The organism is Flavobacterium keumense (assembly GCF_029866485.1).
GTDB classification, from domain to species: Bacteria; Bacteroidota; Bacteroidia; order Flavobacteriales; family Flavobacteriaceae; genus Flavobacterium; species Flavobacterium keumense.
Genome location: NZ_CP092332.1, coordinates 461,372 through 519,042, shown reverse-complemented (window position 1 = coordinate 519,042; position 57,671 = coordinate 461,372). Strand labels below are relative to the sequence as shown.

The window sequence follows — 57,671 nt, the reverse complement described above, 5'->3', positions numbered from 1 at the left end:
TGGAGGGGTTGGTACTATAGTTCAACAAGTATCAAGAACGGGTAACGGTTCCGCTACATTTAATAATTTGCCTTCTGGGTCTTATTTTGTTTCTTATAATGGTATCGGTACTGGATATTCTATGGCACAAAGAAGAACTTCTCCTACAGGTTATTCTAAGGAAGTTGTAATACCAGATTATCAAAATTTCACAGTTTCAACTGGCGCTTCGATTTGTGACACATCAAATCTGAATTCAGGTATTGTTAGTGCTCAAATTACAGGAGGGACGTATACTTATCCTATTACATTTAGTTTGTTTAGTACTTCCAATTCGGCGGTTCCATTAGCAACTTATGTAGAAAATGACACTTCAAAAGTAGAACATTCGTTTTCTAATTTGGCTACAGGAAATTATTTTGTTCGAGTGGCAAGTTCGTGTTATTCTGTCGATCAAAACGTTTCCATTTCTACTAATGTTACTGCACCTCGAGCTATTGTGTCGGATCCTGTAATTTGTCCCTTAAGTCCAACTACTTTAGGGGCTATTTCAGCAACTAATGGATTGTACGATATTACTTGGACTAATGACGCAGATCCGAATCAAACAGTAATTGCCACCGGAATGCCCGTTGTATTATCACCGGCTGCTACCATAAAATATAGAGCTACTTTTAAATTGAAAGATTTTTTAGCGTGTGTTAATCCTCCAGTTTATACGTCAACTGTAGATGTTAGAGTTGATGCTAATCCAGATGTCAGTTTAGCAGTTTCTGATATTGATTTATGTTTAGCTCCAGCAATTAAAACAGTCACAATCAGTAACACACAGTTAGATTATAAGTATGAAATTGTTAAAATGAATGGAGCCTCTTTTGTGCCTCCAATTTTAGGTACTGGAAATGGCGGTAATTTAGACATTGCCTTTCCGTCTTCGTTTATTTTTGCTGCAGGGACAACATTGAGAGTGAAAACTTCAAACGGAGCTAATTCAAAATGTTCAGATTATCTAACGGATTTAATTACCATCTCACAATCTTCACCCATAAAAACATTGGTAGTTCAATCAACAGATGTATGTCAAGGTTCTGCTTCAACAATTAAGGTAAAGGCATCACAATCTCAAATAGTGTATTTGATTAAGAAAAATGGGGTTCCAGTTTCGTCCATCCCAACTCAAATAGGGAATGGTTCTGATCTAACATTTATTATACCTTCCAGTCAATTAGCTGTTGGGGTAAATACGTTTACAGTTCAGGCCTCTAATTCAACATGTGGCACTACAGATTTGGATCAAGTAGCTACTATTAATGTTACTGCCTCACCAGTTGCTAGTGCAGGAACAGCATTTATTAAAACTTGTATTCAAAACCCTAGTGGTAAACAAATAGGAATGACGGGAGTTTCTGGTATTACTTATTCTTGGAGTCCAAGTACTGGTTTAGATAATGCGAATATTTCAAATCCAGTTGCTAATCCAACCACTACTACTACTTATACACTGACAGCAGCAGATGGAACTTGTACAGCAACAAGTACAGTAAAAGTTACGGTTATTACAACTGTACCATCAGTGAATGCTGGGTCTGACTTTACTAAATCATGCTCAACTAATGCAAATGGGAAATCAATTGGATCAATTATTCAAGGTCAAAGTGTCACTTATTTATGGGCTCCTAGTTCAGGATTGTCTAGTACTACTGTTGCAACACCAACAGCAAACCCTTTAATTACTACTACTTATACAGTTACTGCAACCGAAACGAGTTCTGGTTGTACTGCATCAGACGAAGTAATTGTTACTGTAGACACCACACAACCAAACTCTCCAAGTATTTTATCAGTAATACATCCAACTTGTTCTGTAAGTACCGGTTCGATAACCGTTACTTCAACTGGAAATATAGGGGATACTTATAGTATTGACAATGGAATAACTTTTCAATCTAGTAATATATTTAATAATGTTAGTGTAGGGACTCATTTAGTGAAAATAAAAAGTGGAACAAATGGATGTATTAGTAACGCTGTCTCTGTTACGATTAATGCACAACCATTAACTCCATTAGCCCCAACGATAACTGCAGGAGGTGCTGTTACATTTTGTACAGGCGGAAATGTTGTCTTAACAAGCTCCTCTACTTCAGGGAATCAATGGTATAGAAACGGAATCGCTATTAACGGAGAAACTAATACCACTTTTACAGCAATTGAGTCAGGCAATTATACTGTTATCGTTACAAATACAGAGGGTTGTTCAAGCGTTGCAAGCATAGGTAAAGCCGTAACAGTAAATTCAAATCCTACTGTTGTCATAGATAATGGCCCTAAGTTAGCATTTGCTAATTGTATGACTGCGGTAACATTAACAGCTACTGCAGGATATGCTAATTATCAATGGTATAAGTATGATAATTCTAATATTCCTGTTGCTATTCCTAATGAAGTAAATTATACTTTTACAACGGTCATAGAAGGGAAATATGAAGTAAGAGTTTCAGATTCTAATATTTGTTCAGCAATCTCACAGCCTTCACAAATAGTAGCTCCTCCATCTGTAATATCCACAACTTTATCAACCTGTCAAGGGAATACGATAACGATAAACTCAGACGCATCACAGTTTGTAAATCCTTCTTACCAGTGGTTTAGAAATGGAGTGGCAATTGTAGCCGCAACAAATTCGAGTGTTGAAGTTAGAGATAGTGGGGATTATACAGTTAGGGTAACAGAAGGAGGTATCAATTCTACTTCTTGCAGTATTCCTATTACATTCAACCCATTACCCACAGTTACCGCAGGGACTGATTTTGCAATTACCTGTGTAAATAATGTTGGTGGATTAACTATTGGAGAGCAGCCAGAATCAGGTTATAATTATTTATGGACATCAGATATGGGAACGGCAGGATTATCCAATGCATCGATTGCCAATCCAATAGCGAATCCTAGTTCTACTACAAGCTATAAAGTAAAGAAAACAAATACAGCTACAGGATGTTGGTCAGAAGACACTATTGAAGTAACAGTAGATAAGTCTGTTCCTGTGGCTAATGCAGGAACTGATTTTATCAAAACTTGTATGACCAATGCGAGTGGAACACAAATAGGAACACCATCTGTTTTAGGAGTTTCCTATTCTTGGAGTCCAAGTATAGGTTTAGATAATGCTAGTATTTCAAATCCAATAGCAAATCCGAATAATACAACGACCTACACATTGACAGCCACAAAAGATAGTACAGGTTGTATGGCCACAGATACGGTTGTGGTAACAGTAGACAAATCAACGGTTGTTTCAGACGCTGGAGCTGATTTTACAAAAACATGTAATTCAAATGTTTTAGGAAATACAATAGGGGTTTCGGCAACAACAGGAGTTACCTATTTATGGAGTCCAAGTGTTGGATTGAGCAATACTTCAATTGCCAATCCAATTGCTAACCCAAATGTTACAACTACCTATACTGTTACAACAACTAAAGATGCTACAGGATGTACAACAACAGATTTTGTTACCGTAACGGTAGAAGACGTGCAAATTGCAGTACCTACTTCAAACACTGTAACTGCCAGCTGTCCAGTAGAAACAGTTGATTTATCGACTTTAGAACCGCCTACAGTTAATGGAATAGTATACGAATGGTGGACAGGAACTGCAACAACCCGAGCTGTACAAGTAACAAATCCGACAACTTATGCAGTTGGTGGTAAAGTGTATTTGTGGAGTAAAACAAATCAAGGGTGTTACAGTGCTAGTGCGTCAGAAGTTACGGTGACTATTAATTCTTGTTGTGCAGCATCAGTAGGAGAATTTACACAATCATTCTACCCAAATTATTATGGCGTTTCAGACTTGACAGTATATCAACATATTAATTATACCCCTAACAGCGTAGTTCGTTATGTGTTAGTAAATACTATCGACGGTAAGATCAAACAAATTAATAATTTAGTTCCTGAATTTTATGAGGTAGAACCAGGGCGTTATACTATAAATGCATTAGTTTTTGGGCCGACCGTTATACCGACAGGAATTGAGATAGGGAATAAATTAAATCAAGTTCAGCCACTTTGTGGGTCAATAGTAACTCAATCGGTAGCGATTTTAGATTTTTGTACTACCTCTTCAACATGGACCAATGTTATTACAAATACGAAGCAATATGCATTAATAGATTTGACTACTAATACATTTGTTTCAGTAAGTACAACGGGAGTTTTTCCTGCAATTTATACAGGGGTTGATCATCAGATAGTTGGTTTTAATTATACGGGAACTGCTTCAGGCATTGTTGTAGGCGGTACACTATCAGGAGTTAGTGCTTCTAATTTAGATATCACAGCAGGATCGGTATTTACGGGTTGTGCACCGGTTACTACACAAATTGAGGGTATTTTATACAACGATAAGGAGAAACGTTGTGTAGAAGGGCTTAACACACAAGAAGGGCTTCCTGAGTCGATGTTGTATGCAAAATTATTAGATGGAAACGCAAGAGTTGTTTCGGTATCGTCACTTATCCAATCTCCTAATTATTATTTTTCTTTTACAACGGATTTATTAGATGGTACTTATACTATCATCATTGACAACAACAATGATACCAATGACACAACTGCGACGTATCCTAGTTCATGGAGAGGGAACTCACAAACTTTTACAATAGAATTTGGTCAAATAGTAGAATATTTGTCAAATACAACCAATTTTGTTCCGATGTGTATGCAATCGGCTACAGATAAGCCAGCCCCAAAGAGGACATCGAATTTGATTGGTAACACGTATCATTTCTGTAAAGGAGCTACTACAGGAGTTGTGAACGTTGATTCCATCTCTGGTGCAACAGTCAACTGGTATACTACACCAACGGGAGGTAGTTCCACCACAGTTGCTCCAACCCCAAACACTTCGGTTGTTGGGATTACCACATTTTATGTAAGTCAAACCCTAAATGGAGCAGAGAGTGATAGAACAGAAATTAACATCCAAGTTCATGCATTGCCAGAGCAACCAACGGCTATATCAGGAGATAATTTTGTAGGTTCAGGTACGACACAATCCTATAATGTAGTTAATGGATTAACAACGGTAACCTATAATTGGATACTACCAACTGATTGGACAGGAACCTCTAACACGAAAGATATTAGTGTTGTAGTAGGAACCCAAGATGCCACCATTGGGGTAGCAGCGGTCTCTCAATACGGCTGTGTGAGTCCAGTAACACAATTAGCTGTTCGAGTAGTAATTGAGGATGATATAGAGGTATACAACTCTATATCACCAAACGCAGATGGAGTGAATGATATATTTAGAATTAGAAATATTGATTTCTATCCAGAGAATAGAGTAAGTATTTATAATCGTTGGGGAGTAGAGGTTTATTCAGCTACAAGTTACGGTCAAGGAGATACTTTCTTTAAAGGGTATTCAGATGGACGTTCAACAATTAATAGAGATGTAGAGCTGCCCGAAGGGACGTATTTCTATATTTTAACCTATAAAAACACTAGAGGAATAGAGAAGAATCGTTCAGGATACCTGTACATTAAACAAGAATAAAAACTCGTCGAATGAAAAAAATAGTTTATAGTTTATTTATTCTGCTTGGGTTGAGTGCTTCGGCTCAGCAGGAGCCCCAGTACACACAGTACATGTACAATCCATCGGTTATCAATCCGGGATATGCGGGTTCTTTAGGGTACGGTAGTTTGTTTAGTTTGTATCGCACGCAGTGGATAGGATTAGAGGGAGCGCCTAAGACGCTTAATTTGAACTACCACCAGCCTTTGGAGAATACCAATTTAGGATTGGGAGGCAATATTGTCCATGATGAGATAGGTCCTAGTACCACGACTAATTTAGGATTGGATATTTCCTATACAATACCCTTTGAGAACCAGAGTCGTTTGGCATTTGGAGTTAGAGCCGGTGGACAGCTATTGAATATTGACTATACCAAGTTGAATCATTACAATCCGAGTGATGTATCCTTTAGGAGTAATATTAGCAATCAATTTTCGCCTAATATTGGAGTTGGTTTGTTTTACTATAATGAGAACAGCTACGTAGGGTTATCGGTTCCGATGTTGTTAGAGACTAAGACCTATGATGAGTTTGCGTATTCTGATGTGAACCGCAGACAGCATTACTATCTAACGGCAGGAAAAGTATTTGAGTTGAGTTACAATGTAAAATTCAAGCCTGCTTTTGTAGCCAAAATGGTAGCTGGAGCGCCCTTACAGGTAGATTTGACTGGGAATTTTTTAATTAATGAGAAATTCACCTTAGGGATGGCCTATAGATGGAGCGCTGCATTGTCGGGTCTAGTAGGTTTTAAAGTAAGCGATAGACTGATGATAGGCTATGGCTACGATAGAGAGACAACGCGTTTATCGAATTTCAATTCAGGCTCGCACGAGTTGTTTTTACAATTTGATTTATTCAAAATCAACCAACACATAGAAACGCCTCGTTTCTTTTAAAAGACCAAGATGAGAAAGATGAGAACAATAAGACAATACCTAGCAATAGCACTATTATTTCCAATAGGATTAGTAGCCCAAGATCGAACACTAAAACGAGCAGAGAAAACCTTTGCGAAAGAGTCGTATGTATCTGCTATATCTATCTATGAGCGTTTGGCCAATAAAGGCATGGGCTCTGAGCAGCTATACGAAAGATTAGGTGATGCGAATTATTTTAATGCCAATTATGTACAAGCAGAGCAGTGGTACACCAAACGCTATGAACTCAAAGGGACTTTTCCAAAGGAGTTTTTGTACCGTTATGCCCAATCGTTAAAATCAGCAGGTAAAGCCAAACACGCCGAGCACATCATGGCGCAATACACCAAGGAAAACCCAACCCAGCTAAGAGCGAAGAACCAATTACAACAACTAGCTCAACAAAGCATCAAGAAAGGGAGCGATGTCTTTACAATAGAGAACATCACCACTAACACGAAATACTCCGATTATAGTAGCACTATCAAAGGAGATACCTTGCTATATGCTAGTGCCCGTCCAAGAACAATGGCCAACCAAATCTACCAAAGAACCGGTCAGCCTTATACAAACTTGTATTATACAGTGCAACAAGCCGATGGCAGCTATAGCAAAGCCGAGTTGTATTCCAAAAACACTTTTTCGATCTTCCACGAGGCCAGTCCGGTGTTTACTAAAGATGGCAATACGATGTATTACACCCAAAATGAAGTAAAACAAACCAATGAAAGACGAGCAGTTAATGGATTGTATAAAATCTACAAATCGGTTAAAGAAAAGGGTAAATGGGTTAACAAAGGAGTTCAGGATATTTTTGCAAAAGATAGCGCAAGAGTAGCCCACCCAGCATTGTCTGCAGATGGGAAAACCTTATACTTTGCTTCAGATGCAAGAGGGACTTTTGGACAATCAGACCTTTTCAAGGTAAGTATCAATGAAGACGGCAGTTATACTGCTCCAGAGAATCTAGGTAATACTATTAATACAGAAGGCAGAGAGAGTTATCCTTTTGTAACTAGAGACAACATCTTGCTTTTTGCCTCAGACGGTCACCCAGGTCAAGGAGGTTTTGACATCTTTGCATTGGACTTAAATCAAAAAGGTGCCTTACCCGTGCATTTAAACGCACCTTTGAACAGTGCCTTTGATGATTTTGGATTGAATTGGGATAGAGCCACCAATAGAGGTGTATTTACCTCAAATCGACCAGGAGGACAAGGCGATGATGACTTGTACACTTTCATTAATGTCCAACCGTTTTTTGAGTTTGATTACAACGCAAGAATCATAGGCAAAGTACTCGATAAAAACACCAACCTTCCTTTGGCCAACACCACAATCATCTTGTACGATAGTACAGGCAAGGAACTAGGCAAGACTACTACTAATGAAACGGGTGATTTTGTTTTTGAGAGAGTACTCTCCAATGCTACCTATACTACAAGAGCGAGTAAGGAAACCTATTCAACAAACGAGACACGACCAAGCTTGGCATTGTATGAAAGAGAAACCAGCACAACGATAGTATTAGACCAAGACCAGTATAAGCTAGAACAAGGCTTAGACCTAGCCAAGGCCTTATCGTTGCGACACATTTATTTTGATTTGGATAAATCGAACATTAGAAAAGATGCAAGAGTGGAGTTAGAGAAAATAGTAGAGGTACTACAAGCCAACCCAACTATCAAGATAGAGATAGGTTCACATACTGATAGTCGTCAGAGCAAAGGATATAACCAAGCCTTGTCACAACGTCGAGCGCAATCGACACTGAATTACTTAGTTCAACGCGGGATCAACAAGAACCGCTTAACGGCTAAGGGTTATGGCGAGACCCAGCTAACAAATCAATGTTCAGACGGAGTGAAGTGTAGTGAGGCAGAACACCAACTCAACCGTAGAAGTACATTTGTGATAGTGAAGGAATAAGAAATACAATCAATTAATATTTATTGCCCTGATAAAAACGACTTGTTAGATTAAAACAAGTCGTTTTTTTTTTTGATAGTAAATTATGTTAAGGGCAAAATAAGTCCAATGGCATTCAATCTCAATATTTTATTCTTACTTTTATGAGGAAAAAAGAGAAATTTGAACGAAGATATTCTACATTTATTTGATTCAATAAACTTGTCTTATTTACAAGACAAAGCACTCTTGTTAAAGAGAAAAGATTTGAAATTTATTTTCTCCAAAACAGTATTGAATTCAGTGCTTGAAGATTGTTTGCAAGACTATCAAATTTTGAAGATAAATAATGCGTGTTTGTTCCAATATAAGTCTAATTATCTTGACACAAAAGGATTAGATTTATATTTTGATCATCATAGAGGTAAAGGGAATAGATATAAAATTAGGGAGAGAGAATATATTCATAGTCAATTACGATATATAGAGCTTAAATATAAAACGAATAAAAATCAAACGATTAAGGTAAGAGAACTTGTAAGCAATTCAACTGACATAGAGCGTTTTATTAGCGAGAATACAGGTTTTTCAGAAACCGACCTGTATACAAGTTTGAATGTAGAATACACCAGAATTACTCTGTTAAACAAAACTAACAAAGAAAAGGTTACTTTAGATTTAAATATAAAATGTTATCACAAAGATTTCAATGCTATTTCGTATGATAACATTGTGATTGCAGAGGTTAAATCGGAACGAATGATTTCATTTAAATTTAATGAGATTATGAAAAAACATAAAATTAGGTCAGGTTCTCTGAGTAAATATTGTTTAGGGTTAATTTCGCTTAATCCCAAACTAAAACAAAACAATTTTAAAATGATGTTGAATCAAATTATAAAAGTAAATAATAATGGATAATGCACTAATTACTATCATTTTTAATTCTTTAGGATTGCGGTATTTGTTAAATCTAATCTCGGTTTTTATAGTATTTCGCTTTATATATTTTAAAAATTATAAAAACACCGACTTGTTTTTGACTTTTTTTGGTTTTAATTCTATCATATTTTTTATTTCATTTATGTTAAATAAAGTAGAAATAAGTACAGGAGCAGGATTTGGATTGTTTGCTGTTTTTTCGGTCTTACGTTATAGAACAGAAGGGATAGGAGTTAAAGACATGACGTATTTGTTTTTAAGTATATCAATTGGACTGCTTACTGCCATAGGACCTTCAGATGGTATAGAAATTAGCTTGTTTTGTTTTCTAATTATTCTACTGACTTTAATAATAGAAAATTCTATCTTGGGGAAAAAAGAAGCGTCAAAAATTATTGTTTATGACTCCCTTGATTTTATAAATGAATCACAAAAACAAGAATTAGTAGATGAATTAAAACGTAAAACGGGTATTGAAATACATCGAATTTCAGTTGACAACATTGATTATTTAAAGGATTCTTGCACAATTACTATTTACTACTATGAAAAATAATTTTAGATATGTCACGTACGTAATCGTATTCTTAGTTGTAAACACAAATATAATTTTTGCACAAACTTCAAGGACTGATCCGAATGATAATCAGGGTTGGTTTGGGGCAAAGCTTAAGGTGGATTTGCCTAGTGGTTGGGGGACAAGTCTGGATTATCAAGCACGATTTATTAATGATTTCAACGTGTATAATGGATCGTATACTACAGTTGGTGCCACAAAAAAAATCATCAAACATGTAGAGTTGCAAGCAGATTTTAGATTGGCTGTAGTAGAAAAAGGAACGTATTACAGAGGGAGTTTTGGATTTGAAGCTTCAAAAGGATTTGGAGATTTTGATTTTGGTTTGAGAATGTTGGTTCAAAATCAATTACAAGATTTTAATGATGAATACAAAGACAATCAACGAGAAGGATATTGGCGTGTTAGATTAGAGGCTAATTACGCACCTACAGATGGGATTCAACTGTATGTTTCTACAGAACCCATTATGAAATTTGGAGGAGTTCGTCCCATTGATAATTGGAGAAATAGTGCAGGCGTAAAGATTAAAGTTGCCAAGCGGACAAAACTAAATTTATTTTACATGTATCGCCCGGATTATGCTAAATCTTCTTACAACCGATTGTTTCAAGTTGTAGGGTTAAATCTAGATTACACCCTTAAGATTAAAAAATCAAATACAGGAGGGCATTACCTGATTAGCAAATAATTATTAGAAGGCTAAAATCTTTGAGTCCATCCAAGCCAATCTATTGGTTAGGTATGTTTTTAATTGATTTACACTACTGTTGTAATCAAAACTAATACCTGTCCATTTAGTATAGTTTCTCACAATAGCACTATTTACAGTTAAATAGTTGGCAGTATTACTTGTTAATTCTATAACTTTTGGAGTGCTTAAAACATTGGCTCGAAGTTCAATCCATCGGGTTTTTAATTCACTTTTAAATTGTGGGTCTTCCATAAGTCTTTTCCACCAAAAAGGTACCATCCAAGCATCATTAGTAACATAAGTGTTGTAGTTAATTATCCAATCATTAACAGGAACCCTTCCATCTGCACCATAACCAATATTCAAGTCCCAAATAGGACCCATTTTTAGTTTACCACCGCGTGCTTTGTGCATGAAAGTACTCAGTCGATAGCCATCAATATTGCCAGCTACTTCATTGATGATAAAAAAATCAATAAAACTTTTTCGGTCAATGTAATTCGTATATGTCCTAGTGTTTGTACTGAAATTATCTGTAAGTAGTGCCGTCTCAAAGGCGTCGATATAGTTCTTTATATATGCTTTTTGTGCCGCATTAATGTTTTCTGGCTTAGGATAATCGTAAACAAAATAGGTTTCTAAATATTTATTACTATTATATGGAGCACCGTAAGGTGCAAATGTTATTTGATTTCTGTTAATATCATAATTGGATCTGAAGCTGTTATATTCAGTATAACGACAGTCATCATCCCAATTACTGTCGTAATAGGATAAAGGGTGGGTGCCTAATACATCGCTCCCGGAAGTTTTATCTATTTTAAGGATATATCCTCCGGTTATTTTTCCGGCATCAGTATCTGTCGAAGACAAGGATTCAATGTTAATCCGGTTACTGTCTTTTTTTAGTTTTTCCATTAACACATATACCCCAATGTAGGTTCCGTTTAGTTCTACTTCAACAAATTTTGATCGACTAGCATAGTTTCCCATAGCACGAAAGAGTTCATAGCCAATGTAGTGGTACATTAAAGTACGGTCAAAAATTGTGTTTGGAGCCTGAAATACATCACCGGTTAAAATCCAATCTTCCTCTGCTGGAAGACCTAATACACTGACATTTATGCCATTTCCACTAGCATCTCTTGTTTCAATTCCAAATGATTTTTTATCAGAGATTCGATAGGAGGTAGAACCCCTGTATTCGATACCTATTTTAGTGTCTAAAATTCTTTTTTTATTAATGTAAATCTCCATCTCACCAGCAACTTTTGGTTCATTCAATATAGTTGTTGCAGTGGTAATTTTTACATAAGGAATTTCACTATTTCCTATTTCAATAGCTGAAACTAAAGGCTTTCCATCGTCATAACCTACAGGCTCGTTTTGAGAACAATTAACAAACAGTATGACAATAAAGACTACAAAAAGAGATTTTAATTTGAGCATATAGAAAAGGTTTAATTCTATAAAAGTAAAAAAAATAATTATTTGAACAACAGTTATTTAAATGGTAATAGGATTTGTTAATCTATTGAAGTAATTCGGTATTGTAAATTTAGTTTGTAACTTTGTGCTCCAATGAAAATGAATATGAAATATTTAGGAGTGATTTTTTGTTTTCTTTTTTTACTGTTGTCATCTTGCAAAGAAGACAATCAGCAACGTAATGCTGAAAATAAAAAAGCGGCTCAAAAAAATGAGGTAATATACCAAGAGATAAGTAAAAAATGGGATTTCTATGCGACTCCAATTAATTCAACTTCAGAACAAAGTGTAAAAATCTGGACTGAATTTCGACAATTTTTAGATGAGCTAGGACAAAAACCATCAAAAACATTGGGTGCTTTTCAGAAGAAAGCAGCAGAACTTTCTAAAAAAGTACAACAACTTCCTAACAATATTCCGTTCCAATTTCAACAACCTCAAATCAAAAGTAGAATAAGTACTTTGATCACTAAAGTTCGCTTACTGGATTTATTTATTCATCTGGATACTATCCCTACAAAAAAAGTAATAGCTTTGATTAATGAAATTAATATTGAGTTGGTTTCTTTGCAAAGACAAATGGATAAGATTACTGAAAAAAGTAAAATTCCTACGGAAGAAGGCGAGTCCGATATGTTGAGAATGTTGGATACAACAAGAGCAATTCCGAACACAATTGTAGACCCAAATTTACCACGCGTTGAGTAAAACAATCTATTCTATTTACGATAATTCACCTAAAACAGAGCAAATAGCTTCACTGTTAGGGCAAAATAATACTCCAAAAGTACACCTTTCGGGCTTGGTTGGATCTTCGATTTCATTTGTAATTCGTTCTGTTTTTAAAAAATCAGAATTACCGTTTTTACTCATTTTAAACGATAAAGAAGAAGCCGCCTATTATTTGAATGATTTGGAACAAATGATTGGCGACCAAGATGTTTTGTTTTATCCCGCTTCGTTTCGTCGTCCGTATCAAATAGAAGAAACTGACAATGCGAATGTTTTGCTTCGCGCGGAAGTACTTAATCGCATCAATTCACGCAAAAAACCAGCCATTATTGTCAGTTATCCCGAGGCGCTTTTTGAAAAAGTAGTTACTCGAAAGGAATTGGATAAAAATACGCTAAAAGTAGCGGTGGGCGATCAAATTTCGATTGATTTTATCAACGAGGTTTTGTTCGAATACGAATTCAAAAGAGTTGATTTTATAACCGAACCTGGTGAATTTTCTGTTCGTGGAGGTATTGTCGATGTGTTTTCATTTTCGAATGATAATCCGTACCGAATCGAGTTTTTTGGTAACGAAGTCGATAGTATTCGAACCTTTGATGTGGCAACGCAATTGTCATTGGAACAACAAAAGAAAATTGCGATTATTCCGAATGTAGAAAATAAGCTTTTTCAAGAAAATCGAGAAAGTTTTTTAGATTATATCTCAGAGAAAACGGTTCTTTTTATTCAAAATACCGAAGGCTTTTTAAGTCAATTGGACAAACAATTTGGCAAGGCCGAAGAAGCGTTTGAAAAACTATCCAAAGACATCAAACACGCTAGACCGGAGCAGTTATTCTTGAATCAAGAGCAATTTATAAAAAGAGCTTTGGATTTTTCGGTAGTCGAATTGGCTTCCAAGTCCATTTTTAAAACCACAAAAAAATTCGATTTTTATATTCAGCCGCAACCGTCTTTTAACAAGCAATTTGATTTGTTGTTGAACAATTTGAACGACAATCATTTTAATGGTTATAAAAATTATTTGTTCTGTTCCAATGATAATCAAGCCAAGCGTTTTCACGATATTTTCGAAACTTTGGATGAGGCCAATTCAGAAAACATTCGCAAGCAATACAATACGATAGTATTGCCTTTGTACCAAGGATTTATTGACGAAGAAAATCAAATTACCTGTTACACGGACCATCAGATTTTTGAACGCTATCACAAATTCAGCATCAAAAATGGCTATTCTAAAAAACAGAATATCACCTTAAAAGAGCTGACTTCGCTTTCGGTCGGTGATTATGTAACTCATATCGATCACGGAATTGGAAAATTCGGGGGTTTGCAAAAAATTCAAGTAGAAGGCAAAACACAAGAAGCTATTAAGTTGGTTTATGCCGATAATGACATTGTGTATGTGAGTATTCACTCTTTACATAAAATTTCAAGATACAATGGCAAAGACGGCACGCCACCTAAAATTTATAAATTAGGATCGAATGCTTGGAAAGTTTTAAAACAAAAAACCAAAGCACGAGTAAAACATATTGCGTTCAATTTGATTCAGTTGTATGCCAAAAGGCGTTTGGAAAAAGGCTTTCAATATGCGCCCGATAGTTATTTGCAAAACGAATTAGAAAGTTCGTTCATTTACGAAGATACGCCAGATCAAACCAAAGCCACTCAAGAGGTAAAAGCCGACATGGAAAGTGACCGCCCAATGGATCGTTTAGTTTGTGGCGATGTAGGTTTTGGAAAAACAGAAGTCGCTATTCGAGCTGCTTTTAAGGCAGTGGATAATAGTAAACAAGTCGCTGTTTTAGTACCTACCACTATTTTGGCATACCAACATTACCGCACTTTTTCGGAGCGATTGAAAGACATGCCAGTTACGGTGGGCTATTTGAATCGGTTTAGAACTGCCAAACAAAAAGCAGAAACTCTCAAGCAATTGGCCGAAGGAAAATTGGATATTGTCATTGGAACCCATCAATTAGTGAATAAAAATGTGGTTTTCAAAGACCTCGGATTGTTGATTGTTGACGAAGAACAAAAATTTGGAGTAAATGTCAAGGACAAACTCAAAACCATTGCGGCCAATGTAGATACGTTGACTTTAACTGCAACTCCTATCCCAAGAACCTTGCAATTTTCGTTAATGGCTGCCCGAGATTTATCGGTAATCACGTCACCGCCGCCCAATCGTTATCCTATTGAGACGAATGTGGTGGGATTCAATGAAGAGTTGATTCGCGATGCCATTTCGTATGAAATTCAGCGCAACGGACAAGTATTTTTCATCAATAACCGCATTGAAAACATCAAGGAAATTGCCGGAATGATTCAGCGATTGGTGCCGAATGCCCGAGTGGGAATTGGTCACGGCCAAATGGATGGAGCTAAACTCGAAGAACTGATGTTGGCCTTTATGAATGGTGAATTTGATGTTTTGGTAGCGACGACCATTATCGAAAGTGGTTTAGATGTACCAAATGCTAACACGATTTTTATCAATAATGCCAATAATTTTGGACTGTCTGATTTGCATCAAATGCGAGGTCGAGTAGGGCGTAGCAACAAAAAAGCGTTTTGCTATTTTGTTTGTCCGCCATATTCTGCAATGACGGAAGACGCGCGGAAACGAATTCAGGCTTTGGAACAATTTAGTGAATTGGGTAGTGGGTTTAACATTGCCATGAAAGATTTGGAAATTCGTGGTGCAGGAGATTTGTTAGGAGGAGAACAAAGTGGTTTCATCAACGAAATTGGTTTTGATACCTACCAAAAAATCATGAACGAAGCCATTGAAGAGCTGAAAGAAAACGAATTCAAGGATTTGTATCCAGAGCAAAACGATATCGAAACCAAAGAATACGTCAAAGATTTGCAATTGGACACGGATTTCGAATTGTTGTTCCCTGACGAATACATTAATACCGTTTCAGAACGACTGCTGTTGTATAATGAATTAGCAGACATTAAAGACGAAGCTTCACTTTTGAATTATCAAAATAAGTTGATTGACCGTTTTGGGCCTTTACCTAAACAAGCCGTTTCTTTGCTAAGCAGCATGAAAATCAAATGGATTGCTACCCGTTTAGGAATTGAAAAATTGGTCATGAAACAAGGTAAAATGATTGGGTATTTTGTGTCTGATCAACAATCGGATTATTACCAATCGGGTCGTTTCCATCAAGTGCTTCAGTTTGTACAAAAGCAAAGTGCTTTGTGTAAAATGAAAGAAAAACAAACTCCTAACGGATTGCGATTGTTGTTGACTTTTGACAATGTGAAATCAATTCGAAGAGCGTTAGAATTAATGGAATTGATAGGGAATTGACATTCTTTAAAGCTTCCAGCCTTTTAAAGGCTGGAAGCTTTGGAGTATTCTAATTTTTTAAATCCTTAATTACTTTGAAAGCAACATCGACTTCGTTTTCACTCACTAAAATGGTAAACTCATTCGAAGTTGAGATGACTTCATTGATTATAATTCCTTCCCAAGCCAAGCGTTGAAAAATGAAATAGTAAATTCCAGGAACTACGATGTTTTCTTTGGGTAATTTTACCGTGATAGAAGCTAAATTTTCTAGTTTTTGAATCAATTTTTCGTTAGCAAAATGCTTGTCAACTAAATGGTTCACACTGCTACTCACTACGATATTCGTTTCATTTACCCCTCTTGATGAAGTGTAAAAAATATCAGAGTGACTATTAATGTCTGTAATTAAATCGGCTTGTTTGTTTAAAACAGTTTCTGAAGCGGCAAAAGTGTAATCGGTCAACTCAGAACGAACGGTAATTTCTCCGATATTTTTGATGACTTTGTTGATTTTGTGATTCAATTTAAAGTCCAATTCTTCGGTTAATCTTTTAAGTGCCATTACCACGGCACCTTGTTTTACTTCTTTACCAAATTCACTTTCTAATTCACTCATAATATTGCGCGAAAGAGAAGTTAAATTGATGATTCCTAATGATAAAGCATTCAACAAAAAAGGTTTTGTTTTGATGTAATTCTCTACGATGGACGATACGGTTTTCATAGTAGTTGTGTTAAGTTGTTGTTGTTTAAATAGTAGTTGGGTGGTTGTAGTTGTGTAAAAAACCACTGCAAATATAAATAAAAAAACAATTTGTTACAAATATAACACTAAAAAATAGAGTTAAAAGTAAAAAAATGCATCTGTAAGGTGTTCAATTACAAAATCTTGGCTGTTTTTAGTGATAGCAATGATGTCAAAACGCACGTCAACATCCAAATCGTTTTCGGTTACATAAGCATTTACCGCTTTTACCAATAATTGAATTTTTTTTGGTTTGACAAAGTCTTGCGGAAGACCAAAATCAATCGACGAACGCGTTTTTACTTCAACAACAGTTAAGGTATTGTCTTTTTGAGCCAAAATATCTATTTCTGCTTTTTGGAAAATCCAATTGGTTTCCAAGATAGTATAGCCTTCTTTTTGTAAGTATTCGACAGCTAGTTCTTCTCCAAGTTTCCCTAATGCGTTGTGTTCAGCCATGGTGAGTAGGATTCGTGTTGGCTATTCAAAAACTACTGTGCTACAATTTTCGGTTACTTCGATAGACACAGTATTCCCTAAAATTAAGGCTCTATTATCGTGAATATGACCTGCAGGAAAATTAAAAATCATAGGGATGTTATACTTTTTAGTGACATCCTGAACAATTTCAAGTGCATTTTTACCCCAAGGAATATCATTGTCTTTCATATCAGTCATAGAACCTACGATGATGCCTTTTAGGCTTTCAAGACAGCCGTTGCGTTTCAAATTCATCATCATACGGTCAATATGGTAGAGGTATTCGTCTAAGTCTTCTATGTATAGAATTTTATCCTTACAATCTATTGCTGATGGGGAACCCAATAAACTATACAATATAGATAAATTTCCTCCAACCAATTCGCCACTCGCTTTCCCAAATCGATTCATAGGATGCGGGTCAATAGCGTACTGTAAAGGCTGTCCAAATAAAGATAAACGCAAACTTTCAATGGCTTCTGGACTTGCTTTAGCAAGACTAATGGGCATAATTCCGTGAATGGATTTGTAACCCATCGTATTGAGGTGGTTGTGTAATACCGTGACATCGCTAAATCCAACCAACCATTTGGGATGTTTTTTGAATTGCGTAAAATCAATTAAATCCACTACACGCACGGTCCCGTAACCGCCGCGTGCACACCAAATGGCTTTAATATTGGGGTTGTCCAATTGTTCTTGTAAATCGGCAGCGCGTTCTTCGTCACTTCCTGCCAATTGATTTTCTTCTAAGCCAATACTTTTACCAATGACTACTTGTAAGCCCCAACTTTCTAATAAATCAATAGTAGGTTGCATACTTTTCACAATATGTTTTCGGGCAGTTGCTAAAATAGCAACAGTATCTCCTTTTTGTAAATAAGGTGGTGTAATCATAGTCGTTTGGGCTTGCATTGTAATAGAAAGTAAACTTAAAATGAATAAGAAGAACAATTTTCTCATAAATGAAATCTGTTGTGCAACAGTATTTATTTTTAAACAAATATAGACAAATCCGAAATCATTTTTAATTTCAGTTCCAATTTGTTAGTTTTACTTGACCTGAAAATAAGTATCCTAAATCCTGTCCTTATGAGAATTTGCCCCATTCTTTGTTGTTTGTTAGTATTGTCTTTGTTTCCAAAAACGTTTGGACAATCTAAAAAATTCCGAATTCATACCGTTGCATTTTACAATTTTGAGAATTTGTTCGACACCATTAACGACCCCAATACGTTTGATGAAGACTGGACTCCCAAAGGGTCTCAACATTGGACTTATGATAAATATCAAAAAAAATTAGACAATCTGTCTCGAGTTTTATCTGAAATTGGCAGTACTGAAAATCCAGATGCGCCTACTTTTATTGGTGGATGTGAAATTGAAAACAGAGGCGTTTTGGAAGACTTAATTTTTCAACCTAAGTTGGCAGATAAAGAATACGGTATTATTCATTTTGATTCCCCAGACAAAAGAGGGATTGATGTTGCCTTACTTTATAGAAAGCGATTTTTTCAGCCAACATCCTATGCTAATATTCCGTTGTATGTTTATCAAGACGAATATAAATCTAAGAACGAGAAAGAGGAAAATACGGATGATCTGGTTATGTTTAGTACTAAAAATAAACAAGTATACACACGTGACCAACTTCTTGTTTCGGGATTTTTAGAGGGTGAGGAAATCCATTTAATTGTCAACCATTGGCCATCACGTTCGGGTGGCGAACAGCGTTCAAGTCCTTTTCGAGAGGCTGCAGGAACTTTAAATAGAAAAATTATCGATTCGCTCCAGCAAATTAATCCGAATGCTAAAATCATTACGATGGGCGATTTGAATGACGGTCCGTATAATAAAAGTATCAAAATAGCTTTGGGTGCCAAAGCAAAAAAAGCTGAGGTACCACAATTTGGGGTGTACAATCCTTTCGAAGAAATGCAAAAGAAAGGAATGGGAACTATTGCGCATCGCGATGCTTGGGATATTTTTGACCAAATTATGGTATCGGAATCGGTATTGAAATCCGATTATTCTAGCTTTCAGTTTTGGAAAGCAGGGATTTATAACAAGTCTTTTTTAGTCCAAACTAGTGGTCAGTTCAAAGGGTATCCTTTGAGGCATTCGGTAACCGAGATTGGCTTTAGCGACCATTTTCCCGTTTACATTTATTTGATAAAAGAGAAAAAATAGCCCGCTTAATTTAGTAACTTTACGCTTTTAAATTAAGAATATGGCTATTGCAAAACCGTTCAACTTGAATCAATGGATTGACGAAAACCGTCATTTATTGAAACCGCCTGTTGGTAATAAAAATGTATATACTGAATCAGGCGATTATATCGTGATGATTGTGGCAGGACCAAATGCCAGAAAAGATTACCATTACAATGAAACAGAAGAGCTGTTTTACCAATTAGAAGGGAGTATCAAAGTCATCATTCAAGAAGACGGGGAGCGCAAAGAGATGGAATTGAATGCAGGAGATATGTATCTGAATCCAGCCAAAATTCCGCATTCACCAGTTCGTTCAGAAGGCTCCATCGGTTTAGTTATCGAGCGCAAAAGAGCAGGATTAGGTTTTACAGACGGATTGCTTTGGCACTGTGAAAATTGCAATCACAAATTACATGAAGTCTATTTTGAACTACACAATATTGAAAAAGACTTTTTATCTCATTTTGAACATTTTTATAGTTCAGAAACCTTACGAACATGTTCTAAATGTGGTACCGTTATGGAATCTGATCCAAGATTTGTAGCTAAGAAATAATTTTAATTTCTTCCTTTCTCGTTAGGGTACAAAATGTCTAAATTTTCACTTTGCCAAAAGACTTTAGAATCCACATCCATAATGGTTAATGGACCTCTAAAAGCGGCTCCGGTATCTACATTCCAAATATTGGCCATTTGAACAGGAGTTGTTTTTCCAATTCTTGAAACAGGTGTGTGGCCAATGAAGATTTCGTTATATAAAGTAAAGCGTTTTGGATAAGCAATATCGGTTGTTTTCATGTTTTTATCCAAGGCCAATGCGGTTTCCCAAAGGGTTCTGTCCCAATAAAAAAGTTTCGGAAAATATTCAAAATCAATACCGTTCATATTGGTAAATCCGGCGTGAATAAACAATCTATTTTGGTTGTCAAGATGATAATCGTCTAATGCTTCTAAGAAACGGATATGGGATGCTAACGTTTTTTCATCTCGTTTTTGATAAGCTGCAATAGTTGCCTCTCCACCGTGTTGGTGCCATTGCGGATTGTCAGTTCCATGTTTGAGCCAGTCCAATAATAAATCATCATGATTGCCACGAATACAAACAACATTGTGTGTTTCTTTCATTGAAATCAATAAATCAATTACTTCTGGCGATTGGCTCCAGCCATCCACATAATCCCCTAAAAAAATGAGTTTGTCATTTAGACCAAATTTGGCTCTTTCCAAGATTTGATGTAATGCACGCAATCCACCGTGAATGTCTCCAATAACTAATGTTCTCATAGAAGGTTATGTTTACAAAGAACGATTCACAATTCCTGAATTGGCTTGAGCGGTAGGCATTACCACCAAATCGGCAATATTTACATGATAGGGTCTAGATACCACAAAATGGATAATATCGGCAATGTCTTCAGCAACAAGAGGTTGAAAACCCTTGTACACATTTTGCGCTTTTTCATCATCGCCTTTAAAACGGATATTGCTAAATTCGGTGGAGACCATACCTGGATGAATGGCGCCTACGCGAATGCCAAACGAATTTAAATCAATGCGCATTCCTTGGTTCAAAGCATCTACAGCGTGTTTGGTAGCACAATATACATTCCCATTTGGGTATACTTCTTTGGCGGCGGTGGAGCCAATGTTGATGATATGTCCTGATTTTCGTTCAATCATTTGTGGAATAATTGCTTTCGAAACATACAACAGCCCTTTGATATTGCCATCTATCATAGCGTCCCAATCGTCTAGACTTCCCGTTTGAATGGGATCTAAACCGTGTGCATTACCCGCATTGTTGATTAGAATATCAATTGTAGAAAAAGCATCTGGCAACGAACCAATTTGTTCAAAAACAGCTTCTTTATCTCGAACGTCGAACTGTAAAGTATGTATAGATGTGAACTCAGAAAGTTCCTGTTCAAGTTCATCCAAACGATCTTGGCGACGGCCACAAAGCACTAATTTGTAGTTATTTTTGGCTAAAATTACGGCAGTTGCTTTTCCAATTCCGCTAGTAGCTCCAGTTATTAAGGCTATTTTATTCATTTTTTATTTTACTTTTTAAGGCACATTTTTACCCATACTTTCAGTCCAAATGGCAAACCAATCTTCTTTTTCTAAAGGCAATTCGGTAGCTTTCATCAGGGCTTGAATTCGTGCTACGTTTACCGTTCCGGCAATTGGAATTACTCTTGCAGGATGTTGCAAAATCCAAGACAATAAAATCGTGTCGGATCCTACTCCATATTTCGAAACTAATTGCGCCAATAATTTTTTCATGCGTCGGGTTTGCTCATTATCTTCTCTAAATACACTCCCCAGTGGATTCCAAGACATAGGTCGAATACCATGAACTTGCATATAATCTAAACTTCCATCCAACATAGCCTCGTGATGTGAAGCTGAAAACTGAATCTGATTGAAGTTAACTTCGGTTTTTTGACGAATCAATTCGGTTTGTGAAACAGTGAAATTAGACAAACCAAAATCTACAATTTTTCCATCAGATTTTAATTTTGCTACCGCTTCGGCAATCTCGTCAGCTTGCATCAATGGGCTTGGGCGGTGCAATAAAAGCACGTCTAAATAATCTGTTGCTAAGTTTTTCAATGAATTCTCCACAGACCAAATAATGTAGTCTTTCGAATATTCGTAATGTTTGATCGAATTATTTCGGTTTTTGGTTACCATTTGGATACCGCACTTCGAAATCAATTGAATTTTAGTTCGGTCAATTTTACTGGAAACCAAAGCTTTTCCAAAATCGGCTTCGGTAGTATAATCGCCATAAATATCGGCATGATCAAAAGTGGTAATTTTGTTCTCTAAACAAAGATGAATGATATTATCCATTTCTTTGGTATTGAGATTTTTGTCCCAAATTCCCCAATTCATTGCTCCTGCAATAATAGGAGATAAAGCTGTTTTACTCATTGTGTTATAAAGTATTTCTAATTTGTAAATCTAGTATTTTTAATCGAATTGAATCGAGTTCTTAAAAATAGGTAAATTTCATCACAATTCGTCCTTAAAATTAGGCTTTTTGCCGAAGTTTTAACCATTCTTTAACATCTTACTTCTAAAAAAAAATTCAATTTGCACTCGCAAAAGAAAACCGTAATACTATTGGTTTAAAAAATATCACAATGGAAGAGAATACAGCGACTTTAGACATTAGAGCAATTAATGAGAAAATAGAAAGAGAAAGTGCTTTTATTGATCTCCTTACTATGGAAATGAACAAGGTAATTGTGGGTCAAAAGCACATGGTAGAACGATTGTTAATTGGGCTTTTGGGCCAAGGACATATTCTATTAGAAGGGGTTCCAGGACTGGCTAAAACCTTAGCGATTAATACGCTTTCGCAAGCCGTTGCAGGTTCGTTTAGCCGAATCCAATTTACACCAGACTTATTGCCTGCCGATGTAGTGGGAACGATGATTTACAACATCAAGCAAAATGAATTTTCAATCAAAAAGGGACCTATTTTTGCCAATTTCGTCTTAGCCGATGAGATTAACCGTGCACCAGCCAAAGTACAATCGGCTCTGTTAGAGGCAATGCAAGAAAAACAAGTAACGATTGGTGATACTACTTTTAAGTTAGACAAACCCTTTTTGGTTTTGGCAACACAAAACCCAATTGAACAAGAAGGGACGTATCCTTTGCCTGAAGCACAAGTCGATCGTTTTATGTTGAAAACGGTGATTGATTATCCAAAAATGGATGAAGAACGATTGGTTATTCGTCAAAATCTAAATGGAAATTTTGAAAAAGTAAACCAAGTGGTTTCTATCGATCAAATTTTGCGCGCGCAAGAAGCCGTTCGTGAAGTATATATGGACGAGAAAATTGAGAAATATATTCTAGATATTATTTTCGCTACGCGTTACCCCGAAAAATACAAATTAGCCGACTTGAAGCCGTTGATTAGTTTTGGTTCTTCGCCACGTGGAAGCATCAATTTGGCGAATGCCGCTAAATGTTATGCCTTCATCAAGCGTCGTGGGTATGTAATTCCAGAAGATGTTCGTGCCGTAGTTCATGATGTATTGCGTCATAGAATTGGCGTTACGTATGAAGCAGAAGCCGAAAACATCACTTCTGTTGATATCATCAACAAAATCGTAAACGAAGTTGAAGTTCCTTAAATTTTAGAAATACAAACTTTGTGACTTTGCGCCTTTGTGGCAGTAAAAAAAATGGATACAAAAGACCTACTCAAAAAAGTCCGAAAAATAGAAATCAAAACCCGTAGATTGAGTGATCATATCTTTTCGGGAGAATATCATACGTCTTTTAAGGGACGCGGGATGACTTTTAGCGAAGTACGTCAATACCAATATGGAGACGATATCCGAGCCATTGACTGGAATGTAACCGCGCGTTATAACGAGGCACATGTCAAGGTTTTTGAAGAAGAACGCGAATTGACGATGATGTTAATGGTTGATATTTCGGGTTCGGAGAGTTTTGGTTCCAAGAATCAGTTTAAAAAAGACATTGTGACTGAAATTGCCGCCACGATGGCTTTTTCGGCAACGCAAAACAACGATAAGATTGGATTGATTTTGTTTTCAGATGAAATCGAATTGTACATTCCACCCAAAAAAGGACGATCGCATGTGTTGCGAATCATTCGCGAACTCATCGAGTTTGAACCTAAAAGCAACAAGACCGATTTGGCGCAAGCCCTAAAATTCTTGTCGGGAACGCAGAAAAAGAAAGCCATTGTTTTTGTTATTTCTGATTTTATGACACAGGAATACGAACAAACATTAAAAATTGCTTCTAAAAAACACGACATTACGGGAATTCGAGTGTACGATATTCGCGAAGAAAAAATGCCGAATCTAGGAATGGTGCCTATGTTAGACGCCGAAACAGGAGCAGTACAATTAGTAGATACAGGTTCTAAATCAGTTCGTATGGATTATGAAAAATACTATCACGATCGCGTGGCGTATTTTAAAGAAACCTTTAGTAAATCAGGTTCTGGAGTAGTAAATACCAGAGTTGATGAAAGTTATGTAACCAAATTATTAGGGTATTTTAAATCGAGATAAAGATTGTATCCAAATTCATAAATGAAAAGAATAGTATACATAGTATTTTTTCTAATCTCAACCACACTTTTTGCACAAAAAGTGACAACGGCTTTGGACACGACACGCAATAAAATTGGTACCGAGTTCAAATTGACATTGAAGGCTTCTGTGGATACTTCGGCAAGAGTGGTTTTTCCTAATTTAAAAAATATAGGTGCCTTGGAGGTGATTCGTTCGTATCCGATTGATACGATTCGAAATAACGACCGCTATGAATTAATCAAAAAATACGGCTTAACTCAATTTGATTCTGGAAAATATACGATTCCAAGAGTGCCAATTTTGATTAACAAAAAATCGTTTTTATCCGATCCTCTTTTGGTTGAGGTAGCCAATGTGAAAGTAGATACATTACAACAAAAAATGTACGATATCAAAGATATTGTGGCTGCTGAAAGTCATTGGGGCAATTGGTGGAAATACTTGTTAGCGATTATTATTTTGACAGGAGTAGGCGCTTTGGTGTATTGGTATCTTAAGAAAAAACAACAAAAATCTATTGAAGAAGAAGTTTATAAAACACCCATTGAGAAAGCAACGTCTTTGTTGACCATTTTAGAGAAAAAAGAATTATGGCAAAACGGCGAAATCAAGGAATACTATAGCGAATTAACTGATATTGCCCGAAATTATATTGAAGAAGCTATCGAAATTCCAGCGATGGAAAGTACCACTTCGGAACTGATTACGGCTTTGAGAGCAGCTTCGGTCAAAAAGAAAATGACGCTTTCTCAAGAAACAATTGAAAATTTAGAACGCGTTTTAAAACAAGCCGATTTGGTAAAGTTTGCGAAATCTAAACCGCTTGATTTCGAAATCACCGAGGACAGGAATAAGATTCAAAAAGTTATTTTTACTTTGGATAAAGCGATACCTGTTGAGGTTCCTGAAGAGGAAGATTTGCTGTTAAACGAAGCACAAAGACAGCACCAAATCCAATTGCAATTAAAGAAAAAGAAAGCCAAACGAATTCGTACTGCGATTGTTTCAGTGGTACTTTTAGTTGTTGTAGTAACTGGATTTTTTGTCGCCACTCGAGGATTTGGGTATGTTATCGATACTATTTTTGGTCGTGAAACCAAGGAATTATTAGAAGGAGAATGGGTAAAAAGTGAATACGGAAATCCAGGAATTTTAATTGAAACCCCTCAAGTGTTACAACGAGTAGATGCCGAAAAAGTGTTGCCAAAAAACACCATGGCATTGATTAAAGAAATGCAATTATTTCAATATGGCGACATGATGAATAGTTTTTACATTATGGTTTCTACAAGTCAATTCAAACAACCAACGGATATTGATTTGGCAAAAGCCATGGAAGGGAATTTAAAAATAATTGAAGCACAAGGCGGTCAAAACATCATTGTAAAACAAGAAGATTTTGAAACCGAAAGTGGTGTACAAGGGTTGAAAGGTTATGGAACGATGTCAATGTTAAATCCTTTGACTAAATCAAGTGAAAAAGTATATTATGAGATTTTATACTTCAAACAAAATCAAGGATTACAACAAATTATGATTGTGTATCCTGAAGGAGATCAATACGGAAGCGCCATTGCAGACCGAATGTTACAATCAGTTGAACTAAGACAAGTAGGTAATTAATGGAAAAAATAAGCTTTTTAAATCCAGAATTTTTTTGGTTGTTGCTATTGATTCCAGCAGCAGGTGCTTGGTTGTATTTGAAAAGAAACCAACAAACGGCGACTTTAAAGATAAGTTCAACGGCAGGGTTCTCAGGTTCTAAATCATTTTTTGTGAAGTTGTATCCCTTTTTAGGAGTATTTCGATTATTGGCATTAACAGCTTTAATTGTAGCTATGGCAAGACCTAGAACGGTTGATGTTAGTAACAAAACAAAGACTACGAAAGGAATTGATATTGTAATGGCGATTGACGTTTCTGGGAGTATGTTGGCCAAGGATTTGAAACCCAACCGAATGGAAGCGCTAAAAAAAGTAGCTTCTAGTTTTGTTGACGAAAGACCTAACGATAGAATCGGATTAGTGGTGTATGCCTCAGAAGCCTATACGAAAACGCCTGTAACAAGTGATAAAGCGATTATTCAACAAGCTATTGGGAGCATTAAATACGATAATGTATTGCAAGATGGAACGGGAATTGGAATGGGATTAGCAACAGCCGTCAACCGTTTGAAAGATAGCAAGGCCAAAAGCAAAGTGATTATTCTGTTAACGGATGGTGTAAATAACGCCGGATTTATTGAGCCCGAAACGGCTTCGGATATTGCTAAACAATACGGAATCAAGGTATACACGGTTGGAATTGGAACTAACGGGATGGCAGAGTTTCCGTATGCGATTGCACCCAACGGACAGTTTTTATTCCGTATGATGCAGGTAGAAATTGACGAACAGTTGATGAAAAATATTGCCCGTAAAACAGACGGAAAATATTTCAGAGCAACTAGTAATTCTAAGTTAGAAGAAATATACGCAGCCATCAATAAACTAGAAACCACTGAAATTCAGGAGTTGAAATTTTATGATTATGACGAGAAATTTCGCCCGTTTGTTTGGTTAGCAGGTTTGTTTTTGTTGTTAGAAATTGGATTGCGAAATACAGTATACCGATCATTTATTTAAATTATTTAAACACAAAGACCACAAGGAACGCACAGGGCACACAGTAGATTTTGAATATAAAACATAGAAAATAGTAAACTTAGTGTAATTACTTAGTGAACTTAGTGGTTAAAAAGAGAAATTCAATAATGGAATTAGACGAGAAAAAATATTTGTACTTACTTTTCCTATTACCAATTTTGGTGTTGGTTTTTCTTTTCAATCAATATTGGAAGCGAAAAAAGCAACGTGAATTTGGTGACTTAGAATTGGTGCAACGGTTGAGCCCAGATAGTTCGGTATTCAAACCTATTTTAAAATTAGGAGTCTTACTTTTGGCTTTAACAGGTTTGATTTTAGGCTTGGTCAATCCAAAAATTGGCACTAAAATGGAAACCGTAAAACGAGAAGGAATCGACATTGTTTTTGCCATAGACGTTTCTAAAAGTATGCTGTGCGAAGATGTAGCGCCGAGTCGTTTGGAAAAGAGTAAGCAGTTGGTTTCCCAAATTATCAATCAATTGGGTAACGACAGAATTGGAATTGTAGCTTATGCGGGCAGTTCGTTTCCAGTTTTGCCCATTACAACCGATTATAGTGTAGCCAAAATGTTTCTGCAAAGTATGAACACCGAAATGGTTTCGTCTGTAGGAACGTCTTTGGATGAAGCAATAAAATTGTCGGCTACGTATTTTGATGACAAAAAAACGAGCAAATTATTGATTTTAGTTTCCGATGGAGAAGACCATTCAGAAGGTGCCGAAGCCGCTGCGGAAGAAGCCAATAAACTAGGCATTAAAATCATTACAATAGGGGTGGGAACTCCAAATGGCGGAACTATTCCGTTACGACGCAATGGGGTTTTAGAAGGTTTGAAAAGGGACAATAACAACGAAGTGGTAATTACGAAATTGAATTCTGAAAGTTTGACCGCTATCGCTAAAGCTACCAAAGGAGGCTATGTGAATGGTGCCAACACCAAACAGGTAATTGATTACGTGAAAAACGCCCTGAATAATATTGAAAAAACCGAATTTGAAGCGACTCAAATGGCCGATTTCCAGTCGCAATTTCAGTGGTTTTTAGGATTTGCATTTTTGTTATTATTTGCAGATGTTTTTCTATTGGAACGCAAAACTAAATGGGTGAATCAACTCAATTTGTTTAATGAAAAGGAACAATAAAATGATTAAAAAGGTATTTCTATCTATTTTGCTCGTGTTTTCTTTGGCAATTACAGCCCAAGAGAAAGATGCTCTTTTGCCCAAAGCAAATGAAGACTTTGCAGCAAAAAAGTATGCTGATGCCGAAGCCAATTATAGAATTTCACATTCTAAATTCCCAAGAAGAACGGTAGCTTTGTACAATTTAGGAAATGCGATTTACCGTCAAAACCAATTTTCGGAATCCAAAATGGCATTTGCTAAAGCATTAAAAAATATCAAAACACGTTCGCAAAAACACAAAGCCTTTCACAATTTGGGGAATGTGTTTATGAAAGAGAAAAACTATTCACAGGCGGTCGAAGCTTATAAAAATGCGCTTCGCAACAATCCTGAGGATGAAGAAACGCGTTACAACTATGCTTTGGCTAAAAAAATGCTGAAAGACAATCCGCCAAAAGACGATAAGAATAAAGATAAAAATAAGGACAAGAACAAAGACAAAGATAAAAAGGACGACAAGAAAGACGGAGAGAATAAAGATAAGAACAAGGATAAAGGCGACCAAAATAAAGACAAAAAGTACGACAAAGGAGATAAAGATAAAAACAAGTCGGATAAAAAAGATGATTCGTCTAAAAATCAAGGACAACCAAAACCCAATCCAGGTGGAATTTCGCAGCAGCGCGTTCAGAATTTGTTGGATGCTGTGAATAATGAAGAAAAGAAAGTTCAGAATAAAGTCAATGCTCAAAAAGTAAAAGGAAAACCAGTCCAAACAGAAAAAGATTGGTAAGTAATTTGAAATAAGAATACCATTTTAATAACCAATGAAAAAATACATACTGCTATTATTAATCAGTTTTCAAGGACTATTGGCTCAAGTACAATTTGAGGCAAAAGTTAGCAGAAACACGCTCGGTTTGAACGAAAGACTTCGAGTAGATTTTATAATGAATGTAGATGGAGATAATTTTGTTCAGCCTAATTTTGAAGGTTTCCGAGTGATTGCAGGCCCAAGTCAGCAAATCAGTCAATCGTGGATTAACGGACGAAGTTCTTTTGAAAAAATATATTCTTATTTTTTATTGCCTTTACAAAAAGGAAATTTGGTCATTCGACAAGCGGTAATTGAATTTAATGGGCAATTGTATAAAACAGCGCCCGTTAGAGTTACAGTAACTAACCCAGTACAGCAGCAGGCAGATCCAAATGACCCAAGCGCACCTCAAATTTCAGCCGATAATAACATTTACCTTGTAGCCGATATTTCTAAAACCAATCCGTACATCAACGAACCGATTACGGTGGTGTACAAATTGTATTTCAGCTACAATATTGGAATATCCAATTGGCGCGAATTGGACAAACCTAAATACAATGATTTTTGGAGTCAGAACATTGACATTAAACAATTAGTTGCCGAAGAAGGGATGTTCAAAGGACAACGCTATCGCTTTGTAACCTTGCGAAAAACGGTATTGTATCCTCAAAAATCAGGAAAACTAAGAATAGAACCTTTAGCGTTAGATATCGATGTACAATTGCCAACTAATCGTAGGGATATGTTTGGTAGAGTACTAATTACTGAAGGTAACAAACGTGTTTCGGCCGGAACCAAAACAATCAATGTAAAAGCACTTCCTGAAGCGGGTAAACCAGAAGGTTTTACAGGAGCGGTGGGGAACTTTGATTTTAAAGTAACGCCAACAAAAACCAATCTAAAAAACGGAGAAAGTTTGGATTTAGTGGTGAGTGTAAGTGGGAAAGGAAATCTGAAACTGTTTGATTTACCCAAACCCGTAGCGCCTAATGCACTCGAAATGTATGATGCGGTTCATAAAGAAGGAGTTAACACAGGTTTGTCGGGAATGACAGGAAAGATTTCGGATACTTACACGATTGTTCCGCAATACAAAGGAAAATATCCAATTAAACCGATGCAGTTTAGTTATTTTGATTTGAGTTCAGGAACATACAAAACAATAAGTTCTAACGAAATTCTAATTAATGTATTGGATGGACCAGCAGTAACAAATGCTGTAGCTTCGAATACAGGGGCGAATAAAAACAAAATTGAAAAATCAGAACAATTCAAATTCATCAAATTAAAAACAAAATTAGAGCCTTTACAACGCCAAGATTTCTTTGGATCGTTATGGTATTATGTATTGTTGTTCTTACCATTTATTGCGCTGCCGATAGTAGTTCTTCTTAGAAGAAGAAAAGAAGCTTTAGCAGGAGATGTGACGGGTAATCGAATCCGAATGAACAACCGATTGGCTAAAAAATATTTGTCAGAAGCCAAAAAACAAATCAACAACAAAGAGCCGTTTTATGTGGCTTTGGAAAAAGCGATGCACAATTTCTTGAAAGCCAAATTACACATTGAAACTTCGGAAATGAGTAAAGATAATATTCAAGAATTATTATTGTCTCGCAATGCCAATCCAGAAGTGGTTGCTGATTTTATTGCCTTAACTGAAAATTGTGAGTTGGCTCGTTATGCACCCGCCTCAAGCACGTCTATTCAGAATGATTTTGATAAAGCAGTGTTGATTATTTCAGAACTAGAAAAACAAATATAACAATTGATAATTCAAAATTAACAATTGATAATTCAAACAAAATGAAACATTTAGTTTATATATTTTTATTCATTACTTCTTTTGTATTCGCTCAAAGCGGATTTGAAAAAGGGAATGTTTTGTATCAAAAAGGGCAATACCAACAAGCCATTCAGGCTTATGAAAGCGTGTTGGATAACCACCAACAATCAGCGGACTTGTATTTCAATTTAGGAAATTGTTATTACAAATTGAATAAAGTAGCACCAGCGATTTATAATTATGAGAAAGCTTTGGTACTACATCCCGAAGATGTTGATATTGCCAATAATTTGAAATTTGCGCAGAAATTAACTATTGATGAGGTAAAAGAAGTGCCGAAAGTAGGCTTTGCCAAACTACTTCGTGATTTCACGGAAATGTGTCATTACAATACTTGGGCGTGGATTTCGGTAGTCTTTGGATTGTTGTTTTTAGGATTTTTTATTGGGTATTATTTTTCTCCAGCCACAGTTTCAAAACGCATTTTCTTTTTTGGAATGTTTGTATGGATTCTGTTTCTGTTAATTAGTGTGGGAGCGGCTATTTTTGAAAAAAATCATTTTGTAGACGAACGTCCAGCCATCGTTTTTGCGGAAGTAACTGAGGTGAAAAGCGAACCTCAAAAAGCGAGTCCTGCCACTTTTGTAGTTCACGAAGGGACTAAAGTTTTTGTCGAAGAAACCTTGGGCAAATGGAAAAAAATTCAATTGACAGACGGCACTGAGGGTTGGATTGAATCCGCAACTATTAGAGAAGTGAAATAAGGGTTAGGGTTATTTCTTAGTCGCTTTTTGGTACAATTTCTGAATAGAAGGGAAAATAAAATCAGCTGTTTTTTGAATTGGATTAAAGAAAATAGAACGATCTAAAGTTTCTTTTTTGGCTAAAAAATGATTGTAGTTGATTTTCTCAAAAACACTAAACAGGATACTTACAATTAATACCGTTTTCAGCATTCTGAAAAACCCACCACCCGCTTTGTTGATCCATCCCAAATAAGCAAAACTCACCAATTTAGTCAAGAACTTTCCGGCTAAAGAGATTCCTATAATCACCACCAAAAAAGTAAGAATAAAAGCAATGACTTGAATAGAATACGGATTCCATTTTACGACTCCCGCTAACGCAGTTTTTGCCATAGCCGAAAATTGGAAAGCCAGATAAATTCCTGCAATTAAAGAAAAAAAGGAAGCCAGTTCTACAAAAAGTCCGTTTTGAATTCCTTTGAATGCAGCATAAATCAATAATGCCCCAATAACAATGTCTAAAAATCCCATAGCTATATTGTATAAAAGCACAAAGATAAAAGAATTGAGGATTGTCTGTTGTCAATTTTCTACTTCTTATCTTTGCGGTTCAAATTTTGGTTTCGTTTTGCCCTTCGTAAATCGTAAATCGTAAATCGCACATCCAATGTCAAGAGACGCACAATTGAAGGAACGCTGGGAACAGCTTGTAGTTATATTATCCGATCGGTTTTCGCAAGGCGAAGATTTAGATTTGGATGCCATCATTTACTTAATCGGAATTCAAGAGTTAGGACAGCTTCATCGCGAGTTTAAAAAAGATGAAAAAGTCAATTTGATGCACATCGCCATTTGCCGATTATTAGAGCCGTATGGGTATTATGAATTTGAATTTTTTGACGAAGAAGGTTGGCCTCATTACAAAGTAAAAGAAGAATTACCACCTTTAAAAGCAGGGGAGCAATCGGTATTGATGAAAGAAGCGATTGTGAATTATTTTCTGGAAAGAGAATTAATTAAATAATAGTGACTCGTATCCAATAACTAATCACTAAACGAGGTTTTACTTTTCACTAAAAAAACGTAATTTTGCACCTTTACCAAAAGACTGATGATAGATAAGATAAAAGAATACATTAGCGAAGCACAAGGATTTTCCTCACAAGATCCAGCAGAACTAGAAGCTTTCAGAATTAAATTTTTAGGAAGTAAAGGACTTTTAAAAGAGTTGTTTGCCGAATTTAAAAATGTTCCTAACGAACAGAAAAAAGAATTTGGACAAGTAATTAATTTATTGAAAACGTCTGCCGAAGATAAAGTAAAATCCATCCAAGAAGCCTTAGAAAGTAAAGAAGAAAGCAAAGGAGCCTATGGCGATTTAACGCGTGCGGCAGAGCCGGTTTTGATTGGGTCGCGTCATCCAATTTCTTTGGTTAAAAATCAAATAATCGATATTTTTTCTACTGTAGGTTTCAACGTGTCTGAAGGTCCAGAAATCGAAGACGATTGGCACAATTTTACTGCCTTGAACTTGCCAGAATACCATCCAGCTCGTGACATGCAGGACACCTTTTTTATTCAAACGAATCCTGATATTTTGTTGCGCACCCACACCTCATCAGTACAAGTGCGTTATATGGAAAATAATAAACCGCCAATTAGAACGATTTCTCCTGGGCGTGTTTTTCGTAACGAAGCGGTTTCGTCACGTTCCCACTGTATTTTCCATCAAGTAGAAGGCTTGTATATTGACAAAGACGTTTCTTTTGCTGATTTAAAACAAACCTTATTGTATTTCACTAAAGAGATGTTCGGAAAGTCAAAAATCCGTTTGAGACCGTCTTATTTTCCTTTTACAGAACCAAGTGCCGAGATCGATATTTATTGGGGCTTGAAAACCGAAACCGATTACCGTATTACCAAAGGAACGGGTTGGTTAGAAATTGGAGGTTGCGGAATGGTAGATCCGAATGTGTTGAAAAACTGCGGGATCAATCCAGACGAATACAATGGTTTTGCTTTCGGAATGGGAGTAGAGCGTATCGCCATGTTGCTGTACCAAATTGGAGATATCCGAATGTTTTACGAAAATGACGTTCGTTTCTTAGAACAATTCAAATCAATAGTATAATTTATAATTCGCCCTTTTTGAAGTAACATTTAGAAAGGGTTTTTTACAATATGAAATCGCCATTAACCACAAGTTTGCGCAAGCAAACACCAATAAATAAAGCGATTACATATATGTCCGCTAAAAATTAACTTTTGCATATATGAAAAAAGACATCATCATCCCCGAAGTAGAAAATGTTTTCATGGCAGTCGTTCAAGAATGGAGCGATGATTTCATGGAAAAAGTGTGGTATGCTTATTTAGTCAACGATTCTGATTTTCAATTGGATGGTGTAATGGTCGTTTCTAAAGCATTTGGAACCTTAGACGGAGAGATGAAAAAAACATCCGTTTTACGTCATGCTTTTGCGGAAATTCCTGAGGTTTCTGTGGCCAAAATCGAGATGATTGAAAAAAGTCTATTGGCTTTAAACAATGAATTTATGGTAACCTTTTTTATAGGTAATACATTGTATGACAAGAAATTTATTTTCAAAGCCAACTCTATTCAAGAAGCCAATCAAGAGGAAGTGCCAATTCTATTTGTAGAGGGTGTAATTGTTCGGTAATTACTTACCCTCTCTACGTTTTTTAGCGGTCCAGCTAGAGTAGCCCAATACAAAAATCCCAAAAACAATATAACCTACAGCTCTAAAATAATAGCCGTTGTCTGCTAATTGGGTGGCTAGTGGTGTTCTGCCAGACTGGTACCAAGTAGAAAAACCTATCATAAAAAGTCCCCAAAAAACGCCTGTTTTAACCTGATATTTCCATCTTTCGCTCATAATTGCTGTATTTAATCTAGTTGATCTGTCAAGTTTTTGAATACTTTTTTGGCATTTTTCCCTTCGTATAAAATACTGTATACCGTATTAATAATTGGGGTGCTGGCTCCGTAACCTTGATTCAATTGGTACGCACTTTTAGTAGCATAATAGCCTTCGGCTACCATACTCATTTCCATCATCGCACTCTTTACGGTATAGCCTTTTCCAATCATATTTCCGAACATTCTGTTTCTAGAAAAAACAGAATATCCCGTAACCAATAAATCGCCTAAATAAGCTGAGTCATTGATGTTGCGTTTCATTTTATGTACTTTTTTGATGAATTTCTTCATCTCCCGAATGGCATTACTCATCAAAACCGATTGGAAGTTATCTCCATAGCCTAAACCATGAGCAATTCCTGCCGCTACTGCATAAATGTTTTTTAACATCGCCGCATATTCAGTACCAATAATGTCATCGGTAATTTTAGTTTTGATGTAATTGCTAGATAAATTTTTGGCTACAATAGTCGCTTTTTCAGGATCTCCACACGCAATAGTCAGGTACGAAAGTCGCTCTAATGCCACTTCTTCGGCATGACAAGGCCCTGTAATTACACCTATATTATAATACGGAATGTTATAATTAAAATGAAAATGTTCGCCCACAATTAAACTCGTTTCAGGCACAATACCTTTAATAGCAGAGAAAATGATTTTGTTCTCTAGCGAAGTAGTCAAATTAGCCAATTCAGCTTCCAAAAAAGCAGATGGAATAGCAAAAATCAGATAATCGGCATAGGCAACGGCTTCGTTAATATCGTGTGTTAATCGTAGTTTATTGGTGTCAAACTCCACCGAACTCAAGTAATTCGGATTGTGTTTTTCTGTTTTAATATGTTCAATTGCAGCTTCGTTACGCATGTACCAAGAAATTTCAGGTAAATTAGTACATAACATTTTCGCAATGGCGGTAGCCCAACTACCTCCACCAATCACTGCAAATTTTAAATTTTCGGTCATTTTATGTATTGGATTTAATCAAAAGTAGGTAAAAAAAACAATAAACACCAATTTATTCTATTTGGTAGTATCAGAATTGATAGGCTTTAACAATACAACGACTACTTTTTAATTTATTTTTTTACACTGCTGCACAATAAAAAATAATAGTTTACGTTGTAAACTATTATTAATGAAGTTTTTATAGTTAAAAATGCATTTTGAGTTAGTTAGTTTTGTTTTTGTATTTTGAAAAGGCGTCCCACAGTAGTAAGTAGAACGCCTTTTTGATTTTAAAACTAGTAACTTAATTCAACAATCTCACGCAGTTTGTCTAAAGTGAGGTTTTGTCTTTCACCTAAAGCTTTCCAACCCCTTTTTTCAAATCGATTTACGATAAAATCAGCCGTATTTTCAATGTTGGCAGCATTTTCAGAAATTTTGGTTTTCATTCCCATAGTATGATAAAAGGCTACAGTTGCTTCAATCGCTTGACGGGCAATTTCTTCCTCGGTTCCAGTCAATTGGAACACTCTTTTTCCGTATTGTGCTAATTTTTCTTTTTTGGTTTCAAATAAAACGCGGAATAGATTAGGGCCGATAATCGCCAATGTTCGAGCGTGGTCAATATTGTACAACGCGGTTAATTCATGTCCAATCATGTGCGTTGCCCAATCTGACGGAACGCCTTTTTGAATCAATCCGTTTAATGCCATGGTACAACTCCACATAAAATTTGATGCCAAGGTATAATCGGTTGGATTTTCGACTACTTGAGGACCAACTTCAATTAGGGTTTGTAAAATGCTTTCGGCAATTCGATCTTGTAAATAGCCTTTGTGTGGATAGGTTAAATATTGCTCCAAAACGTGAACATAGGCATCAATAACGCCATTTTGTAATTGTCTTTTTGGCAATGACGCAATCACAGTTGGGTCGCAAATAGAAAACTTTGGAAACATAGCCGAACCACCAAAATCGCGTTTTTCTTGGGTTGCTTTTATCGAAATCACTGAACCTGAATTCATTTCGCTTCCCGTAGCTGGCAAAGTTAGAACAGTTCCAAAAGGTACCACATCAGCCCCTTCTTTGAAGAGAATTCTTTGGTGTAGAATATCCATTGGATTGCCTTGAAAATGAACAGCAGCCGAGATGAATTTTACTCCGTCTATTACGCTTCCGCCACCTACAGCCAAAATGAAATCTATTTTTTGTTCGCGAATGATGTCCACCGCTTTCATCAACGTTTCATAATAGGGGTTAGCCTCTATGCCGCCAAATTCCACTACATCAAAACCCTGTAATGCCGTTTTTACTTGGTCGTAAATTCCATTTTTAAAAATACTTCCACCGCCATAAGCGACTAATACTTTCGATTCTTTAGGAATTAAAGTACTTAATTTTTCTATTTCTCCTTTTCCAAAAATTAATTTGACAGGATTGTATAATTCAAAATTTAACATGAGTATAAGTTTTTATTAAAAGTACTAAATAAGGAAGCAACCGTTAGGTAAACAACTGTTAATAGTGCCGATTTATTTTTTGTAAAAATTATTGTGATCAATGTATGCCCAAACTTTTTGAGGTAGCAAAGCCAAGACATTTTTTCCTTTTTTGATGTGGTCTCTGATAGCTGTAGAAGAAATTTCTACCACAGGAGCATCAATCAGATGAATTTTTGGGTGATTTTTAAAAAGGTGATTATCGTTTTCATCAGTAAAACCAACTCTCGGGTAGACGTAGATTTCGTGATGTGCTAAAATCGCCTCGTAATTTTTCCATTTGTGAAACGACTTCAAATTGTCTTCGCCCATAATTAAAGAAAACGCATGTTCTGGATATTTTTCTTCTAAATGAACTAAGGTGTTCACTGTATAATTGGGCTGCGAAAGCTTAAATTCAATATCCGAAGGTTTGATTTTTGGAAAATCTTCCGTTGCTAAAAACACCATTTCTAATCGGTGATGGTCAGCCAGCAGTGTGCTTTTCTTTTTCAACGGATTGTGTGGAGTAACCACCATCCAAACCTGGTCTAAATCGGCATGCTCCGCCATGTGATTGGCAATAATTAAATGCCCCACATGAATAGGATTAAAAGTTCCGAAATAGAGACCTATTTTCATAGTTTTAGTCACTAGTGATTAGTAAAAAGTAATTAGTTTTTCAACGTTTTTGAAAAAGCGTTTATCATTTTAGATTCTTCTTCAATTTGACTTAAAATTTCATTGTATAAATGCTGAGTTGTTACAAAACCAAGTTCATTAGCAATATGTAACTGTGTTTCGATTTCGAATAATGAGCCTCTTGAAATATCTAAAAAATGACTAAACGATTTGTCTGTATTTCTTCCATAACCTTCAGCTATATTTGAAGGGACAGAAACCGCAGCTCGTTTTAGTTGGCTTGTCAAGGCATACAATTCTTCTTGAGGAAATGATTTTGCCAATTGATAAACCAAACTAACAATTTTGATCCCTTTTTGCCAAATCAATAAATCCTTATATGATTTTATCTCTCCCATTACCAAGCTAATTACTAATTACTCTTTACTAATCACTTTTTAGAAATAAATGCTTTCACTAATTGGTAGGCTTCGTCTAAAGCTACCTCTAAGTCGTAATTTTTTATGATTACATCAAATTGTGGCGCAGTGGCCAATTCTACGTGGGCTTTTGCAATACGCATATTGATTTTTTCTTCGCTTTCAGTAGAGCGCTCTTTCAATCGGCGTTTTAGTTCGTCCACACTTGGGGGTTTCACAAAAACGGCTAAGGTTTCTTCTGGAAATTTAGACTTAATACGCAATCCGCCTGCAACGTCAATATCAAAGATTACATTTTTGCCTTTAGCCCAAATGCGCTCCACTTCGCTTTTTAACGTTCCGTAAAAATTATCGCGGTACACTTCTTCCCATTCTACAAAATCTTCGTTTTTGATGTGTTGTTTAAATTGATCTAACGACATAAAATAATAGTCCTTACCATTCACTTCTTCGCCGCGCGCTTCGCGAGTAGCTGCCGAAATAGAGAACTCTAAATTCAAATCGGCCTGCGCCAATAAATGTCTTACTATAGTAGTTTTTCCAGAACCCGATGGAGCTGAGAATACGATTAATTTTCCTTTCATACGATGCTAATTACAGTACATTCAACACTTGCTCCTTAATTTTCTCCAATTCGTCTTTCATTTGAACGACTAATTTTTGCATTTGTGCATGATTCGATTTAGATCCCATGGTATTGATTTCGCGTCCCATTTCTTGAGTAATGAAGCCTAATTTTCTACCATTAGCCTCTTTTCCTTTAAGGGTTTCCAAGAAATAATCCAAGTGATTCGTTAAGCGCACCTTTTCTTCGGTAATATCTAATTTTTCTAAGTAGTAAATTAATTCTTGTTCGAAACGATTTTCATCTACGTTTACTTTTAATTCGGAAATAGCCGTTTGCAAACGGTCTTTAATGGCTTGAACACGTTCTGGATCTAGTGCCAAGGCTTCGTTCATGTATTGGCGAATATTGGCAATACGCAATTGAAATTCTTTTTCAAGTGATTGTCCTTCGTCTTTTCTAAAGTTTACGATGTTTTGTAACGCTTCGTCGATAGCAGTTTCAATTTGCGTCCAATCATTTTCATCGATTTCTTCGCGTTCCGTTTTTAAAGTATCTGGCATGCGAATGGCCATTTTCATCAATTCGGTTTCTTCTGCATTGGCATATACCGCTCTTAATTGTTCGATATACCCTTTCACAATTGGCACATTGACTTTAGTTGAAGTTTGTTCGGCAGTACTTTCGATGAAAATCGAAAAATCAACTTTGCCTCTTTCTAATTTCAGTGCAATTTGGTTGCGCAAACCCAATTCCATTTCGCGGTAAAGCGAAGGCATTCTTACATTTAAATCGAGTCCTTTACTGTTTAACGATTTAACTTCTACCGTGATTTTTTTGGTTGGCAATTGCAACGTAGCTTTACCAAAACCAGTCATTGATTGTATCATATATGAATTGTGTAATAGCTACAAATGTATTGAAATTTTAGGATTTCTTCATTGTAACCAGATAAACCCCACTAAAAATTAGCACTGCCGAAATTATTTTAACGCCATTCAATTCGTCTTTTCCTAATCCAATAGCAAAAACTGTAGCAAAAAGAGGTTGTAAATAAATAAACACGGCTACCGTTGTAGGGCTTAATTCTTTCATTGAAAGGAGATTCAACAAATAGGTTAGGAAAGTGGAACAAAATACTACAAAACTAATTTTCCAATAAACAATAGTAGGAACGCTAGACCATTGAACAGCTTGAAATTCGTTCCATCCAAAAGGTAAAACCATCAAAAAACCTAAAAGATAAATCCATTTTACAAAGGTAAAAGCATGGTATTTATGCATTAATTTTTTGACAATTATTAAGTAATATCCGTAGGAGATAGCGTTAATTAAAACAAGCAAATTACCTAATCCTGCTTGCTTTGCTCCGGCAATTGCTTTGCCATAAAGAATCAACAACGCGGTTCCTGTTAATCCAAGAATGAGTCCAGACACCATTCGCTTTCGGAGTCGTTCTTTCATAATAATGGCGGATAGCACCAACACAATCATAGGGGTAGAAACCATGATTACCGATGCGCTAATCGGAGAAGTTAAACTCAACCCTTTGAAAAAAGTAAGCATATTCAAGGCTACTCCAAAAAAGGCAGCGCCTACTATTCTTTGATAGTCTTGAGGAGCGATTTTTTCTGGTGGCAGTTGATTACAAACTTTCATTAGTAAAGCTGTTGTCCAAAACAAAAGCATTGTGCCTCCCACTCGTAAAGAAATAAACCCATAAGCGCCTATATATTGTGGCATTACATCTTTGGCAATGGTAAAAGTCATTCCATAAATAATGGAAACAAAAGTAGCAGCTACTAAAGCAAAATTTCGTTTAGACATTGCGTAATGCGTTATGAACTTTAAGAATGTTTTGTTGGCTGTTGCCAATGTAGATGGCACCGTCAATAATAAAAACGGGACGACTCAAAAAAGTATAGTGTTCCAAGAGGTATTTTTTGAAATCGGATTCAGTAAGAGCTTTGTCCTTTAATCCTAATGACTTGTATAATTGTGCTTTTTTACTAAAAAGCGCTTCGTAACTACCCGAAAGTTGGTACATTTCGTCTAATTGCTCTTCGGTAATAGGGTCTTGTTTGATGTCGTGAAAAACCAAATTATGGCCTTCTGGCAAGGCTTTGATTATTTTTCGACAGGTATCGCAAGAAGCGAGGTAATATATTGTGTTCATATTGAAACGCGATTACTTTTTTGCAAAGAAAATTCATTTGCCACTTAAAATGATTATTTTTAGCAAAAATTTCAAATCAAAACCCAATGGAACAAATATTCGAACTGAACAGAACGTGCCGAAAATTAATCGCTCCTTTTTTAGAGGACTACACTTTAGACCAATTAAATGCAATTCCGGAAGGATTTAGCAATAATTTATTTTGGAATATTGCCCACGTTGTGGTGACTCAGCAGTTGTTAATTTACAAGCTTTCCGGTTTGAACATGTTAGTTTCTGATGAATTGGTAGACCAATACAGAAAAGGAACTAAACCAGAACAACCAGCTACTCAGGCGGATGTTGATTTGATTAAATCCCTTTTATTTGATACTATAGACCAAACGCAAGCCGATTATGGCAGTGGTGTTTTTACTCAATTTACGGAATATCCTACCTCTAGTGGATTTGTCTTGAAAAATGTCAAAGATGCCATGGCGTATAATAATTTTCACGAAGGACTTCATCTTGGAATTATGATGAGTATGCGCAAGTTGCTGTAGTCTATTTTCTTCTCTTATAAGAAAACAATTGTTTTTGATGTAAAAATTGCGAAAACTATATCGTTTTCGTAAATTTTATTATTGTAAATGTAAATTTCTTTAAAATAGCTTGTTAAAACGATAAATCTGCAAAAAAACTCGTTAAATAGCGTGGATTTATTCTTCAATTACATCTATCTTTGTTTGTAGTTACGAAATCGATTTCTTAAAAACCGATTTGAACTTAAAATCAATTGTATTGACCTAAATTTAGTGCTAAAGATGGAAGAAAAAATAAATCAATTTATGGCTTTGGTAGAAGCCAAAAATCCAAACGAACCCGAATTCATTCAAGCCGTTAGAGAATTTGCTGAAACAGTAATTCCGTTTATCTCCGAACGAAAAAAATACGACGGGAAAAATATATTACTTCGTATCGCCGAGCCAGAGCGTTCGATCATTTTTAGAGTGCCATGGGTAGATGATAAAGGAGAAATTATTGTAAATCGTGGATTCAGAATCCAAATGAACTCGGCTATTGGGCCATACAAAGGCGGAATTCGTTTTCATCATACCGTGAACTTATCAGTTTTGAAATTCTTGGCTTTCGAACAAGTATTCAAAAACAGTTTGACCACACTACCAATGGGTGGTGGAAAAGGAGGTTCTGATTTTGATCCAGAAGGAAAATCGGATAGTGAAATCATGCGTTTCTGTCAATCGTTTATGACAGAATTGTGTCGCCATATTGGACCTGACTTGGATGTTCCTGCGGGAGATATCGGAGTAGGAGCAAGAGAAATTGGCTACTTATTTGGACAATACAAACGCATTCGCAATGAATTTACGGGAGTATTAACCGGAAAAGGATTGGCTTACGGAGGATCGTTAATTCGTCCAGAAGCAACAGGATACGGTGTAGTGTATTTTACAGAGCAAATGTTGCGTACCATTGGCCAGGATATCAAAGGGAAAACCGTAGCGATTTCAGGTTTTGGAAACGTGGCTTGGGGAGTTGCTTTGAAAGTGAATGAATTAGGTGGAAAAGTTGTGACCATTTCAGGTCCTGACGGGTATATTTATGATAAAGATGGAATCTCAGGCGATAAAATCGATTTTATGCTTGAAATGAGAGCGCGTGGCGATAACAAAGCCGAAGCCTATTTAGAGAAATATCCTAATGCTGAGTTCCACAAAGGCAAAAGTCCTTGGGAAGCTAAAGTAGATATTGCGATTCCATGTGCGACTCAAAACGAGTTGAACGAGCAAGATGCTAAAAATTTAATTGCTAACGGTGTCATTTGTGTAACCGAGGCGGCCAATATGCCGTGTACTCTAGAAGCAATTAAATTGTTCCTAGAAAACAAAGTGCTTTTTGCTCCAGGTAAAGCTGCTAATGCGGGTGGAGTTGCGGCTTCTGGTTTAGAAATGACGCAAAATTCCATTCGTTTGAACTGGACGAGCGAGGAAGTCGATGCGCGATTAAAAGAAATTATGGTAGGCATTCACAATCAATGTAAAAAATATGGTGCAGAGGAAGATGGGTATGTAAATTATGTAAAAGGAGCCAATATCGCTGGATTTGTAAAAGTGGCGGATGCCATGCTGGCACAAGGGGTGGTATAAGACTATTAATTCAAATGCTAAAAACCTTCTTTCGATTTTCGGGAGAAGGTTTTTTTAGTTTGTGCGGTAGAGTATGCTATATTTGTGAACCAATATTTAATACATGCAAGTCAAAACCAAAGCGATTGTTATTTCGGCATTAAAATTTCAGGAAAAAAGCCTGATTGTGAAATGCTTTACCCTGACGCATGGTTTGAAATCCTATTTTGTTCGGGATGCTTTTTCATCTCGAAAATCGAATCAAAAAATTGCCTATTTCCAGCCTTTGAGTATTTTGGAAATCGAAGCGGTGCATAAGAACAAAGGTACTTTGGAAAATTTTAAAGAAATTAAAATTGCCACGCCTTTTCATTCGATTCATACCGACATTGTTAAAAGTACGATTGTGTTATTTGTATCGGAGATTTTGCACCATTCCATACACGAAGAAGAAAAAAACGAAGCGCTTTTTACGTTTATAGAAACGGCTTTGCAGTGGCTCGATAACCACAATGAAACGGCTAATTTTCATTTAATTTTATTACTCGAAATGACCAAATATTTTGGTTTCTATCCTGATGTGACTAACAGGGATCGAGCTTTTTTCGAATTGGTAGAAGGTGTTTTTTCTCCTTTTCATGCGGTGAGTTCGCTAACCGAACACGAAACCCTTTTGTTTAAAAAACTGATTGACTTAAAATGGGATTCGGATCAAAAGATTTTTCATGTGATTGAAAGACAAATCCTCTTGAAAATCCTAATGGAATATTACAGCTATCACTTGGACGGCTTTAGAAAACCGAAATCCTTGGAGGTGTTAAAGGAAGTTTTTGCGTAAAAGAAACACGAATTTGACGAATTTGCACAAATTTCTCAGATGTAGTATGTCATCTGTGCTAATCTGTGAAATTAGTGTTGGATTTTCTATCTTAAAGTAGCATCAATAACTTTTGCCTTTTCGCTTTTGCCTATTTACTAATATTCACTACTTTCGCAACTCGATTTAGAAAAGCATACCATGAGCACAAAATTTACTGAATACAAAGGACTTGACTTGCCAAAATCGGCAGAAGAGGTGCTGGATTTTTGGAAGAAAGAAACGATATTTGAGAAAACGGTAACTACCCGTGAAGGGAATCCGCCGTACGTGTTTTTTGAGGGGCCGCCTTCGGCAAATGGCTTACCAGGAATTCACCACGTGATGGCACGTGCTATTAAAGATATTTTTTGTCGCTATAAAACTCAAAAAGGATTCCAAGTAAAGCGTAAAGCAGGTTGGGATACCCACGGTTTACCGGTTGAATTGGGTACTGAAAAAGAATTGGGAATTACTAAAGAAGACATTGGTAAAACCATCACCGTAGAAGAATACAACGAGGCCTGCAAACGCACCGTGATGCGCTATACGGATGTTTGGAACGACCTAACGGAAAAAATGGGGTATTGGGTTGATATGAACGATCCGTATGTGACGTACAAACCTAAATACATGGAAACCGTGTGGTGGTTGTTGAAACAAATCTACAACAAGGATTTGATGTACAAAGGTTACACTATTCAGCCGTACTCACCAAAAGCGGGGACAGGATTGTCTTCGCACGAGGTGAATCAACCAGGTTCGTACCGCGATGTAACTGATACAACGATTGTGGCGCAATTCAAGACCAAACCCGAATCGTTGCCGAGTTTTTTACAAGGATTTGGAGACATTCATGTTTTGGCTTGGACGACTACTCCTTGGACTTTGCCATCGAATACCGCTTTGACTGTAGGTCCAAAAATTGATTATGTGTTGGTGAAAACCTTCAATCAATATACGTTCTTACCAACGAATGTCATTTTGGCTAAAAACTTGGTGGGAAAACAATTTGGCAAAACGTTTTTCGAATCGGCAGAAGCTGCTGATTTTGAAAATTTCAAAGCAGGAGATAAGAAAATTCCATTTCAAATTTTGGCGGAAGCCAAAGGAGCGGACTTGGTTGGAATTCGTTACGAGCAATTGATGCCTTTGGCTTTGCCGTATCAAAACCCAGAAAATGCGTTTAGAGTAATTGCAGGAGATTTCGTTACTACCGAAGACGGAACAGGAATTGTACATACCGCGCCTACATTTGGTGCAGATGATGCTAAAGTAGCCAAAGAAGCGTCTCCAGAAGTGCCACCAATGTTAGTCTTAGACGAAAATGGTACGCCAGTTCCTTTGGTGGATTTACAAGGTAAATTTGTCAATGGACTAGGGGATTTGTCTGGTAAATACGTTAAAAACGAATACTATAATGAAGGCGAAGCACCAGAGCGTTCTGCCGATGTGGAAATTGCCATTCAGTTAAAAGAAGAAAATAAGGCGTTCAAAGTAGAGAAATACGTTCACAGTTACCCACATTGTTGGAGAACGGATAAGCCTATTTTATACTACCCTTTGGATTCTTGGTTCATCAAGATTACCGAAGTGCGTGACCGTATGTTTGACTTGAACGATTCCATCAACTGGAAGCCAAAAGCGACTGGAGAAGGTCGTTTTGGGAACTGGTTGAAAAATGCTAACGATTGGAATTTATCCCGTTCTAGATATTGGGGAATTCCGTTGCCAATTTGGAGAACTGAAGACAAACAAGAAGAAATCTTGATTGGTTCGGTAGAAGAATTGTACCACGAAATTGAAAAATCAATTCAGGCGGGTTTCCAAAAAACAAATCCGTTTGCTGGTTTTGAGATTGGAAACATGTCGGAATCTAATTATGATTTGATTGACTTGCACAAAAATGTAGTGGACGAAATCACTTTGGTTTCGGCTTCAGGAAAACCAATGCAACGCGAAAGCGATTTGATTGACGTTTGGTTTGATTCAGGCGCCATGCCGTATGCTCAATGGCATTATCCATTTGAAAATAAAGAGTTGATTGACCAAAATAAATCGTTTCCAGCTGATTTTATTGCTGAAGGAGTCGATCAAACCCGTGGTTGGTTCTATACCTTACACGCTATTGGAACTTTAGTTTTTGACAAAATCGCGTATAAAAATGTGGTTTCTAACGGATTGGTATTGGACAAAAACGGACAGAAAATGTCAAAACGTTTAGGGAATGCCGTTGATCCTTTTGAAACTTTGAAAGAATACGGTCCAGATGCAACTCGTTGGTACATGATATCCAATGCGAATCCTTGGGATAACTTGAAATTTGATATTGAAGGGGTGGCTGAGGTGCGTAGAAAATTCTTTGGAACACTTTACAACACTTATTCTTTCTTTGCTTTATATGCTAACATTGATGGATTTACGTATTCAGAAGCGGAAATTCCTTTGGCGGAGCGACCAGAAATTGACCGTTGGATTTTATCCGAACTACACACTTTAGTTCAGGTAGTTGACGAAGCGTATGCTGATTATGAGCCAACCAAAGCAGCTCGAGCGATTTCTGAATTTGTTCAGGAAAACTTGAGTAACTGGTACGTTCGTTTGTGTAGAAGACGTTTTTGGAAAGGAGAGTATGCCCAAGATAAAATCGCGGCTTATCAAACTTTATACACTTGTTTGTTAAGCATAAGTAAATTGGCTGCTCCAATTGCGCCATTTTATATGGACAAATTATACAAAGACTTAACACAGGCAACACATTCAGAAGGATTTGAGAGTGTACATTTGGCAAAATTTCCAGAACACGTTGAAAACTTTGTTGATAAATCGTTGGAAAGCAAAATGCAAAAAGCACAAACGATTTCATCATTGGTATTATCTCTTCGTAAAAAAGAGATGATTAAAGTGCGTCAACCATTGCAAAAGGTAATGATTCCGGTACTTGACAACAATCAGAGAGCCGAAATCGAAGCAGTATCAGACTTAATAAAAGCCGAAGTAAACGTGAAAGAAGTAGTGCTTTTAGACGATGCTTCAGGGATTTTGGTGAAACAAATTAAGCCTAATTTCAAGACGTTAGGACCTCGTTTTGGTAAAGATATGGGCTTGATTTCTAAAGAGATACAAGGATTTTCGCCAGATCAAATCAACGAATTGGAACGTGAAGGAAGTATAGCTATTGTTATTGCCGGAAATACTGTATCTTTAACTATAGAAGATGTAGAAATTACATCGCAAGATATTGAGGGTTGGTTAGTGGCTAATTCTAACGGAATTACAGTGGCGTTAGACATCACCATTTCGGCAGAATTGAAGCAAGAAGGTATTGCAAGAGAATTGGTCAACCGAATCCAAAACATCCGTAAGGATTCAGGTTTTGAGGTAACAGATAAAATTAAAGTGACGTTACAACACAATGCTGAATTACAAGAAGCAGTGTTAGCAAACGAAGACTATATCAAGTCAGAAACTTTAACCGAAAGTTTGGTTTTTGAAAATGAAGTAGTCAACGGCTTAGAAATAGAATTTGATGATATAAAAACAAAAATAATAATCACTAAATAGATTGAGTCATGGTAGATGAAATTGCAAGATACTCAGATGCAGATTTAGCAGAATTTAAAGAATTAATTCAAAAAAAGATAGTAAAAGCTCAAGAAGATTTGGACTTGATTAAGAGCGCTTATATGAATGATTTGAATAATGGAACAGACGATACGTCTCCAACATTCAAAGCGTTTGAAGAAGGTAGCGAAACCATGTCTAAAGAAGCCAATTCACAATTAGCCATTCGTCAAGAAAAGTTCATTCGTGACTTGAAAAATGCGCTTTTCCGTGTTGAAAATAAAACCTACGGAGTGTGTAAAGTAACTGGAAAATTAATTAGCAAAGAACGCTTATTGATTGTGCCTCACGCTACGATGAGTATCGAAGCAAAAAATATGCAACGATAAACAACACAGAGAGTATTTGTACTATTCCAAATTCCAAAATTTCTGATTAGAAAAGCTGGAATTTGGAATTTTTATTTTTGGAAATTAGTTACTTTTGCGCCATGGAATACAAATCAATATCATTACGAAACGCTTATCTACTAGTGCTACTTGTATTAGTTGTAGATCAGGTGTCTAAAATTTATATTAAGACTAACTTCATTTTGGGTGAAGAAGTGGAGGTATTTTCTTGGTTTAAAATTTACTTCATTGAAAACGAAGGAATGGCATGGGGTACACGAATTCCGGGAGAGTACGGCAAATTAATACTGACCGTATTTCGTTTATTTGCTGTAGCAGGAATAGGGTACTGGCTTTGGGATTCGGTTGAAAGAAGACGCAGTTCTAACTATTTGATTGTGGCCATTGCGTTGATTATGGCAGGTGCTTTCGGGAATATTTTAGACTCCGTTTTTTATGGGGTAACGTTTGATGATAGTCAACAAAATGTAGCGACTTTGTTTTCGAACAAGCCCTATGGTACTTGGTTTCATGGTAAGGTAGTTGACCTGTTTTATTTTCCTATTTGGCAAGGGAATTTGCCTTCGTGGTTGCCTATTTGGGGCGGAAAAGAATTTACCTTTTTTAATGCCATCTTTAATGTAGCTGATGTAGCTATTTCTACAGGGGTGGGGATTCTACTTTTCTTTAACAAAAAAGCATTTCATAAATACGAATAGTTAATTTTATTTTTCAATTTAAAAAGGCTTCATTTATACAATGAAGCCTTTTTGATTTTACTGATCATAGAAATTCCGAACCTTGGCTACAATCTGATTGATGGTTAATTTATCAGAGGTGTCAACACCTTTTAGTTTATCTGGCGCAATAATTTTCTCCGTTTGGATTCTTTTTTTTAATTCGGTTTTAGCACTTGCAGGACCAAACACATACAATTCATCCGATCTTTTGATATAATCAATTATAGAGTCCATAAAGTAATTGGTTTGTTCTTTCTTACGATTATTCAATTGGGTTTCGCTAGCACTGTGATGACTTCCTGAAAATGTACCTTTGTTTCCTTCACGATTAGGATAGGATTTGTTTTCAATGGTCGAATCAATTTCGGTAATACTTTCTTTTTTGCCGTTTAGGCTAACAATAATAGCTTTTGAGCTGTCAATCCAAATTCCAGTTTGTCTTTTCATGATTCATTGTTTTAAGTTAAAATACTGTTTTACTTAAAGTTACAGAATAATAAAAAGAACATGGTAATAATTAACGTGCTATTAACGATTCGTTTTCTGCTATGAGGCAGATAAGTCTTTTTAATTGTATTAAGTCTTGTTTTTTACCCAAATAATTCTCCTGCCACATCTTCAATTTTAGCTACTAGACGAATTTTAATTCCGGGATTTTTCAATGCGATTTTGTTGTACTTGGATACAAAAATGGTAGAAAACCCTAATTTTTCCGCTTCTTGAATGCGTTGATCCACACGGTTCACAGGTCTAATTTCGCCTGAAAGACCCACTTCGCCAGCAAAACAAAAATCTTTATTGACAGGAATGTCCTCATTGGAAGACAAAATTGCCGCTACAACTGCTAAATCGATAGCGGGGTCGTCCACAGAGATTCCGCCCGTTACGTTTAAGAAAACGTCTTTGGCTCCTAAACGGAAACCAGCTCGTTTTTCTAAAACCGCCAAAATCATATTCAGTCTTTTGGCATTGTATCCCGTCGTGCTACGTTGGGGTGTTCCATATACAGCGGTGCTTACTAAAGCTTGTATTTCGAGCATCAAAGGTCGCATGCCTTCTAAGGTAGTAGCAATAGCAGTTCCTGATAATTCTTCATCTTTGTGCGAAATCAAAATCTCAGATGGGTTGGACACTTCGCGCAAGCCGCTGCCCAACATTTCGTAAATACCAATTTCAGAAGTAGAGCCAAATCGGTTTTTTAGCGAACGCAAAATGCGGTACACATGATTTCGGTCGCCTTCAAATTGCAAAACGGTATCAACCATGTGTTCTAAAATCTTTGGCCCAGCTATGGTACCATCTTTGGTAATATGTCCAATTAAAATGACAGGAATATTGGTTTCTTTAGCAAATTTAATCAACTCAGCTGTAGTTTCTCTAATTTGAGAAATACTGCCTGGGGTGGATTCGATATAATCAGTGTGAAGCGTTTGAATGGAGTCAATGATGACAATTTCAGGTTGAATGGCTTCAATTTGCTTGAATATATTTTGAGTTTTTGTCTCGGTTAAGATGTAACAATTATCGCCGTTTGGGGTAATGCGTTCCGCGCGCATTTTTATTTGTTTTTGGCTTTCTTCACCCGAAACATAAAGTGTTTTATAAGGTAAACTGAGGGAAATTTGAAGCAAAAGTGTACTTTTTCCAATACCCGGTTCACCGCCTAAAAGAATCAAAGATCCAGGAACAATACCGCCCCCTAAAACGCGATTGAGTTCGTTGTCAGTTGTGTCTAGTCGAATTTCTTGAGTAGAGTCGATTTCATTGATTCGCAAAGGTTTGGGTGCTTTTCCAGCAACTTTCGGTTCGCTTTTCCAAGCTACTTTTTCTTGTTTCTGAACAATTTCTTCGGCAATGGTATTCCATTCTTTACAGGCATTGCATTGCCCTTGCCATTTGGCATATTGCGTACCGCAGTTTTGACAGAAAAATGAGGTTTTTACTTTTGACATAATTCTTAATTTTTAGTCAATTTTTTTCAGGACAAGACAGATACATAAAAACTCCTTAATTTCTTAAGGAGTTTTAGTGTTGTGGAGAAGATGGGGCTCGAACCCACGACCTCTTGACTGCCAGTCAAGCACTCTAGCCAACTGAGCTACATCCCCAGTGTAGGTAACAAATATAGGTTAATTTGAGTTTAAATTCCTAATCGTAGAAAAAAATCACACCATTCTTTTTAAAAAAAGAGTAAACTAACAGAATAGTTTTAACTTTACATTAAAATTTCTGCTATGGCATTACACAATTCGAAGGGGGCTATATCCATTTCTATCGATGCTAGAGTTGCTACGATTGAATTTGGACATCCTGCTAGTAATTCTTTTCCAGCACAGTTGTTGTATCAATTAACTGAGACTATCGAGACTTTGGGACAAAACCCAGACGTGGCAGTAGTGGTTTTAAAAAGTCAAGGAACGGCTACTTTTTGTGCTGGCGCTTCTTTTGATGAATTACTTGCAGTGACCAACGAAACAGAAGGCAAAACTTTCTTTTCAGGATTTGCTCACTTGATCAATGCGATGCGAAAATGCCCAAAACTTATTATAGGTCGCGTGCAAGGGAAAACAGTAGGAGGAGGTGTAGGCATTGCAGCAGCTTGTGATTATGTTTTGGCAACTCAAGAAGCAAGCATAAAATTATCGGAATTAGCGATTGGTATCGGACCTTTTGTGATAGAACCTGCCGTATCCAGAAAGATAGGAAAAACGGCTTTAGCAGAATTGTCTTTAACTGCACAAGAATGGAAATCAGCGGCTTGGGCCAAAGAAAAAGGGTTGTATGCCAATACCTTTGAATCTATTGAAAAATTAGACGAAGCGGTTGCTGAATTCACGCGCCAACTCGCAACCTATAATCCAGAAGCGCTAACAGCCATGAAAAAAGTGCTTTGGGAAGGAACAGAACATTGGGATACTTTATTAGTTGAAAGAGCTGCAATCACTGGAAAATTAGCAGTTTCTGAAGCAACTAAAACGGCCCTGGCAGCCTTTAAAAAATAGCAGAATAGTATGTTAGTAGTATTGCAACAAGTAAATATTGCCCAAAAAATCAAACAAGCTCCAGACGGGAATTACCAAATTGGCGTTTTGATAGGATCTTTTATTCCTTTTTTAATTTTAGTAGGATTGGCGTATTGGATGTATATCCGTGCCAAAAAAAGAGACCAAAACCCTTAATTATTTGTAAGTTTGCAGTCAAATACACAATGGAATGAGCAATATTAGAATCACCAAACAATTTAGTTTTGAAACCGGTCACGCTTTATATGGCTATGACGGTAAATGTAAAAACGTACACGGACACAGTTATAAATTATCGGTAACGGTGATTGGTAAACCTATTGTGAATCGAAATGATGTAAAATTTGGAATGGTGATTGATTTTTCTGATTTGAAAAAAATTGTGAAAGAAGAAATTGTAGATCAGTTTGATCACGCTACTGTTTTTAATGAAACTACCCCTCATGTTGAGTTGGCTAACGAATTGAAATCGCGTGGGCATCATGTGATTTTAGTCGATTACCAACCTACAAGTGAAAATATGGTGATTGATTTTGCCCAACGCATCAAAAATAGATTACCTGATTCCATCAAATTATTCTCTTTAAAGCTTCAAGAAACCGATTCGTCATTTGCAGAGTGGTTTGCCAGCGATAATTTGTAATTCAAAACAGATGTCATTAGCCAATAACAAAAAAATATATTTCGCTTCCGATCAGCATTTTGGAGCGCCAACTGCCGAATTGAGTTTCCCAAGGGAACAAAAATTTGTGGCTTGGTTGGATGAGGTAAAACAAGATGCCGAAGCTATTTTTTTATTGGGTGATTTGTTTGATTTTTGGTTTGAATACAAAACGGTTGTTCCAAAAGGATTTGTACGTATTTTAGGTAAATTGGCTGCAATTCGTGACAGCGGAATTCCTATTTATTTCTTTGTGGGCAACCACGATTTGTGGATGGAAGATTATTTTCAGAAAGAACTCAATATACAGGTGTATCGCGACAATCAAGAATTTACTTTTGGTGACAAAACCTTTTTGATAGGCCATGGAGATGGTAAAGGACCTGGTGACAAAGGGTACAAACGCATGAAGAAACTGTTTACTAATCCAGTGGCTAAATGGTTTTTCCGTTGGTTGCATCCGGATTTGGGAGTGGGTTTAGCCCAATACCTTTCGGTGAAAAACAAATTGATTTCGGGTGCCGAAGATGTAGTTTTTTTGGGAGAAGAAAACGAGTGGTTGATTCAGTATTCCAAACGTAAACTAGAAACCAAGCACTACAATTACCTTGTTTTTGGACACCGTCATTTACCGATGGTTTTTCCTTTAGGCAATAACTCTGACTACGTGAATTTAGGCGATTGGATTACTTATTTTACTTACGGTGTTTTTGATGGAGATACTTTTAAAATAAAAAAGTTTGAATAATTTCACGTGGGTTTATACCATTTTATGAGAATAAAATTTGTTACGCCTTATTCATATTTTTCATGTATTTTGCAATTAATTTTTCATTTAAATCATTACTTTTTGATAGTGTAGTAATAATTTTTTGCTTTTCGGTCTCTGATTTATTCTGACTTAATTTTTTATTTCCTTGCAAATTAGAAACTAATATCTCAAATGCAACTACCCCATTTGACATTTTTAATTTATAATCCTCAGGAAAATTATCCCATTGCTCTCTGAATGAAATTTCGTAATTATCAATGCTATCTTCAAGTGATTTTATGACCTCTGCTTTTTTGGTCAGTATTTTTCCTTTACCGTAAGCATGAATAGAAATGTAGTTCCAGGTAGGAACACTTAAAAGGGTGTCGTAATTTGTAGGAGAGATATAAGCATGTGGCTCACTAAAAATAACTAAAATTTTGCTGTTTTCAATAGTTTTCCATTGCTCATTTGCTTTGTTAAAATGAGACGAAAGTAGAATATTGCCCTCTTTTTCTTTTACTACAAATGGGAGATGGGTTGCAATAGGAAGTTCATCTTTGACAGTAATGATAGTTGCAAAACTGAATTGTTTCATAAATGAAATCATTTCATTTTTATCTGTTATCAGGTTTATTTTTGGAATATGCATTGTTATCTTAAAATTTTATCTAATTTTTTACCTTTTGCTAGTTCATCGACTAACTTATCCAAATACCGCACTTGTTGTGTCAAGGCGTTTTCAATTTCTTCAATTTTGTAACCACAAATAGTTCCTGTAATTAATTGGGCTTTTGGGTTCAACTGCGCTCTTTCAAAAAAGGTTTTGAAAGTCACTTTTTCATCCATGAGTTGGAAGAGTGTAGTGTCGTCAAATCCCGTCAGCCAAGTAATTACTTGATGCAATTCTTCTTTGGTTCTGCCTTTTCGTTCTACTTTTGCAAGATAAAGCGGATAGACTGAAGCAAAAGTCATTTTAGCAATTCGCTCGTTGTGTTCAGGGGTTGTTGGCATAGTATTCTTAATAATTATAAATCCTAAACTAGTTCAAAAAATTCAACATAGACACCTAAAAGAATATGCCAAAACAGATAATGCCCAAGTCGAATAAAAAGACAGCTTAAAAAGCCATATTTTTTGAAGTAAATTACTTGTAAAATGTTCATTAGAAAACCCGTAAATAAAGAATATATTATGAGAAAAGTACCCTCTGATGGTAATTGCTCTAAAGGTTCTCTAATTGCAGTCAATACTGCAGCAATCCAAAAGAAATAATTGGAATAGCTATTCTTTTTTATAACTAAAGAGAGTAATAAGATAAGTGATATCGGAATTAATCTATAAAAAACTTCAATTTCTAATGCGCCTGAAAAAAATAAAAAGAAAGAATAGGGAAAAGGCTGTAAGTAGGGAGGAAGAGATGAATAAGGCTCTGGATGCATTAAAACTTTTATCACAAAAATGTCAAGTAAGCCGAAAACAGCACCAATTGCGATTGGAAGATATAGCTTGTGTTTGATTGCAATTTTATTCTCCCAAAAATTTGGAATGTGCAAACGTTCAAATAAAAATAAAAAAGGAACTCCTAAAAGCAGCAACAGAATATTTGAAGTGTCCCAAATACGTAGAAATTTAAATTCGGCTTTAATGGAATTACCATAGAAAATACCAATAAGTGCAATTAATAAAAAACATAAATAAACAAATAAATTCTTAGTTCCTTTTTCAGGAAGGTCCAAATTAAATTTCATAAATAATAATTTTTTAAGATTGTGCAATTAGTATTTTTTTCTACAAAATGTTACATTCCAACTAATTTTAAATCAATCTATCCCTCTTTTCGATGTTCTTCCAAGTCTTTTTCTAAATCCAATTTTCGGAATGTAGGCGAAGAAATTCCTGTAATCAAGACCGTTAAAAGAGTCATGCTTCCGCCAAAAACGACTGCGGTTACGGTTCCCATTAACTTAGCAGTCAATCCACTTTCAAAAGCCCCTAATTCGTTAGATGAACCCACAAAAATAGAGTTGACAGCAGCTACACGCCCTCGCATATGGTCAGGCGTTTTCAATTGTAAAATAGTTTGACGAATCACCACAGAAATCCCATCTACCACCCCGCTCATGAACAAGGCAAAAACAGATAACCAGAAAATAGTGGACAATCCAAAGACAATGATACAAACCCCGAAAGCGAAAATAGCAACCAGCAATTTCATACCTGCATTTTTATTCAAAGGCACATAAGCCGATACAAACATCGTTAAGAATGCCCCAATAGCAGGAGCGGCTCGCAAGATTCCAAAACCTTCTGAACCCACTTTTAGAATATCTTGGGCAAAAATGGGTAGTAACGCTACAGCACCTCCAAACAAGACCGCAATCATATCTAACGAAAGAGCTCCTAAAATCGTTTTATTTTGAAACACAAATTTTACACCTTCTTTCAAACTTTGCATCACGGGTTCTCCAATTTTTGGATTCAAAATCGGTTTGGATTCAATTTTTGAAAGGGTAATCAAAGCGATAGTAGCAAAACCCACTACAGAACACATCGACCAATGCACACCAATCCAGGTAATAGAAAATCCTGCTATGGCAGGTCCTAAAACGGAAGCAATTTGCCAGACCGAACTGCTCCAAGTGGCCGCATTGGAATAAGCTTTTTTAGGAACAATTTGCGACATTAAAGAGAAAACGGTTGGTCCTAAAAAAGAGCGGACTAGTCCTCCTAAAAACACCAAGAAATAAATACTGTACAATACCGCATAGGTTGACCAACCACTAACGATGACAGGCCAAGTCAGTAAAAACAATCCCAGACTAATCGTTAAAAATCCTAAAATACATTTTAGAAGCATTCCTTTTTTCTCGTTTTGATCGACAATATGTCCAGCAAAAAGCGCCATCGAAACGGCAGGAATAATTTCCATTAACCCAATAATTCCTAGGGACAAGGCACTTTTGGTCAAGCTATAGACTTGCCATTCAATCACAACAAATTGCATCGACCAGGCAAACACCATGGCAAATCGCAAGATTAAAAACACATTGAATTCGCGGTATCGTAAGGCTTCGTAAGGGTCGTTTTTTGGCTTCATTATTGAATATCTTTTAGTCGGAGTTGTAGGCTTAATTGACCATTCCATTCGTTTTCATCAATGCAGTACGCCATTTGAAAGGGGTTTCTATTGGCGACCAAATCTTTTTTATGGGCTAGGTTAAAACCAATGGCAGCAAATCCTTCCGAATTATTTTGTTTGACAAAAAGGCGCATGTGTTCTTGATTAGTGCCCATGAATTTTGGATAACCTGTGTCGATGACATTTTGAGTTACAAAAACGGGTGTCATATTGTGTGGGCCAAAAGGCTCAAATTGTTTTAAAATCCGAACAAGTTTTGGGGTAATTTCTAAAAAATTGATTTCGGCATCTACCTCAAGTTCAGGAGTGAGCAATTCAAAATCAATGGTTTCTTGTACTACTTTTTCAAAGGCATTTTTGAAAGCTTCGTAATTCTCTGCTTTCAAAGTCATTCCTGCAGCATATTTATGTCCGCCAAATTGCTCCAAATGTTCAGAACAAGCTTCGAGTGCATTGTACACGTCAAAACCTCTTACAGAACGTGCTGAAGCCGCATAGTTGTCGCCGCTTTGGGTAAAAACCAGAGTTGGTCGATAGTAGGTTTCAGTCAGTCGAGAAGCAACAATTCCAATGACACCTTTGTGCCAATTCTCTTGAAAAACTACTGTTGTAAAACGCTCTTGTTCTTGATTTTCTTCGATTTGTAATAACGCTTCTTGGGTGATTTGTTGGTCTAAACCTTTGCGTTCCGAATTGTAGTCTTCAATTTCTTTGGCAAATTGTTGGGCTTGAGCCAAATTAAATTCGGTCAACAGTGCTACTGCTTGATTCCCGTGTTTGATGCGTCCCGCTGCGTTAATTCGCGGTGCAATGACAAAAACGACATCGGTTATGGTGAGTGTTTGTTTTTTTATTTGTTGAATCAGCGCTTGAATTCCAGGTCGCGGTGCTTGATTAATCACTTGTAAGCCAAAATGCGCTAATACTCTGTTTTCACCAGTTATGGGAACAATATCGGCTGCGATGGCTGTGGCGACTAAATCCAAATACGGAATTAAATCGTCTATAGTTTGATTCCGATTTTGACTCAACGCCTGAATCAATTTGAAACCCACGCCGCAACCGCACAATTCGTCGTAAGGGTAGGTGCAATCGTCTCTTTTTGGATCAAGAATAGCGATAGCCTCAGGTAAGGAATCTCCCGGTCTGTGGTGGTCGCAAATGATAAAATCGATATTTTTTTCTTTGGCGTAGGTCACATGATCAATGGATTTGATTCCGCAGTCCAAAGCAATAATCAACGAAAAACCATTGTCTTCGGCAAAGTCAATGCCTTGAAATGAAATTCCGTACCCTTCGGCATAGCGGTCTGGAATATAAGTCGCAATATTGGGATAAACACTTTTTAAATAGGAAGAAACCAAAGATACTGCTGTGGTTCCGTCCACGTCATAATCGCCAAAAACTAAAATATTTTCTTGGTTGGCAATGGCTTGTTCGATTCGGTTGACAGC

At 36.4% G+C, this 57,671-nt stretch carries 55 protein-coding genes and 1 tRNA gene (2 of these 56 running past the window's edge); 31 read left to right on the top strand and 25 right to left on the bottom strand.

Going from position 1 to position 57,671, the window contains the following annotated elements; translation table 11 throughout:
- The 6 genes from MG292_RS02305 to MG292_RS02280 form a co-directional block, all read left to right on the top strand.
- On the top strand, positions 1 to 5,545 hold the 3' portion of the coding sequence (locus tag MG292_RS02305; RefSeq protein ID WP_264534306.1) for a T9SS type B sorting domain-containing protein. 1,853 nt of this gene lie to the left of the window's left edge; only the last 5,545 of its 7,398 coding nucleotides appear in the window; the start codon falls outside the window, past its left edge; it ends in the stop codon at positions 5,543 to 5,545.
- Between the two features lie 11 nt (positions 5,546 to 5,556).
- Positions 5,557 to 6,468: a PorP/SprF family type IX secretion system membrane protein gene (locus MG292_RS02300; protein ID WP_264534307.1), complete on the top strand. Its 912-nt coding sequence runs from the start codon at positions 5,557 to 5,559 to the stop codon at positions 6,466 to 6,468.
- A gap of 18 nt (positions 6,469 to 6,486) precedes the next feature.
- On the top strand, positions 6,487 to 8,418 hold the full coding sequence (locus tag MG292_RS02295; RefSeq protein WP_264534308.1) for an OmpA family protein: 1,932 nt from the start codon (positions 6,487 to 6,489) through the stop codon (positions 8,416 to 8,418).
- A gap of 162 nt (positions 8,419 to 8,580) precedes the next feature.
- Complete coding sequence (locus MG292_RS02290) at positions 8,581 to 9,318, top strand: VTC domain-containing protein (protein ID WP_264534309.1); 738 nt, start codon at positions 8,581 to 8,583, stop codon at positions 9,316 to 9,318.
- Positions 9,311 to 9,895, top strand: a complete 585-nt coding sequence (locus MG292_RS02285; RefSeq protein ID WP_264534310.1) for a DUF4956 domain-containing protein — start codon at positions 9,311 to 9,313, stop codon at positions 9,893 to 9,895. The genes MG292_RS02290 and MG292_RS02285 overlap by 8 nt, the downstream gene beginning before the upstream one ends.
- Entirely contained in the window at positions 9,885 to 10,607 is a 723-nt protein-coding gene (locus tag MG292_RS02280) for a DUF2490 domain-containing protein (RefSeq protein WP_264534311.1), read from the top strand. Before MG292_RS02285 ends, MG292_RS02280 begins: the two co-directional genes overlap by 11 nt.
- A gap of 3 nt (positions 10,608 to 10,610) precedes the next feature.
- On the opposite strand, the gene MG292_RS02275 is transcribed toward MG292_RS02280, so the two are convergent.
- A complete protein-coding gene (locus MG292_RS02275) occupies positions 10,611 to 12,059 on the bottom strand; it encodes a CotH kinase family protein (RefSeq protein WP_264534312.1) in 1,449 nt (482 codons plus the stop codon).
- A gap of 144 nt (positions 12,060 to 12,203) precedes the next feature.
- Between MG292_RS02275 and MG292_RS02270 the strand changes: the two genes are divergently transcribed.
- Together MG292_RS02270 and mfd are read left to right on the top strand one after the other, a co-directional pair.
- Entirely contained in the window at positions 12,204 to 12,806 is a 603-nt protein-coding gene (locus tag MG292_RS02270; RefSeq protein WP_264534313.1) for a hypothetical protein, read from the top strand.
- A complete protein-coding gene (mfd, locus tag MG292_RS02265; protein ID WP_264534314.1) occupies positions 12,799 to 16,161 on the top strand; it encodes a transcription-repair coupling factor in 3,363 nt (1,120 codons plus the stop codon). The genes MG292_RS02270 and mfd overlap by 8 nt, the downstream gene beginning before the upstream one ends.
- Before the next feature lie 49 nt (positions 16,162 to 16,210).
- Here mfd and MG292_RS02260 read toward each other — a convergent pair whose 3' ends face one another.
- The 3 genes from MG292_RS02260 to MG292_RS02250 form a co-directional block, all read right to left on the bottom strand.
- Positions 16,211 to 16,867: an aspartate kinase gene (locus tag MG292_RS02260; protein WP_264534315.1), complete on the bottom strand. Its 657-nt coding sequence runs from the start codon at positions 16,865 to 16,867 to the stop codon at positions 16,211 to 16,213.
- A 120-nt stretch (positions 16,868 to 16,987) separates the two neighbouring features.
- Positions 16,988 to 17,347 carry a YraN family protein gene (locus MG292_RS02255; RefSeq protein WP_264534316.1) on the bottom strand — a complete coding sequence of 120 codons (360 nt, stop codon included), beginning with the start codon at positions 17,345 to 17,347 and terminating at the stop codon, positions 16,988 to 16,990.
- 21 nt (positions 17,348 to 17,368) lie between these two features.
- The gene (locus MG292_RS02250; protein ID WP_374505229.1) at positions 17,369 to 18,331 is read right to left on the bottom strand and encodes a S66 peptidase family protein; all 963 of its coding nucleotides are present in this window, start codon (positions 18,329 to 18,331) and stop codon (positions 17,369 to 17,371) included.
- A gap of 129 nt (positions 18,332 to 18,460) precedes the next feature.
- Between MG292_RS02250 and MG292_RS02245 the strand changes: the two genes are divergently transcribed.
- Positions 18,461 to 19,558: an endonuclease/exonuclease/phosphatase family protein gene (locus tag MG292_RS02245; RefSeq protein WP_264534317.1), complete on the top strand. Its 1,098-nt coding sequence runs from the start codon at positions 18,461 to 18,463 to the stop codon at positions 19,556 to 19,558.
- A 40-nt stretch (positions 19,559 to 19,598) separates the two neighbouring features.
- On the top strand, positions 19,599 to 20,138 hold the full coding sequence (locus tag MG292_RS02240; protein WP_264534318.1) for a 3-hydroxyanthranilate 3,4-dioxygenase: 540 nt from the start codon (positions 19,599 to 19,601) through the stop codon (positions 20,136 to 20,138).
- 2 nt (positions 20,139 to 20,140) lie between these two features.
- On the opposite strand, the gene MG292_RS02235 is transcribed toward MG292_RS02240, so the two are convergent.
- Genes MG292_RS02235 through MG292_RS02225 form a run of 3 tightly spaced genes read right to left on the bottom strand, consistent with a single transcriptional unit; the run spans position 20,141 to position 22,522 of the window.
- Positions 20,141 to 20,866 carry a metallophosphoesterase family protein gene (locus tag MG292_RS02235; protein WP_264534319.1) on the bottom strand — a complete coding sequence of 242 codons (726 nt, stop codon included), beginning with the start codon at positions 20,864 to 20,866 and terminating at the stop codon, positions 20,141 to 20,143.
- Positions 20,867 to 20,878: 12 nt separating this feature from the next.
- Positions 20,879 to 21,634: an SDR family NAD(P)-dependent oxidoreductase gene (locus MG292_RS02230; protein WP_264534320.1), complete on the bottom strand. Its 756-nt coding sequence runs from the start codon at positions 21,632 to 21,634 to the stop codon at positions 20,879 to 20,881.
- Positions 21,635 to 21,649: 15 nt separating this feature from the next.
- Positions 21,650 to 22,522, bottom strand: a complete 873-nt coding sequence (locus MG292_RS02225) for an aldo/keto reductase (RefSeq protein WP_264534321.1) — start codon at positions 22,520 to 22,522, stop codon at positions 21,650 to 21,652.
- 212 nt (positions 22,523 to 22,734) lie between these two features.
- On the opposite strand from MG292_RS02225, the gene MG292_RS02220 reads away from it, so the two are divergent.
- The 8 genes from MG292_RS02220 (at position 22,735) to MG292_RS02185 (ending at position 31,817) form a co-directional block, all read left to right on the top strand.
- Entirely contained in the window at positions 22,735 to 23,739 is a 1,005-nt protein-coding gene (locus MG292_RS02220; RefSeq protein WP_264534322.1) for an AAA family ATPase, read from the top strand.
- 51 nt (positions 23,740 to 23,790) lie between these two features.
- Positions 23,791 to 24,654, top strand: coding sequence for a DUF58 domain-containing protein (locus MG292_RS02215; protein WP_264534323.1), 864 nt, complete (start codon positions 23,791 to 23,793; stop codon positions 24,652 to 24,654).
- 21 nt (positions 24,655 to 24,675) lie between these two features.
- On the top strand, positions 24,676 to 26,301 hold the full coding sequence (locus MG292_RS02210) for a hypothetical protein (protein ID WP_264534324.1): 1,626 nt from the start codon (positions 24,676 to 24,678) through the stop codon (positions 26,299 to 26,301).
- The gene (locus MG292_RS02205; RefSeq protein WP_264534325.1) at positions 26,301 to 27,302 is read left to right on the top strand and encodes a vWA domain-containing protein; all 1,002 of its coding nucleotides are present in this window, start codon (positions 26,301 to 26,303) and stop codon (positions 27,300 to 27,302) included. The genes MG292_RS02210 and MG292_RS02205 overlap by 1 nt, the downstream gene beginning before the upstream one ends.
- Positions 27,303 to 27,430: 128 nt before the next feature.
- Positions 27,431 to 28,465 carry a VWA domain-containing protein gene (locus MG292_RS02200; protein ID WP_264534326.1) on the top strand — a complete coding sequence of 345 codons (1,035 nt, stop codon included), beginning with the start codon at positions 27,431 to 27,433 and terminating at the stop codon, positions 28,463 to 28,465.
- A gap of 1 nt (position 28,466) precedes the next feature.
- The gene (locus MG292_RS02195; RefSeq protein ID WP_264534327.1) at positions 28,467 to 29,240 is read left to right on the top strand and encodes a tetratricopeptide repeat protein; all 774 of its coding nucleotides are present in this window, start codon (positions 28,467 to 28,469) and stop codon (positions 29,238 to 29,240) included.
- A 34-nt stretch (positions 29,241 to 29,274) separates the two neighbouring features.
- On the top strand, positions 29,275 to 31,032 hold the full coding sequence (locus MG292_RS02190; RefSeq protein ID WP_264534328.1) for a BatD family protein: 1,758 nt from the start codon (positions 29,275 to 29,277) through the stop codon (positions 31,030 to 31,032).
- 41 nt (positions 31,033 to 31,073) lie between these two features.
- On the top strand, positions 31,074 to 31,817 hold the full coding sequence (locus tag MG292_RS02185; RefSeq protein ID WP_264534329.1) for a tetratricopeptide repeat protein: 744 nt from the start codon (positions 31,074 to 31,076) through the stop codon (positions 31,815 to 31,817).
- A 9-nt stretch (positions 31,818 to 31,826) separates the two neighbouring features.
- On the opposite strand, the gene MG292_RS02180 is transcribed toward MG292_RS02185, so the two are convergent.
- Positions 31,827 to 32,330: a CvpA family protein gene (locus MG292_RS02180; RefSeq protein ID WP_264534330.1), complete on the bottom strand. Its 504-nt coding sequence runs from the start codon at positions 32,328 to 32,330 to the stop codon at positions 31,827 to 31,829.
- Positions 32,331 to 32,466: 136 nt separating this feature from the next.
- Between MG292_RS02180 and MG292_RS02175 the strand changes: the two genes are divergently transcribed.
- From MG292_RS02175 to MG292_RS02165, 3 genes are all read left to right on the top strand, one after another.
- A complete protein-coding gene (locus MG292_RS02175) occupies positions 32,467 to 32,823 on the top strand; it encodes a hypothetical protein (protein ID WP_264534331.1) in 357 nt (118 codons plus the stop codon).
- A gap of 87 nt (positions 32,824 to 32,910) precedes the next feature.
- Positions 32,911 to 33,930: a phenylalanine--tRNA ligase subunit alpha gene (gene pheS, locus MG292_RS02170; protein ID WP_264534332.1), complete on the top strand. Its 1,020-nt coding sequence runs from the start codon at positions 32,911 to 32,913 to the stop codon at positions 33,928 to 33,930.
- Between the two features lie 142 nt (positions 33,931 to 34,072).
- A complete protein-coding gene (locus tag MG292_RS02165) occupies positions 34,073 to 34,480 on the top strand; it encodes a hypothetical protein (RefSeq protein ID WP_264534333.1) in 408 nt (135 codons plus the stop codon).
- On the opposite strand, the gene MG292_RS02160 is transcribed toward MG292_RS02165, so the two are convergent.
- From MG292_RS02160 to MG292_RS02120, 9 genes are all read right to left on the bottom strand, one after another.
- Complete coding sequence (locus MG292_RS02160) at positions 34,481 to 34,696, bottom strand: hypothetical protein (protein ID WP_264534334.1); 216 nt, start codon at positions 34,694 to 34,696, stop codon at positions 34,481 to 34,483.
- A gap of 11 nt (positions 34,697 to 34,707) precedes the next feature.
- Positions 34,708 to 35,703, bottom strand: a complete 996-nt coding sequence (locus MG292_RS02155; RefSeq protein WP_264534335.1) for an NAD(P)H-dependent glycerol-3-phosphate dehydrogenase — start codon at positions 35,701 to 35,703, stop codon at positions 34,708 to 34,710.
- Positions 35,704 to 35,981: 278 nt separating this feature from the next.
- Entirely contained in the window at positions 35,982 to 37,145 is a 1,164-nt protein-coding gene (locus MG292_RS02150; RefSeq protein ID WP_264534336.1) for an iron-containing alcohol dehydrogenase, read from the bottom strand.
- Between the two features lie 72 nt (positions 37,146 to 37,217).
- Positions 37,218 to 37,805: a nicotinate (nicotinamide) nucleotide adenylyltransferase gene (gene nadD / locus MG292_RS02145; protein WP_264534337.1), complete on the bottom strand. Its 588-nt coding sequence runs from the start codon at positions 37,803 to 37,805 to the stop codon at positions 37,218 to 37,220.
- Positions 37,806 to 37,837: 32 nt separating this feature from the next.
- A complete protein-coding gene (locus tag MG292_RS02140; protein WP_264534338.1) occupies positions 37,838 to 38,203 on the bottom strand; it encodes a four helix bundle protein in 366 nt (121 codons plus the stop codon).
- 32 nt (positions 38,204 to 38,235) lie between these two features.
- Positions 38,236 to 38,808: a guanylate kinase gene (gene gmk / locus MG292_RS02135; RefSeq protein WP_264534339.1), complete on the bottom strand. Its 573-nt coding sequence runs from the start codon at positions 38,806 to 38,808 to the stop codon at positions 38,236 to 38,238.
- A 10-nt stretch (positions 38,809 to 38,818) separates the two neighbouring features.
- On the bottom strand, positions 38,819 to 39,679 hold the full coding sequence (locus MG292_RS02130; protein WP_264534340.1) for a YicC/YloC family endoribonuclease: 861 nt from the start codon (positions 39,677 to 39,679) through the stop codon (positions 38,819 to 38,821).
- 37 nt (positions 39,680 to 39,716) lie between these two features.
- Positions 39,717 to 40,616, bottom strand: coding sequence for a DMT family transporter (locus MG292_RS02125; protein WP_264534341.1), 900 nt, complete (start codon positions 40,614 to 40,616; stop codon positions 39,717 to 39,719).
- A complete protein-coding gene (locus tag MG292_RS02120; RefSeq protein WP_264534342.1) occupies positions 40,609 to 40,965 on the bottom strand; it encodes an arsenate reductase family protein in 357 nt (118 codons plus the stop codon). Before MG292_RS02120 ends, MG292_RS02125 begins: the two co-directional genes overlap by 8 nt.
- Before the next feature lie 86 nt (positions 40,966 to 41,051).
- Between MG292_RS02120 and MG292_RS02115 the strand changes: the two genes are divergently transcribed.
- The 6 genes from MG292_RS02115 to MG292_RS02090 all read left to right on the top strand — a co-directional run bounded on the left by MG292_RS02115 (position 41,052) and on the right by MG292_RS02090 (position 48,619).
- On the top strand, positions 41,052 to 41,507 hold the full coding sequence (locus MG292_RS02115) for a DinB family protein (protein WP_264534343.1): 456 nt from the start codon (positions 41,052 to 41,054) through the stop codon (positions 41,505 to 41,507).
- Positions 41,508 to 41,768: 261 nt separating this feature from the next.
- Positions 41,769 to 43,112 (top strand): NADP-specific glutamate dehydrogenase, encoded by a 1,344-nt coding sequence (gdhA, locus tag MG292_RS02110; RefSeq protein WP_264534344.1) that lies wholly within the window; start codon positions 41,769 to 41,771, stop codon positions 43,110 to 43,112.
- A gap of 103 nt (positions 43,113 to 43,215) precedes the next feature.
- Positions 43,216 to 43,929, top strand: a complete 714-nt coding sequence (gene recO / locus MG292_RS02105) for a DNA repair protein RecO (RefSeq protein WP_264534345.1) — start codon at positions 43,216 to 43,218, stop codon at positions 43,927 to 43,929.
- Positions 43,930 to 44,109: 180 nt separating this feature from the next.
- Positions 44,110 to 47,511 (top strand): isoleucine--tRNA ligase, encoded by a 3,402-nt coding sequence (ileS, locus tag MG292_RS02100; protein WP_264534346.1) that lies wholly within the window; start codon positions 44,110 to 44,112, stop codon positions 47,509 to 47,511.
- Between the two features lie 8 nt (positions 47,512 to 47,519).
- A complete protein-coding gene (locus MG292_RS02095; RefSeq protein WP_264534347.1) occupies positions 47,520 to 47,900 on the top strand; it encodes a TraR/DksA family transcriptional regulator in 381 nt (126 codons plus the stop codon).
- Between the two features lie 116 nt (positions 47,901 to 48,016).
- Positions 48,017 to 48,619 carry a lipoprotein signal peptidase gene (locus MG292_RS02090; RefSeq protein WP_264534573.1) on the top strand — a complete coding sequence of 201 codons (603 nt, stop codon included), beginning with the start codon at positions 48,017 to 48,019 and terminating at the stop codon, positions 48,617 to 48,619.
- Positions 48,620 to 48,676: 57 nt separating this feature from the next.
- On the opposite strand, the gene MG292_RS02085 is transcribed toward MG292_RS02090, so the two are convergent.
- The 3 genes from MG292_RS02085 to MG292_RS02075 form a co-directional block, all read right to left on the bottom strand.
- A complete protein-coding gene (locus tag MG292_RS02085) occupies positions 48,677 to 49,087 on the bottom strand; it encodes a hypothetical protein (protein WP_264534348.1) in 411 nt (136 codons plus the stop codon).
- A 143-nt stretch (positions 49,088 to 49,230) separates the two neighbouring features.
- Complete coding sequence (radA, locus tag MG292_RS02080; RefSeq protein ID WP_264534349.1) at positions 49,231 to 50,592, bottom strand: DNA repair protein RadA; 1,362 nt, start codon at positions 50,590 to 50,592, stop codon at positions 49,231 to 49,233.
- 82 nt (positions 50,593 to 50,674) lie between these two features.
- Positions 50,675 to 50,748: transfer RNA gene (locus tag MG292_RS02075), tRNA-Ala, on the bottom strand.
- A gap of 126 nt (positions 50,749 to 50,874) precedes the next feature.
- On the opposite strand from MG292_RS02075, the gene MG292_RS02070 reads away from it, so the two are divergent.
- From MG292_RS02070 to MG292_RS02055, 4 genes are read left to right on the top strand one after another with little or no spacing between them, the layout of a single operon-like run.
- Positions 50,875 to 51,642: an enoyl-CoA hydratase/isomerase family protein gene (locus MG292_RS02070; RefSeq protein WP_264534350.1), complete on the top strand. Its 768-nt coding sequence runs from the start codon at positions 50,875 to 50,877 to the stop codon at positions 51,640 to 51,642.
- Positions 51,643 to 51,651: 9 nt separating this feature from the next.
- On the top strand, positions 51,652 to 51,819 hold the full coding sequence (locus MG292_RS02065; RefSeq protein ID WP_264534351.1) for a hypothetical protein: 168 nt from the start codon (positions 51,652 to 51,654) through the stop codon (positions 51,817 to 51,819).
- Between the two features lie 34 nt (positions 51,820 to 51,853).
- Complete coding sequence (locus tag MG292_RS02060; protein ID WP_264534352.1) at positions 51,854 to 52,306, top strand: 6-pyruvoyl trahydropterin synthase family protein; 453 nt, start codon at positions 51,854 to 51,856, stop codon at positions 52,304 to 52,306.
- Positions 52,307 to 52,316: 10 nt separating this feature from the next.
- Complete coding sequence (locus tag MG292_RS02055) at positions 52,317 to 53,072, top strand: UDP-2,3-diacylglucosamine diphosphatase (protein WP_264534353.1); 756 nt, start codon at positions 52,317 to 52,319, stop codon at positions 53,070 to 53,072.
- Positions 53,073 to 53,112: 40 nt separating this feature from the next.
- On the opposite strand, the gene MG292_RS02050 is transcribed toward MG292_RS02055, so the two are convergent.
- The 5 genes from MG292_RS02050 to recJ form a co-directional block, all read right to left on the bottom strand.
- Positions 53,113 to 53,727, bottom strand: a complete 615-nt coding sequence (locus MG292_RS02050) for an FMN-binding negative transcriptional regulator (RefSeq protein ID WP_264534354.1) — start codon at positions 53,725 to 53,727, stop codon at positions 53,113 to 53,115.
- 2 nt (positions 53,728 to 53,729) lie between these two features.
- Entirely contained in the window at positions 53,730 to 54,089 is a 360-nt protein-coding gene (locus MG292_RS02045; RefSeq protein ID WP_264534355.1) for a DUF2200 domain-containing protein, read from the bottom strand.
- A gap of 23 nt (positions 54,090 to 54,112) precedes the next feature.
- Positions 54,113 to 54,826 (bottom strand): hypothetical protein, encoded by a 714-nt coding sequence (locus MG292_RS02040; RefSeq protein WP_264534356.1) that lies wholly within the window; start codon positions 54,824 to 54,826, stop codon positions 54,113 to 54,115.
- Between the two features lie 77 nt (positions 54,827 to 54,903).
- A complete protein-coding gene (locus tag MG292_RS02035; protein ID WP_264534357.1) occupies positions 54,904 to 56,175 on the bottom strand; it encodes an MFS transporter in 1,272 nt (423 codons plus the stop codon).
- Positions 56,175 to 57,671, bottom strand: the 3' portion of a protein-coding gene (gene recJ / locus MG292_RS02030) for a single-stranded-DNA-specific exonuclease RecJ (RefSeq protein WP_264534358.1). Its footprint extends 192 nt past the window's final position; the window shows 1,497 of its 1,689 coding nt (coding positions 193-1,689); its start codon lies beyond the right edge, outside the window; its stop codon occupies positions 56,175 to 56,177. The genes MG292_RS02035 and recJ overlap by 1 nt, the downstream gene beginning before the upstream one ends.

Excerpts from the sequence above, each read along its gene's own strand:
- MG292_RS02160 (WP_264534334.1), bottom strand. The coding sequence starts at position 34,696 with ATGAGCGAAAGATGGAAATATCAGGTTAAAACAGGCGTTTTTTGGGGA.
- MG292_RS02095 (WP_264534347.1), top strand. The coding sequence starts at position 47,520 with ATGGTAGATGAAATTGCAAGATACTCAGATGCAGATTTAGCAGAATTT.
- MG292_RS02070 (WP_264534350.1), top strand. The coding sequence starts at position 50,875 with ATGGCATTACACAATTCGAAGGGGGCTATATCCATTTCTATCGATGCT.
- MG292_RS02210 (WP_264534324.1), top strand. The coding sequence starts at position 24,676 with ATGAAAAGAATAGTATACATAGTATTTTTTCTAATCTCAACCACACTT.
- MG292_RS02155 (WP_264534335.1), bottom strand. The coding sequence starts at position 35,703 with ATGACCGAAAATTTAAAATTTGCAGTGATTGGTGGAGGTAGTTGGGCT.
- MG292_RS02260 (WP_264534315.1), bottom strand. The coding sequence starts at position 16,867 with ATGAAAACCGTATCGTCCATCGTAGAGAATTACATCAAAACAAAACCT.
- MG292_RS02125 (WP_264534341.1), bottom strand. The coding sequence starts at position 40,616 with ATGTCTAAACGAAATTTTGCTTTAGTAGCTGCTACTTTTGTTTCCATT.
- MG292_RS02120 (WP_264534342.1), bottom strand. The coding sequence starts at position 40,965 with ATGAACACAATATATTACCTCGCTTCTTGCGATACCTGTCGAAAAATA.
- MG292_RS02220 (WP_264534322.1), top strand. The coding sequence starts at position 22,735 with ATGGAAGAGAATACAGCGACTTTAGACATTAGAGCAATTAATGAGAAA.
- MG292_RS02085 (WP_264534348.1), bottom strand. The coding sequence starts at position 49,087 with ATGAAAAGACAAACTGGAATTTGGATTGACAGCTCAAAAGCTATTATT.
- MG292_RS02215 (WP_264534323.1), top strand. The coding sequence starts at position 23,791 with ATGGATACAAAAGACCTACTCAAAAAAGTCCGAAAAATAGAAATCAAA.
- MG292_RS02140 (WP_264534338.1), bottom strand. The coding sequence starts at position 38,203 with ATGGGAGAGATAAAATCATATAAGGATTTATTGATTTGGCAAAAAGGG.
- MG292_RS02175 (WP_264534331.1), top strand. The coding sequence starts at position 32,467 with ATGTCAAGAGACGCACAATTGAAGGAACGCTGGGAACAGCTTGTAGTT.
- MG292_RS02055 (WP_264534353.1), top strand. The coding sequence starts at position 52,317 with ATGTCATTAGCCAATAACAAAAAAATATATTTCGCTTCCGATCAGCAT.
- MG292_RS02195 (WP_264534327.1), top strand. The coding sequence starts at position 28,467 with ATGATTAAAAAGGTATTTCTATCTATTTTGCTCGTGTTTTCTTTGGCA.
- gmk (WP_264534339.1), bottom strand. The coding sequence starts at position 38,808 with ATGAAAGGAAAATTAATCGTATTCTCAGCTCCATCGGGTTCTGGAAAA.
- MG292_RS02165 (WP_264534333.1), top strand. The coding sequence starts at position 34,073 with ATGAAAAAAGACATCATCATCCCCGAAGTAGAAAATGTTTTCATGGCA.
- MG292_RS02295 (WP_264534308.1), top strand. The coding sequence starts at position 6,487 with ATGAGAACAATAAGACAATACCTAGCAATAGCACTATTATTTCCAATA.
- MG292_RS02240 (WP_264534318.1), top strand. The coding sequence starts at position 19,599 with ATGGCTATTGCAAAACCGTTCAACTTGAATCAATGGATTGACGAAAAC.
- MG292_RS02060 (WP_264534352.1), top strand. The coding sequence starts at position 51,854 with ATGAGCAATATTAGAATCACCAAACAATTTAGTTTTGAAACCGGTCAC.
- gdhA (WP_264534344.1), top strand. The coding sequence starts at position 41,769 with ATGGAAGAAAAAATAAATCAATTTATGGCTTTGGTAGAAGCCAAAAAT.
- MG292_RS02045 (WP_264534355.1), bottom strand. The coding sequence starts at position 54,089 with ATGCCAACAACCCCTGAACACAACGAGCGAATTGCTAAAATGACTTTT.
- MG292_RS02035 (WP_264534357.1), bottom strand. The coding sequence starts at position 56,175 with ATGAAGCCAAAAAACGACCCTTACGAAGCCTTACGATACCGCGAATTC.
- MG292_RS02275 (WP_264534312.1), bottom strand. The coding sequence starts at position 12,059 with ATGCTCAAATTAAAATCTCTTTTTGTAGTCTTTATTGTCATACTGTTT.
- MG292_RS02040 (WP_264534356.1), bottom strand. The coding sequence starts at position 54,826 with ATGAAATTTAATTTGGACCTTCCTGAAAAAGGAACTAAGAATTTATTT.
- MG292_RS02280 (WP_264534311.1), top strand. The coding sequence starts at position 9,885 with ATGAAAAATAATTTTAGATATGTCACGTACGTAATCGTATTCTTAGTT.
- MG292_RS02115 (WP_264534343.1), top strand. The coding sequence starts at position 41,052 with ATGGAACAAATATTCGAACTGAACAGAACGTGCCGAAAATTAATCGCT.
- MG292_RS02065 (WP_264534351.1), top strand. The coding sequence starts at position 51,652 with ATGTTAGTAGTATTGCAACAAGTAAATATTGCCCAAAAAATCAAACAA.
- MG292_RS02235 (WP_264534319.1), bottom strand. The coding sequence starts at position 20,866 with ATGAGAACATTAGTTATTGGAGACATTCACGGTGGATTGCGTGCATTA.
- MG292_RS02250 (WP_374505229.1), bottom strand. The coding sequence starts at position 18,331 with ATGAGAAAATTGTTCTTCTTATTCATTTTAAGTTTACTTTCTATTACA.
- ileS (WP_264534346.1), top strand. The coding sequence starts at position 44,110 with ATGAGCACAAAATTTACTGAATACAAAGGACTTGACTTGCCAAAATCG.
- MG292_RS02185 (WP_264534329.1), top strand. The coding sequence starts at position 31,074 with ATGAAACATTTAGTTTATATATTTTTATTCATTACTTCTTTTGTATTC.
- MG292_RS02190 (WP_264534328.1), top strand. The coding sequence starts at position 29,275 with ATGAAAAAATACATACTGCTATTATTAATCAGTTTTCAAGGACTATTG.
- MG292_RS02205 (WP_264534325.1), top strand. The coding sequence starts at position 26,301 with ATGGAAAAAATAAGCTTTTTAAATCCAGAATTTTTTTGGTTGTTGCTA.
- pheS (WP_264534332.1), top strand. The coding sequence starts at position 32,911 with ATGATAGATAAGATAAAAGAATACATTAGCGAAGCACAAGGATTTTCC.
- MG292_RS02180 (WP_264534330.1), bottom strand. The coding sequence starts at position 32,330 with ATGGGATTTTTAGACATTGTTATTGGGGCATTATTGATTTATGCTGCA.
- radA (WP_264534349.1), bottom strand. The coding sequence starts at position 50,592 with ATGTCAAAAGTAAAAACCTCATTTTTCTGTCAAAACTGCGGTACGCAA.
- MG292_RS02300 (WP_264534307.1), top strand. The coding sequence starts at position 5,557 with ATGAAAAAAATAGTTTATAGTTTATTTATTCTGCTTGGGTTGAGTGCT.
- MG292_RS02225 (WP_264534321.1), bottom strand. The coding sequence starts at position 22,522 with ATGAGTAAAACAGCTTTATCTCCTATTATTGCAGGAGCAATGAATTGG.
- MG292_RS02255 (WP_264534316.1), bottom strand. The coding sequence starts at position 17,347 with ATGGCTGAACACAACGCATTAGGGAAACTTGGAGAAGAACTAGCTGTC.
- MG292_RS02270 (WP_264534313.1), top strand. The coding sequence starts at position 12,204 with ATGAAATATTTAGGAGTGATTTTTTGTTTTCTTTTTTTACTGTTGTCA.
- recO (WP_264534345.1), top strand. The coding sequence starts at position 43,216 with ATGCAAGTCAAAACCAAAGCGATTGTTATTTCGGCATTAAAATTTCAG.
- MG292_RS02245 (WP_264534317.1), top strand. The coding sequence starts at position 18,461 with ATGAGAATTTGCCCCATTCTTTGTTGTTTGTTAGTATTGTCTTTGTTT.
- MG292_RS02130 (WP_264534340.1), bottom strand. The coding sequence starts at position 39,679 with ATGATACAATCAATGACTGGTTTTGGTAAAGCTACGTTGCAATTGCCA.
- MG292_RS02200 (WP_264534326.1), top strand. The coding sequence starts at position 27,431 with ATGGAATTAGACGAGAAAAAATATTTGTACTTACTTTTCCTATTACCA.
- MG292_RS02230 (WP_264534320.1), bottom strand. The coding sequence starts at position 21,634 with ATGAATAAAATAGCCTTAATAACTGGAGCTACTAGCGGAATTGGAAAA.
- MG292_RS02285 (WP_264534310.1), top strand. The coding sequence starts at position 9,311 with ATGGATAATGCACTAATTACTATCATTTTTAATTCTTTAGGATTGCGG.
- MG292_RS02050 (WP_264534354.1), bottom strand. The coding sequence starts at position 53,727 with ATGCATATTCCAAAAATAAACCTGATAACAGATAAAAATGAAATGATT.
- nadD (WP_264534337.1), bottom strand. The coding sequence starts at position 37,805 with ATGAAAATAGGTCTCTATTTCGGAACTTTTAATCCTATTCATGTGGGG.
- MG292_RS02150 (WP_264534336.1), bottom strand. The coding sequence starts at position 37,145 with ATGTTAAATTTTGAATTATACAATCCTGTCAAATTAATTTTTGGAAAA.